The organism is Streptomyces sp. NPDC028910, assembly GCF_055564955.1.
In genome coordinates this window covers 55,610-97,130 of the sequence record NZ_JBVHVF010000015.1, presented here as the reverse complement: position 1 = coordinate 97,130, position 41,521 = coordinate 55,610, and the positions used below count along the sequence as shown (strand labels likewise).

Here is a 41,521-nt window from a genome sequence, read left to right as displayed (position 1 = left end):
CCCCGAGAGAGGTGGGGAAATGCGCCCCCGTAAGGTTATCGGCAAGACCCCCCCCCCCCCCCCCCCCCCCCCCCACGATCCGTCCGGGTCAGAGGCGCGCGGCGCGTTCCAGGCGGCCCAGGTCCACGAACTTGAAGTCGGTGTCGGTACGGGCCTCCCCGTCGGGCCCGGCGGTCTCGGGCGTGTTGGCACCGTCCTGGACGACCAGCATGCCGTTCGGGAACTTCCTGCCCAGCGGTGCGCTGGTGACGGCGGCGCCGTCGCACTCCTGGGAGCCGTCGGGTGCGCCGGGCTTGGTGCCTGCGGCGATGCGGAAGCTGCGGACGTACGCGTTGCCGTGCTCGCGGTCGAAGACGGCGAAGGTGTCGTCGCCCTGGCTGGAGGCGAGCAGGTAGCCGCCGTGCCCGGGGTGCTCGGGGTCGCGCCAGATGGTCAGGCCCTCCACGTCGGCGGATACGTGCCGTCCGCCGAAGCCGGGGTCCGCGCCCGCGTCGCATTCCTCGGTCTGCGGGTTCCAGGTGCCGGGCACTGCGAAGGAGCGGACCTTCTCGATCAGGCGGGCAGGGGCACGGAGGTCGGCGTCGAGCTTCCAGATGCCGACGTCTTCCTGGCCGGCGTAGAGGTCGCCGGTATCGGGATCGATGACCATGCCCTCGACCTGGGGGAGCTCGCCCGGCTCGCCGCACGGCGCCCACGTCTTCCCGTCGGGCAGGGTGAAGGAGGAGGGCAGCGAGGTGGTGCGGACCGTGCGGTAGCCGACCGTGCCGCGCCGGGTCGGCAGAAGTTCGGCCAGCGCGAGGTCCGTGGCGTGGCGTCGGCTGGTGACCGCGAACGAGCGGCCGTTGCGGCGGTCGGTGTAGGCGGCCAGGCCGTAGGCGGTCCGCTGGTCGTTGACCTCGTCCTGATCGGCGGAGAAGACGGGCGGGGCGGCTGCCTCGTCGGTGACGTCGACCAGCGGTGCGGTGGGCCGCTCGGGGTCGATCCGGTAGACGCGCAGCTGGTCGCGGCCCCTGTCGGAGACGACGGCCACGTCGCGGCGGCCGTCGGGGAAGCGCAGCCCGGTGATCAGGTCGACGTTGTTGAAGCGCCCGGGCTTGTCACCGTCCCGCGGCGGCGGTGGCGCCGGCAGGGACTGCACCTGGCGCCCGTCCAGGTCGTACACGCGCAAGCCGCCCTCCTTGGCGGTGGCGATGACCAGACTGCGGTCGGGGTCCTTCGCGTTGCGCCAGATCGCGGGGTCGTCCGCGTTCGCGTTGCCACCGGCCTCGTCGTCGAAGAGGGAGGGCGTCTCGACGGAGGCGGACACCTGGGGCAGCGAGGGCGACGCGCCGCCCTCACGGGCCTGCGCCGGCCACCCGATCAGCCCCACGGCCACGAGGGCCGCCGCTGCCACGACCGGCGTCCGCCTTCTTGAGATCACGCTCATCTTGCCTCCTGGTCACGGGATCGAGGGGCCGGCCGTGGAGTCGGGGTCCCCGGGCGCTCCGCGACGGGCCGCCCCCACCCTGGGCTACCTGCGGGTAGCCGCCATGGAGGCCGCATGACGTGAGCATGACCGCGCAATGAACTCCCCCGGCAGCGGGGCACCGGGGCTTCCTTAGCGGAACGTTAGATCTGCGTGCCGGACCTTGTCCGGGTGCGACGGCAGCCGCATGCTCTGGACACTTCCCCACCGCTGGGGCCTCTCTCCCCTCTCCCATCAGGGACTTCCCTCTGGAGCCGCCATGTCCTCGTCTGCCATCATGCCCGCGTCGCCGCCCGGCGACGAGCGCGCGAAGCGCCGGCTCGCGCTGATCGGCGGCTCGCTCGGCAATCTCGTCGAGTGGTACGACTGGTTCGTCTACGCCAGCTTCGCGATCTACTTCGCCGACTCCTTCTTCCCCGGCGACAACCCGACCACGCAGCTGATGAACACGGCTGGGATCTTCGCCGTCGGCTTCCTGATGCGGCCCGTCGGCGGGTGGATCCTCGGCCGCGCCGCCGACCGGCACGGACGCAAGAGCGCGCTCACGCTGACCGTCACCATGATGTCGGTGGCCGCCCTGCTGATCGCCGTCGCACCGACCTACGGCCAGGCCGGCTACTTCGGCGCGCTCGTGCTGCTGCTCGCGCGTCTGCTCCAGGGAATGAGCATCGGCGGCGAGTACGCGGCCAGCGCCACCTACCTCACCGAGGCGTCGGCCCGCAACCGGCGCGGCCTGGGCTCGTCCTTCCAGTACGTGTCGATGACCTGCGGCCAGCTGCTCGGTCTGGGCATCCTGATCACGATGCAGCACACGCTCACCACGGCCCAGTTGGAGAGCTGGGGCTGGCGGATCCCCTTCGTCCTCGGGGCGTTGTTCGCGGTGGTCGTCTTCTGGCTGCGGCGGCGGCTCCAGGAGACCGACGCGTTCAAGGAGGAGTCGTCGGGCGAGGACGCCCACGACGACAGCACGCGCGGCACGCTGAAGGCCCTGTGGCAGTACCGGCGGCAGGCGGGCCTCGTCATGGCGCTCACCCTCGGCGGCACCGTGGCCTACTACACGTACACCACCTACCTCACCAAGTACCTGGTCGGCAGTGCGGGCATGGAGAAGACCACCGCCACGCTGGTCAGCTTCACCGCCCTGGCCCTCTTCGCCGTGCTGCAGCCCTTCGCCGGGATGCTGTCCGACCGGATCGGCCGCCGTCCGCTGCTCATCACCTTCGCGGTGGGCTGCACCGTCGGCACGTACCCGATCATGACCGCCGTCGGGTCGGCGTCCTCGTACTGGTCCGCGCTCGGCCTGTCCCTGCTGGCCCTGGTGATCATCACCGGGTACACCTCGATCAACGCGGCGGTCAAGGCCGAGCTGTTCCCGACACGGGTGCGCGCCCTGGGCGTGGCGCTGCCGTACGCGATCGCCAACGCGCTCTTCGGCGGCACGGCGGAGTACGTGGCGCTGTGGTTCAAGAGCAGCGGGCACGAGACGATGTTCTTCTGGTACGTCTCCGGGTGCGCGCTGATCTCCCTCGTGACCTACGTCCTGATGCCGGACACCCGCAACGCCGCGCTCAGCCGCGCCGAGTCCGGGGCCGACGCGGACGCCGACGCCGACCGGGTGCGGCCGGCGACCGCCTCGGCCGAGGCCGCGCGCTGATCCGCCGCCGGTGACCCGGGGCGGCGGCTCCCGTAGGCTGCTGCCCCAGGTCACGCGTACCGAGGACACCGACTATGCACGCGCTTCTCGTCGAGGACGACGACCGCATGGCCCAGGCGCTCGGCACCGCCCTCGCCCAGCGGGGACACACCGTCCGCCGGGTGGGCCGTGCCCTGGACGCCCTGCGGCACGCCCGCGAGGCGGAGTTCGTCCTGCTCGACCTGGGCCTTCCCGACCTCGACGGGCTGGAGCTGCTGCGGCGGCTGCGCACCGTGTGCGACGCGCCCCTGATCGTGGTGACCGCGCGCTGCGAGGAGCGCGACATCGTGCAGGGGCTGCGGGCGGGCGCCGACGACTATGTCGTCAAGCCGTTCCGGATGGCCGAGTTGATGGCCCGTATCGACACCGTACGCCGCCGGACGGACATCCGCTCCGGCCGTACGGGTGCTCAACCGGCCGGCCACGGCGGCCCCGCCGGGGGCCGGCCCGTGCGCACCGGGGACGTCGAGGTCGACCTGGCGGCCCGTACCGTCAGGGTGGCGGGCGGCGACGTCAGGCTGACGCGCCGGGAATTCGATGTGCTCGCGTTCCTGGCCGCCCGCCCGGACCAGGTGCGTTCCCGCGCGGAGATCCTGGACCGGATCTGGGGTGACGTCTTCCTCGCCGCCTCCCGCTCGCTGGACGTCCATGTCGCGGGGATCCGCGCCAAGACCGGCCGCTCCGGCCTGGTGCGCACCGTGCGCGGGTACGGCTACCAGCTCGGCTGCCCGACGGCGCCCGATGAGCGGGACGGCGAAGGGGACGGCCTGCGATGAGACGCCGGCTCCTCGCCGTGCTGATGGTGCTCATGGGAGCCGCCGCCCTGCTGCTGTGCGTCCCGCTGGCCGACGCCTACGCCCGCGGCCGCACCGAGCACCTGCTCCTGCAACGGCGCTCGGAAGCCGTGCGGTTCGCCGATCTGGCCGAGCGGATGCGCACCGCCGCCGACCGGGCGGAGCTCTCGGCCGAGATCAGCCGGTACGCCCAGCTGTACGGAGCCGGGGTCGTCGTGGTGGACACGGCCGGAGCGACGCTCGCGCGGGCCGGCACGGGGCCCGCCTCGCGGGCCGCCACTGATTCGGCCACCGCGTCGGACGCCCGGCGCCGGGCCCTCACCGGCCGCTCCACCGACCGGCTGCCGACCCTTCGTCCCTGGGGGCCCACGACCGTCGTGCTCGCCGAGCCGGTGGGCCGGGACGAGCGGGTCAGCGGGGCGGTCCTGATGGCCGTCCCCACCGACGCCGCCCGCCGGGACGTGACGGTCCGCTGGGTGCTCATCGCCGCCGGCGCGGTCGCCGCCTTCGCGGCGGCGGCCCTGGTCGCGGCGGGCATCGCGCGCTGGCTGATGCGCCCGCTCCTCGACCTGGACCGGGCGGTGGAACGACTGACGGCGGGCAGCCTCCAGGCGCGGGCCGTCTCGGACACCGGACCGCCGGAACTGCGCCATCTGCGGCAGCACTTCAACACCATGGCGCAGGCCATGGCCGACTCCATGGGCCGCCAGCGCGACTTCGTCGCCGACGCCTCCCACCAACTGCGCAATCCGCTGGCCACCCTGGTACTGCGGCTGGAGAACGTCGAACCGCACATCGCTCCCGGGCCCGGCCTGGCCGAGCACACCCGGGCCCTGGACGAGGCGGAGCGCCTGGAGGAGCTGCTCGACGGCCTGCTGGCCCTGGCGCGGGTGGAGTCCGGCGCGGCGGCGGAGCTGAGCGATCAGGACGTGTCACGGGCGGTACGGGATCGGGTGGCGGCCTGGGCTCCGGTCTTCCGCGCCGCGGAAGTGGAGTTGGCGCTCACCGGCCTCCCGGAAGGGCTGCGGGCGCGGGCCCTGCCCGACGCGGCGGGCCGGATCCTGGACGCGCTCCTCGACAACGCCGTGAAGTTCGTGCCGCGCGGTGGCCGCGTCGAGGTGCACGTCACGCAGGGGCCGGACGCGAGCGCCGTCGTACGGGTCGCCGACGACGGCCCCGGAGTGCCGGAGGAGCAACTGACGTTGCTGCTACGGCGTTTCGCGCGCTCCCCCGAGCACCAGAACGTTCGCGGCAGCGGACTGGGACTGGCCATCGCCGACGAGATCGCCCGCGTCAGCGGCGGCCGGCTCGTCGTGAGCGGCAATCTGCCGCACGGCCTGGTCGCAGAACTCCGGCTCCCGTCCTCCTCGCACGGCCTGGTCCCAGACCCCCGACTCCCGTCCTCAGTGACCGCTCAGCCGTACACCGACCGGTAGTACGCGACCGCGCCCGGGTGGAGCGGCACCTCGCCGGTGGAGATGGCGAACCGGGGCTCCAGCCGCGCCCCCGCCGTCACCTCCCGCAGCAGGTCGCGCCACCGCTCGAACACCACCCGGAGCAGTTCGCGCACGGCGCTCTCCCCCACGTCCCCACGGGCCAGGAGGTAGTTGCCGACCCCGATGGTGCCCACCGGCTCCGCCAGCCCGTACACCCCGGCGGGCAGCGTGACCGCCGTGTAGACGGGGGCGTAGCGCTCCCGCAGCGCGCCCACGTGGTCGTCGAGCGGCAGGAACCGCAACGGCAGCTCGCGCGCCAGCCCCGCCAGCGCCGGCGTGGGCACGCCTCCGGACCAGAACACCGCGTCGACCGTGCCCTCGCGCAGCGCCGCCACCGACGCGCCGAGGCCCAGTCGCCGCTCGCGTGCCGGCGAAGGTCCGCCGCTCAACTCCGACGCGCGCAGGACCCGTTCCGCCACCACCTGCACCCCCGACCCCGCCGCGCCCGCGGCGACCGGGCGCCCGGCGAGGTCCCGCACGGACCGCACCGGCCCGTCCGCCGGGACCAGGAGGTGGGTGTAGTTCACGTAGACGCGGGCCAGCGCCGTCACGGCGGCCGGCCGGGGGAACGACTCGCGCCCCAGCACCGCGTCCTCGGCCACGTCGGCCATGGCCAGGGCCAGCTCGACGGAGCCGTCGTCCAGCTTCCGCAGGTTGTCCACGCTCGCCGCGGTGCTCACCGGAACGATGTCGAGCGGTCGCCCGCTCGCGGCGACGGCCTGGGCCAGGGCCTTCCCGAAGGCGTTGTACGGCCCGCCCTCCGGCCCCGTCGCGAGCCGTAGCCGCCGTACCGGGCCGGACGCCCCCGAGCATCCGGACAGCGCCACCGCGACGGCGCCGAGCGCGGCGCCCATCACCCGTCGGCGGCTCACCTCTGCGCTGGTCACGGCGGAAGCCTAGCCAGCCGGCCGCCCGGGACGGTACTCCGGTACCCCGGGCCGGTCCTCCGGTCACCCGGCCCGCCATGGCAGAGTCATCCCCATGTTGACTTCGACGCGTGGGCGGCGCAGGCACGCCGCCGTGGCCGCCCTTCTCCTGAGCGCCGCCCTGTCCCTGACCGCGTGCGGCGAGCGGCAGGGCACGCGGGCCGCGACGCCCGGCGACCCGGTCACACCCCCGAGTGCGAGCGCCAGCTCCCCCGGCGCCCCTCCCTACGTGGAGCCCGGAGTCGTCGACGGCGCCCCGCACCACGGGGAGAACAACGCCCACCGCCGCTCGCGCACGATGTCCCCCGCCAGCGCCAAGGACGCGCAGAGGGAGGTCGGTCGCATCGAACCCGTGCTCAAGCAGCTCTGGGAACAGGGGAAGTGGGACCCGACCAGCGTGCGTGCGGCCCTGCACGCGCTCGGGTACGAGGATGAGCGGACCGGACCGAAGGGGGAGCGGCTCGGCGGAACGCTCACGGTACGGGAGATGGACCAGCGCTTCGAGGTCGACCACTACGTCACGCCCGAAGGCGCCCTGGTCGGTCTTCGCGTCCATGACGACGCCTGCGTCATGGCGTTCGTGCAGAAGACCAACTACGAGGTGAAGGCGAAGGGTCCGTTCATGGAGACCGGCTGCTTCGAGCCGCCCTCCGGCCACTGAGACGCGGTCCCGTCACGAGACCCGGGCGAGCGGCGCGATCCCGAGGTCGCCGGCCGTGTAGTGGACCTCGCGCCGGTAGGGGTTCGGTGGGGTTCAGGCGAACGGGTGAACAGGTGAGCGAGTCCCGGTACCGTCACCGCCTGCCGAGGGGGCGACCGAAACACTGGCCAGCGGCCTGGTCAAAGACGACGGGAGCAGCCGTGAGCGTGGTCATCGGTACGTGGAACGTGGAGAATCTCTGCCGGCCCAGGGATCCGGGCAGCCCGCCCTCCAGGAAGTGCGCCGCCAAGGACGAGGCCACGTACGCGGCGAAGCTGGAGGGTCTGGCGGCCACCATCAACCGGATCTCGCCCGACCTGCTCGGCGTCCAGGAGGTGGGGAGCCAGGAGGCGCTGGCGGATCTGGTCGAGAAGCTGGACGGCGACTGGCACACCGCCCTGTCGCAGCACGCCGACCGGCGCGGCATCCGGGTCGGCTTCATCAGCCGCCGCCCGCTCACCGTCATCGAGGACCGCAAGGACTTCCCGGAGCACCTGCCGCCGGTGCAGGTCGAGGACGACGGAACCACCACCAAGCGGATGGGCCGCGGCGCCCTGGTCGTGCGCTGGAGTCCCGCCCCCGACCACACCCTCGGCGTGGCCGTCTGCCACCTGAAGTCGAAGCTGCTGACCTTCCCCGGCAACCGTCACAGCACCGACGACGAGGAGCTGCGCGCCCGCTACGCCGCCTACGCGCTGTACCGCCGGGGCGCCGAGGCCGTCACCATGCGCTCCTTGGCCGACCGGCTCCTGCAGGGCGACGGCGCCACCAACGACGTGGTCGTGATGGGCGACCTCAACGACGAGTTCAAGGCCGCCACCACCCAGATCCTGTACGGTCCGCCCGGCTCCCAGCTCGGAACCGGCGGCTTCAGGGATCCGGACCTCGGCGACCGGAGGCGGCTGTGGAACCTCGCTCCCCGCATCCTGGAACAGGGCGGGTTCTCCCGTATCTTCGAGGGCCAGAAGGAGCTCATCGATCACATCCTGGTGAGCCAGGCCCTGCTGCCCCGCGTGGAAAAGGCCTTCACCGGCCGCGAGAAGCTGCCGACGGTGGAAGAGGCGCGCCCGGCCGCGGCGCACGACAGTCCCTCCGACCACGCGCCGGTCATCGCCCAGCTCGACTTCTAGCGTACGACGCGATCAGCCGTAGCCTCGACGTTCCCGCGAAGGTGACCCCCACGGCGCCGGTTCCCTCCTCGGTACGCCGTGCTGGCGCGCACCGGCTCCAGCGCGACCGCCTCAGGGGCGACGCCTGAGCCCACCGGCCGTGCTCCTGACCTGCAAGGACTCGATTCCCTGACTGAGAGCAAGCGCTCAGGAGCGCTTGCTCTCAGTCGTTGGGCCTTCCTCGGTCACCCCTGCCGGACCGATGCTTCCCATGCGGTCGAGGCGGGGCGGTCCGGTACAGCGGGTCGCCCCACTTCGGGCCCGCAGGTATCCGCCCAGCCCCTCCGCCCGGCCCCCGGCCCGGCCCCACCCGACGAAGAGGACACCACACATGCGACGCACGCGTCTGCTCGCCGCCACCCTCGCGTTCACCGCGACCGCCGTCGTCGGCGGGGTCATCACCGCCGCGCCGGCCTCCGCCGCCACGTACGCCTGCTCCTACCAGGGCCGGTACTACACGGGCAACGCCGTCACCAGCCAGGGGAACACGGGCAACCGGGTCATCGAGGTGCAGTGCCTGCTCAAGGGCGGGGGGTACCTCGACGCGCATCAGGTCGACGGGGTCTTCGGCTCGCAGACCTACAACGCGGTCCGCAGCTTCCAGACCGTTTACCGCAAGCACTGCAACTCGTCCATGGCCGTCGACGGCGTCGTCGGCTCGCACACCTGGGCCGCGCTCCGGAGTGCCTGCCCGTCCTGATCGCCCGCCCGGCCGGGCCCGATCCCCTTCCCGCCGGGAACACACCTGTCCTGACTCCCCTCTGAAAGGCATCTCATGAAGACCCGTATCCTCGCCGTCTCGTTGAGCTCCGCAGCGCTGCTGGCCGCCGGCCTGCTGACCGCCCCCACCGCCTCCGCCGCCCCGGCCGCGACCTGCGTCGGATCGTCGTGCAACGGCCGGAACCCGGCCAGTACGACCTGCCAGAACGACGCCCGCACGGTCGCGGAGTCCGTCGACCCGATGGGCGCCATGGAACTGCGCTACAGCCCGTCCTGCCGGGCCGCCTGGGGCCGGTTCAAGATCAACTCGCCGTCCGGATCCCGCATAGAGATCAAGAACAACCAGGGCAAGAAGTACACGACTTACGGCAGCGGCAAGTTCTACAGCGTCATGATCAACGACAAGGACGTGAAGGCCTGGGCGTGCGGCATCTGGCCCTCCGAGTTCGGTGGCACCAACACCGCCTGCACGACCGACTACTGATGGTTCGCCAGGACCCGGAGAGGAAGCACCCTGTCGTGAACGTCAAGAACGTCATGAATGCCATGAACCCACTCAGCGGATCCAAGCGGAAGTTCCTCGTCACCGGGGCCGCCCTCGTCGGCTCGCTCGCGCTGGCGACCGGCCCGGCCCAGGCCACCACGGCCAATGTCGGGGGCCAGGTCGGGGGGAGCTACACGTACTACGGCACCGCCCGGACCATCACCGCCGAGGGCTCGCACGTCTATCTGAGGGCGAACAGCGGAGGGATCGCGATGAAGGCCTTCTGGTACAAGTGCAGCGACCGCAGCACCCGCGGCGCTGACCGGGAGGTCGGTTCGGGGACACGCCAGCGACTCGGCTCCGGCTTCAAGGCCGGTACGGTCTTCTGCCTGGGAGCGGCGGCGGATGTCGTCAGCCCGCACAAGATCTCCTGGACCGGCACCCTCAACTGGAACGTCTTCTCCTGAGCCCGGACCCGACCGACGGTGCCTCACCACGGCGACGCGTATCGCTGTGGTGAGGCACCGTTCCCCCGTTCCCCCGTTCCCCCGTGCCCCCGTCGGCCCTGCGGCTACGGCCGGACGGCCTCCTACAGCCAGCCGGCCTGAGCGGCCCGCAGCCCGGCCTCGAAGCGGCTGCGGGCACCGAGCCGTTCCATGATCGATGCCATGCTGCGGCGGACGGTGCTCAGGGAGACGCCCAGCCGCCCCGCGGCGGTCTCATCGGTGAGCCCCTTGGCCAGCAGCGTGAGCAGCTCGCGTTCCTGTGCGGTCAGCCCGGTGCCCTGGTGCCTGGCCTGCTGCGCCCCGAGCGGCAGGGCGACCGCCCACACCTGCTCGAAGAGCGTCGCCAGCGCCGTCATCGCCCCGGCCGCGTGGAGGAGGACGGCGCCGCGCCGGGTGTCCGAGGGATCCAGCGGGACCAGTGCGCTGACACCGTCGATGAGGATCATCCGCAGCGGCAGGGTGGGGACCGTACGCACCTCGCCGCCGTTCTCGGTCAGCCAGCGCGCGTAGTCCAGTGTCGGAGCGCTGTTGCGGACGCTGTCCAGGCAGACCGTCCGGACCTCCACGCCCCGCAGCAGGATCTGCGCGTCGTTGTGCCGCGCCGCCTCGATGGACGCCGGGGAGTGGCCGCCGCCCGGCATGAACGTGCACACCGAGGTCGTGGCCTTGTTCGCGATCTGCTCCAGGCGGCTCTGGATCGCGTCCATGCCGATCAGGCGTTCGCTGTCGAGCTCATCGCCCGCGCCGCAGGGCTCGGCTCGATCGGCGAAATCGGCGATCATACGGGTGACCGCGTCGTGCGTCTCGTCCAGTTCCCGCCGGCGCCGCTCCAACTCCTCCTGCTGGCGGCGCAGCAGCAGCTGCAGCCCGAGTTCGGGATGGATCGCCCGCCATCCTCCGGGCCGGTCGGCCGACTTCCGCAGCAGCGCGAGCTCGGCGAGTCTGTCCAACGCGTCCCGCACCTGCTGTTCCTCAAGTCCGAGCCGCTCGGCCATCTGCGCGACGCCCCAGCCCTCGGGCCGCGCGGCGAGCAGCCGGTAGACGGCTTCGGTCGGTGTGTCGAGTCCCAGTGCGGACAGCATCCCGTGCTCCTACCCACGTCGAAAAGGTCTCTGTCAGGCGCACAGCAGCATGGGGGGAAGCGGTGCCTGCGGTCTTGTAGGAATCGGAGCTCAGGCCGTGTCCGGCAGCAGCAGGCTGGTCACCCGGCCGGCTACGCGGTCCAGCGGTGAGCCGGGCGGCAGTCCGCCGCGGCGGGCCGCGAACTGCGAAGGGGTGAGTCCGGTCATGGCCTTGAACTCGCGGATGCAGTGGGCCTGGTCGTGGAATCCGCCGAAGGCCGCCACCGCGGCGCCGTCCAGGCCGAGCGTCTGAAGGCGCAGCGCGCGCTGGAGCCGGGCGACCCTGGCGACGGCCTTCGGGGCCAGCCCCACCTGCTGCCCGAAGCAGGCCCGCAGATGGCGGGCGCTCCAGCCGACCTCTCTGGAGATCCTGGTGAGGGCCTCGGGCCGGCTGTCCGTGCGCAGCCGGCGCAGAGCCTCGCGGACTTCGGGCGAGACGGTGCCCCCGCGGTCGCCGCAGGCGAGGAACACGGTGTCGAGGAGCGCGAACCGCTCGGCCCAGGAGTCGGTCTGCCGCACTTGCTCGATCAGGAGGGTGGCGGTGCGACCGAGCAGGTCGTCGAGGTCGACGAAGGCCTCGGTGAAGTACCTCATCGGGATCCCGAAGGTGCGGTACGCGCCGAGCGGGGAGAACGTCACCTCGATGCCGTGCAGGCCTCCGGTGTGTTCGCCTCGCGTCGCGGTGGTGCGCAGTCCGGAGAGGAAGGACGAGGCGCCCAGGGCCGGTCCGCCGGCGGTGAGGCTCAGGCCCCCGGCGATGGTGATGACCACCGTCACCACGCCGTCGGGGACTTCCAGTCGGGACCGTGGCCGGCCTTCCGGCAGCCGGTAGCCGTGGTACGCGAGGATCTGGCCCCGCAGGGCCGGTCCCGGCCGCGACCTGACGCTCTCGGCCCCTCCGGCGGCGGGCTCCGGAGGGCGAACGGTCACGTGCATGCCTACCCCCGTATAGGGCCCCTTCGGTCCGGACGGCCACCAGGATGCATCAGCGCGGAGGGAATCCATAGGCGGGTCTCGGCACACTGCGCGGTGTCGGTGCGATTGGCCGAATTCGGTTCCGGCCCATCGCCGGGCGCGCACCGGTGACATGACACCAAGCTCTCCGGAGTACTTGCTCTCACTCCTCCCCCCTTCCGCCGGTCCGGGCCGGGCGGAAAGCTGTTCATCAGGAACACGGCGGGCCCGCCGAAAGCGAAGTGAACATTCCTTCCATGACGTTCAAGAAACGAGGTAAGCCCATGTTCCTCTTCTTCTTCGGCTTGATCTGGGACTGAAGCTGTTCCATGCACCTCATCATGACCGTGATCGCCCTGTCGGCGGCGCCGGATCAGCCCTCCCGACTCATCGACGAAAGCATCGTCACCGACGTCATCTGGTCCACCGCCACGGCCGGCGACCAGCTGGAACACGTATACGCCCGGTCCACGGCGGGTCGTCTGGACATCGTGCTGTTCCCTCTCGCCGCCGACGCGAAGGAGGCTGCCGCCACGGCCGACCGGATCATCCGGAGGGCTCTCGCCGGGGCACCTTTCCTGGCCGGTTGGACACTCACCAGGGATCCGCCCGGGGTCGGCGACTGAAGGCGTCACCGGGATCCGACGAGAAAGGCACCACTGTGAAGTCCTCCGTGAAGTCGTCCGTGAAATCCTCCGTCACGTCGCTTTTCACCGCCGGCGCGCTCGTCGCCGGCAACACCCTGCTCGTGGGCTGTGCGGGCGGGGCTCAGGCCGGGCCCGAGCCGCCCGCCGCCGCGATGGAGCTGCTGGACCGGCAAGGGTTCGACACCGCACTGCGGCAGGCCTCCCGGACCTACCGCTGGCCGGCCGACTACCGGCCCGACCTGGATCAGCTCTCCAGGAACAGCGCGCCGACCGGCACGGACGCGGCTCCCGCCGGAAGCGAAAGGATCATCCTTGAGATAGCCAACGCCTGTGCCTGGTACCGCTCGTGGGACGACGCCCGCGGCCGCGCGGACAGCGCCTCCGCCGACGCCGCGCTCCGGGTACTGGAGGAGGTCCTGCCCACCTACGGACCCCAGGACCCGGACGGCCGGCGCTTCGCCCGGGAGGCCGCCGCCAGGGCCCGCGCCGGAGACGGCTCACTGGCCCGGCAGTTCACCGAGGCCAACTGCGACGGCGTGATCACCTGGGACAGGAGCGGCGCCGCCGAGGGCTGAGCCGTGGGGAGGAACACGATGACCAGCACGATGACGAGTACGACGGCCGCGACGGCCACGAAGGCCGGTACGACGCCCGGTACGAGGACCACCGAGCAGGCCGCACCGGCCATGCGCCTCTACCACGAGCTGCTGGCAGACCGGGAACGGCTGCTCAAGGCCCACCACCGCCTGCTGGCCGAGCAGAACGCCCTGCTGGAACAGATCGATCGGCTGTGCGCCCAGTCGACCGCGGCCGGCTCCACCACCCCCTGCGGGAGCCCCCCGCCGCTGTCTCCGGTCCAGCGGCACGTCCTGGTCCTGATGGCAGGCGGAGCCAAGGACGGGACCATCGCCCGCCGGCTGAACCTGAGCGAGCGCTCCGTACGACGCCAGGTGGAAGCACTGGCCCAACGCACCGGAGCGAGCAACCGGTTCACCCTGGCCCTCGCCGCGATCAGGATGGGCTGGCTGCCCGCCGGTCACTGAACCCTCCCCTGTCCGGTACCGGCTGGCCGTCCTGCACCGGACAGCCGTCCTGTTCGGCCTGGGCAGGGGCAGCCCCCGCTGCTGAAGTGTGTGTCACCGCCCGGCAGGCCGCTCGCCGCGGATCTCGGATCTCGCATCCGGGTCTCGGATCTCGGATCTCGGATCTCGGCGAACGGCCCCGCGCGCACCATCACACCGATTCGAACAAGGGGAAGATCTCATGCGTAGCCGAGTCCGCAGCCTCGTCGCCACCAGCCTCGTCGGCACCACCGCCGCCCTCGTCGCCCTGCTCGTTCCCGGCACCGCCCACGCCGCCCCGGCCAAGCTCAGCCATGCGTCGGCCGTGAGCAAGCTGAAGGCGGCCGGTGGGATCGGCCTGTCCTCCAGCGGCGGTTGCAGCAACCGGAACGTCGCTACCTGCACCTCGCTGGAACAGGTCAACGCCGCCAGCATCAGCGACGTCATCACCCTGCGCAAGGCGAGCGGCTGCAACCTGACCATCACGGGCGGTACCGAGGTGGGACACGCCTCCGGCACCTACAGCCACTGGAACGGCTACAAGATCGACTTCAGTCCGACCACCTGCGTCAGCAACTACGTCACGGGCAGCTTCACCCGGATCGCCAACCGCGGCGACGGCGCGGCCCGTTACCGGTCCGCCGCGGGCAACGTCTACGCCCGGGAGAGCAACCACTGGGACGTCACCTTCTGCGGGGGCAGTTCGGCCTGCACCTCGGCGGCCAGCTCCTGAACGCACCCGGCAGCCGGCGGGGGCGCGGCCGACTCGGCCGACGCCTCCGCCGGGCCCACGTCGTGGGGTACCGCGGCGCGTACGCCGCCATCGGCGTTGCCGAAAGGGGTCGTGATCGTTTGCGTGGCTGACGGGGCAGTCGGGTCGGTCATCGAGAGGCGGAGCGAGTGGTCGGGTTGCGAATGGGGCGCAGGACCGTTCTACGAGCCGCTTCGGCGGGCGCCCTGGCGGCGCTGCTCGGCCGCTCCCCCGCGGCGGCCGCCCCGGGTGCCGGGGCCGCGGACCTGGTCAGGCTGCGGTTCACCCGTGCGACCAACGGGACCGCGACGGCCACCGCCTCGGGGGACCACGTCGTCGCCGAGGTGCAGAACGTCCTCTGGTCGCTGCCCCTGGACGGTTCGCCCGCGACACCCCTCACCCCGCCCGACCTGGAGCCCGGCCGCCCGGTGTTCTCCCCCGACGGCCGCCGGGTGGCGATGAGCGCCTATCGCGGGGGCGCCTTCCACATCTGGGTGATGAACGCGGACGGCTCCGGTCTGCGCCGGCTCACCGACGGGCCCTTCGACCACCGCGCGCCCGCCTGGTCGCCCGACGGCCGGACCCTCGCCTTCTGTTCCGAACGCGGCGGTGATCCGGTGGCCGGCAGCCCGTACCGGATCTGGACCGTCACCGTGACCGGCGGCCGCGCGCGCCGGCTGACGGGTCTGCCCGGGCAGTCCGGCCCCGGCCAGGACGGAGACTGGGAGGACTTCGACCCCGTCTGGTCGCCGGACGGCTCCCGCGTGCTGTTCGTCCGCGGCACCGCGTCCGGGGACACCCTGACCGCCCGGACCATCGCCTCCGTGGCCGCCGATGCCGCGGTCGACGCTGACACCGACCACGACACCGACACCGACGCCGACGCCGACGCCGACGCCGACGCCGCGAGGACGGTACGGATCGAACACACCGTCACCGACGGCAGGCTGCTGGCCCCGGCGCTCTCCCCGGCCGGACGCACCGCCTGGCTCTCCGCGGCCCCGGGCCCCCGCAAGGCCGAGACCCTGACGCTCTTCGCCGACGGCCGCCCGGTCCCTCTCGACGGCGACCTCGCGCCCGCTCCCCCGCGCTGGATCGGCGACGACCGCCTGCTGATCACCCTCGACGGCCGCTTCCGGGTGATCCGCCCCCACGAGGACGGCTCCGGCTACGAGATCCCCCTCGACGCCACCCTCGAAGTGCCCCGGCCCCGCTACCGGGTCAAGGAGTACGTCCTGGAGGCCGAGCGGAGCCGCCCGGTGCGCGGCATCCACCTGCCCGCCCTCTCACCCGACGGCCGCAGCGTGGCCTTCGCCGCGCTGAACGCTCTGTGGGTCGCACCCGTCACCGGCGGGGCGCCCCGCAAGGTCGTCCAGGCCCCCGCCACGGCCTACGTCCAGGGCCCGGTGTGGACCCCGGACGGCCGGGCCCTGGTCTACACCGACGACCGCGACGGGCTGAACACCGTACGCCGCCGGGAGCTCGACAGCGGCCACGAGCGTGTCCTCGCCCCGGGCGGCCGCGTGTACGGGGTGCTCTCGCCGGACGGCAAGCGGCTCGCCGCCCTGGACCTCGCCGGGCGCCTCCTCGTACGCGATCTCGCGACCGGGACGGAGACCCCCCTGGCCGCCGCCCTCGGCGGCGGTGGTCTGCCCGGCCCGCCCAGTTGGTCACCCGACGGCCGCCACCTCGCCCTGTGCGACCGCAACCGGCTGAGCCGGCGCTTCCGCGAGGGCTACAACCTCATCCGGATCGTCGACACCACCACCGGCGACGCCCGCCTCCACGCGCTCGCCCCGCACGTCTCGCTGGCGGACCGCTACGCCTCCGGCCCCGTCTGGTCGCCCGACGGCCGTTTCCTGGCCTGCGTCAGCGAGTCGGCCCTCTGGCTGCTTCCCGTCGGCCCCGACGGCACTCCGGCCGGTCCGGCCCGCCGCCTGACCGACGAACCCGCCGACCACCCCTCGTGGTCCGCGGATTCACGCACCCTGCTCTACCAGTCCTGCGCCCGGCTGCGCCTGCTCACCCTCGACGACGCCGGCGCACCCGCCGCGCCCGCCCGTACGGTGCCCGTCGCCCTGAGCTACCGGCGCCCCGCACCCGTCGACACCGTCGTGCACGCGGGACTGCTCTGGGACGCCACCGGCTCCCCGCCCCGCGCCGACGTCGACATCCTGCTCCGCGGCGGGCGGATCACCGCCGTGGAGCCCCACCGGCCGGGCCGCCGCGCCGCCCGCACCGTCGACGCCTCCACCGGAACGGTCCTGCCGGGACTGTGGGACTCGCACGTCCATCCCTACCCGTACACCTACGGCGCCCGCCAGGGCGCACTGCACCTCGCGTACGGCGTCACCACCGCGGTCTCGCTCGGCGGCTCCGCGTACGAACAGGCCCGGCTGCGCGAGGACGTGCGGGCCGGCCGGCTCGCCGCACCCCGGCTCCTGGCCGGCGGTGAACTCCTCGACGGTTCCCGGGTCGCCTACAGCATGGGGCGCGCCCATCGCACCCCGGCGGGATTCGCCCGCTCGCTGGCCCGGGCCGCGGCGCTGGACTGGGACGTCGTCAAGACGTACGTACGAGCCCCCTACGAGCAGATGGCCGAGGCCGCCCGCTTCGCGCACGACCGGCTCGGCGTCCTGGCCGGCTCCCACCTGTGCGCCCCCGGCATCCAGTCCGGCCAGGACCTGACCACGCACCTGGTGGCGACCGAACGCGCCGAGTACGGCCACGGGGCGACTCCGCGGGGGCACACCTACCAGGACACCCTGGAGGTCTATACGCACGGCGGTTTCGACCTCATCGCCACCCCCTTCACGGCCCTGCCGCTGATCGGCGCCGATCCGGCGGTCGCGGCGGATCCCCGGGTGACGGCTCTGATGCCGCCCTGGGACGTGGCGGCCGTCCAGGCCGCGGCCGCGAGCCCGCCCAGCGCCGAGCAGAGCGCCGCGCTGGAGCGGGAGGTCGGCGTCTACCGGCGCGTCGTCGACGGCGGCGGGCGGCTGGCGCTGGGCACCGACGCACCGCTCACCCCGGTCGGGCTCCACCTGCACCTCGCCCTGCGCGCCCTGCACCGGTACGGGCTGACGCCGGCGCAGGCCCTGACCACCGTGACCCGAACCCCGGCCCGCGTCTTCGGCGTCGCGGACCGGCTCGGTACGGTCGAGCCCGGCAAGCTCGCCGACCTCACCCTCGTCGAGGGCGATCCCTTCACCGACTTCGCCGACCTGATCCGCGTACGGGCGACCCTCCGCGGCGGAACCCTCCACGAACGCCCGCCCCTGGAGCGCGCCTTCACCCACCCCGCCGCCCCGCCCCAAACCCCCGACGACTGGCGCGCCGTGCTGCACCAGATGCTCCGCGACGGCTGCTGCACCGCACACCGGGCGCCTTAGGTCGTCTCTTTCGGATCTTGCCGGGCCCGCGCTGCCCGACAAGATCCGAAAGAGACGACCTAGGACAGCGGACCGGGCCGGCCGGCCCTGTGGTCAGGGGTGGTCGTACCAGGCGAAGGCCGCGATGCGCCAGCCCTCCGGGGTGCGGACGAACTGGATGGTCTTGGTCCCGCCACCCTCGAAGGGCTCACCGTCCAGGATCCCGGACTTGCGGTACGCGCCGAACCGCGAGGCGATGTCGCCCGCGATCTCGGTCCGTTCGGAGGTCTCCCACTCGGAGAACTCGGCCAGCCGACCTCCGGCCAGCAACAGCCGGCGGGGCTCGATGAACTCCTCCACGGTGTAGACCGTGAATTCCGGGCCGGTCTTGGTGATCACGCCGCCCGGCAGGACCAGCCGGCGGATCCGGTCCAAGTCGGCTGCCCGGCCGCCCCGGTTGTCGAAGGCACCGAAGAACTCGGCGGTCACCACGTCGATCTCAGCCTTGGCCATGGCGTGACAGTAGACGGAAGGGGCGACCGCGATCAAGGGAGCTGGGGCCCTCCCCCGCACCGGCGCCGACGCCGAGGCCGGCGCCGGCGAGACGGGCGATCGTCCTGGCCTACGGCAAGTGGCGCGCGACGAAGATGACTCGCCCTGCCTCGCCTCCGTGCCTCTCGTCCGCTCGCTCCGGTCAGACCGCCAGCGCCGTGGTGATCACCAGTGGCGGCCTCGCCCGCTCCGCCGACCACGCGCGGCTGGCCACGAGGTCCGCGTCGGCCACGGCGAGCGCCTCGTCCACGGAAGGCCGGTGCTGCACGACGCCCCGGAAGCGGGCGCTCTCCAGCAGGAGCGGGTACAGGGCGACGGGCCACGCGTGGTTGCGTACCTCCTGCCAGGACCCGTCCGTGCGCCGAAGCCGTACCGTCAGCTCGTCGCCCGGCCCGTAGTCCTCGCCCGGGTCGCCGATCCGCAGCGAGGCGTACTCCGTGCCGCTGCACGCGGGATCGGTGGTCAGCAGCACGAACGGGGCGCCCGGCCGCAGAAGCCGGCGGACCTCGCTGAAGACGCCGAGCAACGCCTCCTCGGTCGGCAGCGACGCCAGCACGTGGTTGCACATCACCGCGTCCGCGCACTCGTCCGCCAGCCCGGTCACCCGTCCGCCCTCGACCAGGTGGTACTCCGCCACTGCCGTCGCCGAGCGGCGCGCCAGCTCCAGCATCTCCGGGGAGGTGTCCGCCCCGAGCACCCGCGCTCCCAGCACCCGGGCCGCGTGGTCGGCCACCTTGCCCGGCCCGCATCCGTAGTCCACCAGGACGTCACCGGCGCCGATCCGGCGGGACAGGGCCTTGAGGACGAACGGATAACCGAGCAGCCAGTCCGTGGCCGCTTCCACCGCCGCGAATGCCCGCGCCCCTTCACGTCCGGACCAGGCCGTGCCTTCTCCGGCACCACCCTGCCCGGGTCCCTCCGACCAGTCGCTCACAGCCCCACTATCGACCCACCACGCCCGTACGGGGGTGCTACGACACGGCGTGCCGGCTCACCGCCTTCCCGCCGGGGGTGAGGCCGCCGCGCGGCGCAGCCGGCCCGGGGTGATGCCGAGCCGCTGCCGCAGCAGGGCTGAGCGTCGAGGCGTTCTCGTACCCCACGCGGCCGCTCGCGCCGACCGCCCGGGCGGCCTCGGCCATCTTCAGCGGCTCGCCCATGTGTTCGCGTACCCAGCGCTCGAAGGCTCCCACCGTGGGGTCGGTGCGGACGAGGTGGCTGGGGATGGCGTAACCGGCCTCGTCGAGCACCCCGGCCTCGGCCAGCAGGAACGTACTCGTGCAGGCCGCGGCCAGCGGAACGCCGTCGGCGCGGGCCTGCCGGATGGCGCGCCGCTCGGGGTCGCGCTCGGACGTGGCCACCCACTCCAGCAGCGGCTCCGGCTGCTTGGGGCCGGCGCCGGGCACCACGAGGAGGTCGGGCTCGGGAGCGTCCCGTGGGGGCACGGCCTCGATCACGTGCCCGGAGGCGCGTCCGCACCGGCCCGTGGGGACTGATGCGGGTCAGCTCCTCCGATCACGCCCGCCACGGCCTGCTGGCCCGCATCGAGGCCAGGCCGGAGCACGCCCAGGCCGTCGAGGAGCTGCTCACCGGCGCTCTCGTCCCGCACCTGCTGGCCGAAGCGACGGAAATCCTCCCGGTGGACATCCTGGCGGCCAGGCTGGCGTAGCCCCTGCCGTCGGCGGAGCGGCCGCGTTGTCCTGGGCTAGAGGTTGATCCAGTAGCGGCGCTTGGGACCGATCAGGGTCTCGCGGACGTCCTCCAGCACGCCGCCGTTGCGCTCGATCGTGCGCACCGACGCTTCGTTGTCGGGGTCACAGGTCAGCAGGACCCGGTCCATCCCCAGGACGCGCGCCTCGTGCAGGACGGCGGCCAGGGCCCAGGTGGCCAGCCCTCGCCGGCGGGCCGAGGGCCGGATGCCGTAGCCGATGTGGCCGCCCGCGTCGAGAAGGAAACCGCTCAGGTAGTGCCGCAGGTCGACGGCGCCCAGATAGGTGTCGCCCTCGACGATCCACCAGTACGTCGCGTGCACGCGGCCGTGCTCGACCGGCGCCGTACGGTCCGAGTACCGGAGCAGCCGCTCCACCCAGGCCGCGAAGCCCTCCGGGCTGTCCACGTCGTCGTCGGATCCGAGCCCGGCGCCGTCCATGGGGGCGTCGGGACCCGATTCCTCGTGCGCGGCGAGCCAGGAGCTGTGCAGGCGCGGGGTGGGGGTGATGAGCTCTGGCATACCTCGGACCCTAACAGTCCGAAAATCCGACCCGGCCGTCGTCACGTACTCATCAGCCCCGCCTCGGCACGGACGGCTTGTGGCCGGGGTACACGTGGTCGGGGGACACGATGCGGGTGATCGCCTCACCGAAGAACCCGCTGGGCTCCTGCCCGTCGTGCAGGACGTCGGTGTTGAGGAGGACGACCATGGTCGCCCGCGCCTGGGGCAGATAGACGGTGAGGGACTCGTACCCGGGGATCGAGCCGTTGTGGCCGATCCAACCCTGGACGTCGAAGATGCCCAGCCCGTAGCCGGCGCCCGGAATGCCGGTCGGGGTGGTCTTCAGGCGCTCGGCCTGGGTCGCGGGCGTCAGCAGCGTGCCGGTGGCGAGGGTGCGGGCCCAGCTGCGCAGGTCCTCCAGGTCGGAGATCATCGCTCCCGCGGCCCAGGCCCAGGAGGGATTCCAGTCGGTGGCGTCCTCGATCGTGCCCGAGGCGGTCTGGTCGGTGTAGCCGTGTGCGTACGGTGCGGGGAGGTCGGCGCCCGTGGGGAAGACCGTACGGTGCAGCCCGGCCGGTTCCAGGACGTCCCGCTCGATGACCTCGTGGAGCTGCCGGCCGGTGAGCTTCTCGACCACCAGCCCGAGCAGGATCAGATTGGTGTTGGAGTACTCGAACTTCTCGCCCGGCTGGAACTGCACCGGGTGCTTGAAGGCGTAGTCGAGCAACTGCTGTGGCGTGAGCGGGCGTTGGGGTTCGGTGTCGAGCACCTTGTCGAAGTCTTCGTCCTCGCTGTAATTGAAGAGTCCGCTGCGCATGCCGGCCAGGTCGCGCAGGGTGATGCGGTCCCCGTTGGAGACGCCGTCGATGTACGTGCCGATGGGGTCGTCCAGGCCGGCCTTGCCCTGGTCGACCTGCTGGAGGAGGGCGGTGACCGTGAACGTCTTGGTCTCACTGCCGATGCGCATGGTGAGGCCGGTCCTCATGGGGGCGCCGGTCGCCTTGTTCGCCACGCCGAAGGCCCTCACGTAGCTGCCCTTGCCGGGGGCCCACAGCCCGACGATCACGCCCGGAACCTGGGCCTCGCGCATGACCTGCCGTATGGCCGCGTCCAGTTTCGCCGCCACGGCCGGGGTGAGCTGCGAGAACTCCCCTCCGCTGTCCGGAGTGGGGGTGGGGGCGGGGGCGGCGGAGACGGACGGCCCGGTGGCGGGCGTCCCGTACTCGGAGGCCGCGGCGGCCGGGATGACGAGCAGACCCGCTGCGGAGGCGGCCACGCAGGCCCGGCGCAGACGTCTGTGCTTCGCTCTCACACCATGCCTCCTGTGGTACGAGGACCAAGGCGAGCAGCAGGTCCAGGCTAGGCCCGTGCTGTCGGGCCCGCGAGGCGAGCGGTCCGCTCCTTCCTGTTACTTCCCGTCCTGGGTGGCGGGCAGGGAGCCGGCGCGGGCGATGACCAGGGCGACGTCGTCGTGGTCGTCCGGCCGGCGCAGGGAGTCCAGGAGCCGGTCGCAGGTCTCCTCCAGCGGGCGTCCGGTGTCGGCGAGCAGGTCCAGGAGGAGGTCGAGACGTTCGTCGATGGGCTCGTCGCGCGTCTCGACCAGACCGTCGGTGTAGAGGACCAGTTGGTCGCCGGGCTCCATGCTCACGGTGGTGGCCTCGAAGGGGATGCCGCCCACGCCCAGCGGTGCGCCGGTGGGCAGGTCGAGCAGGCGGGGGGTGCGACCGGAACGGATGAGGACGGGAGGGAGGTGTCCGGCGACGGCGATGCGGCACTGGGCGCCGTGCGGGTCGTAGACGACGTAGACGCACGTGGCGATGGTCTCCTCGAGGGCCTCGGTGGTGCGGTCCAGTTGCTGGAGCACCTGGGGCGGGTCGAGCGCGAGTTCGGCGAGGGTGCGGGTCGCGGTGCGCAGCTGTCCCATGCTGGCGGCGGCGTTGATGCCGCTGCCCATGACGTCTCCGACGACGAGGACGGTGGTGTCGTCGGGTCCGGCGATGGCGTCGAACCAGTCGCCGCCGATCTCGCTGCTGGCCGCGGCCGGCCGGTACCGGGAGGCGACTTCCAGGCCGGGGGTGGGCGGCGGGTGGTGAGGGAGGAGGTGGTGCTGGAGGGCGAGCGCGGTGTGGTGCGCGTTGCGGTACCAGCGGGCGTTGTCGATGCACACGGCGGCGCGGGCGGCCAGTTCACCGGCCAGCACGATGTCGTCGTCGTTGAACGGCAGCGGGTTGCGGGTGCGTTTGAGGTCGAGGGCGCCGAGGACCTCGCCGCGGGCGATGAGCGGCACGGCCAGGTAGGAGCGCAGGCCTGCGCGGGTCAGGAGGGCGGCGGCGGTGCTGTCGCGGGCGATGTGGGAGATGTCCCGTGCCTGTACGTGGGCCACCAGGACCGGGTGGCCGGTGGTGGCGCACCGGGTGACCAGCCGGTCGGCGGCGTATCGGGCGATGTCCCCCGGCGGGTCCGCGGCGCGGACGGCCTCGCTGGGGAAGGCCGCCGCGACGGCCAGTGCGCGGAACACCGCGGGCTCGTGGGCGGAGGATCTCAGGGTCGGCCGGCCTTCGAGTACGGAGTCGAGGATGTCGACGGCGGCGATGTCGGCGAGCTCGGGCACGACGACGTCGGCGAGCTCACGGGCGGTCTGGTCCAGGTCGAGGGTGGTGCCGATGCGGACGGTGGCGTCCGCGATCAGGGCGAGGCGCCGGCGGCTGCGGGCGATCTCGATGGCCGCCTGGTGACTCTGGGTGACGTCCACCACGGAGGTGGCCAGGCCCAGGACCCGCCCGGTGGCGTCCTCCAGCCGGTAGTACGACACCGACCAGGCGTGTTCGGTGCGCTCCCCGCCGTGGGTCCGGCCGGCCGTGAACTGTTCGAGCAGCGGCGTACCGGTGGCCAGGACCTGGCGCATCGCCGATTCGGCGGCCTCGGCGTCGTCGAGGAAGGACAGGGCCTCGCGGACGCTCCGGCCGATGTGCTGGGCGGCGGGCAGCCCGTTGATCCGTTCCAGGGTCGGGTTGACCAGGACGTACCGCAGGTCCGTGTCCAGGACCGCGAGCCCGATCGGGGACTGGGCCACCAGGCGCGCGGACAGGGCCAGGTCCCGCTCCAGCTGGCGCAGCCGCGTACGGTCGGTCGCGATGCCCAGGGCGTACAGGTCTCCGTGCTCGTCGAGCAGCCGCATGTTGCGGAATTCCACCAGGCGCTTGCTGCCGTCCTTGTGCCGGACCGGGAAGGCTCCCGCCCAGTCCCCCGCGCCGCCCATGACCCGCGCGAACAGTTCCGTGAGCAGGCCGACGTGCTCCGAGGCGGCCAGCAGCCGGGCGGCGGGCCGGCCGAGTGCCTCCGCCGCCGTCCAGCCGAACAATTGCTCGGCCTGCGGGCTCCACAGTGCGATCCGCCCTTCGGCGTCGAGGACGACCGCCGCGACGTTCAGGACGTCGAGCAGTCCGCTCGGTGGGGAGACCCCAGCCTCGGCAGGCCGGGTCCCGCCGGCCTCCGACCCGTCGATCGCACCCATCGGCGACGCTCCCTTCCAGCACCGTCGGCCCGGCGTCCGCTCGCCGCCACCCGCCCTGCGGCGGCCAGAGGCTCACGGCTACCTCTCATGGTCCCTCCGAACCCGCCCGTCAGCGTCCGGAGCACTTCCGGGGGCCCGGTGGGGGGAAGTCGTCATCCCCCCGGCCGCCCGTTCACCCTCCCGGTCTCCTGAGCGCCGGGGCCGCAACCCCGTACGCTCGGCGGATGGCGAAATACTTCGATGTGCACCCCGAGAATCCTCAGCGTCGCACCATCGGCAACGTGGCCGACATCATCCGCTCCGGGGCGCTCGTCGCGTACCCGACAGACTCCTGCTTCGCGCTGGGGTGCCAGCTGGGCAATCGTGACGGCATCAGCCGGATCCGGTCGATCCGGAACCTCGACGACCGTCACCACTTCACCCTGGTGTGCCAGAACTTCGCTCAGCTGGGTCAGTTCGTACACATCGACAACAACGTGTTCCGCGCCATCAAGGCGGCGACACCCGGCAGTTACACCTTCATCCTCCCTGCGACGTCGGAGGTGCCGCGCCAGCTGCTGCACCCGAAGAAGAAGACGGTCGGAGTCCGGATTCCCGACCATGTCGTCACGCAGGCCCTGCTCGCCGAGCTCGGTGAGCCGCTGCTCTCCAGCACCCTGCTCCTGCCCGACGAGGACGAGCCGATGACGCAGGGCTGGGAGATCAAGGAGCGGCTGGAGCACGAGGTGGACGCGGTGCTGGACTCGGGTGACTGCGGCACCGAGCCGACCACGGTCATCGACTTCTCCGGCGGTGAGGCGGAGATCGTACGCCGAGGGGCGGGCGACACCACACGGTTCGAATAGACCTCTCACGATTAGGCCTCTCACGATCCGGCGCGTACGTCCGGGTGGAGGCCCAGGTACCGGTACGTGCCGGATTCGACCCGGTAGAGGTGGGCGAGGCGGTCTCCGGTCAGGACGTGGGTGGCGGCGTCGAAGGCCAGCGGCTTGGCCAGGCCTTCGTGGGCCGTACGGAAGATCCGGCGGGTCAGGCCGGCGCGGTCGCGCCCCTCCTCCCCCAGGCCGGTCAGGGCGGCGGCCACCAGACCCACCGCGTCGTACGCCTCGGCGGCCCAGCGGGCGGGCGGTTCCCCGTACGCGGTGCGGTGGGCGGCGACGAACCCGGCGGCGGCCGGGACCGCCCGGGGGTCGGTGAACAGTGCGCTGAACACCCATCCCTCGGCCGCCGGACCGGCGGCGGTGAGGAAGGCCGGTTCCATGGCGTGCTGGATACCGACGCGCGGACCCTGGAATCCGGCGTCGGTCAGGGCGCGGGCCAGCTGGGCCGCGCGCTGCGGTGAGGTGCCGGCGTAGACGGCGGCCTCGGCCCCGGCCTCGGTCAGCGCGCGTGCGGCGCCGGCGAAGTCGCCGCCGCCCACCGGGATCCGGTGGACGCTGAGCGTGCCCGTCGAAGGCGGGGTCTGGCGCAGGGTGCGGACGAGCGGCCAGGTGGGCTCGCCGCCTTCGGCGTCCTCCACCAGGCCCGTGCGGCGGACCGGCCGTACCCGGCTGAGGTAGTCGATCACCGGGTTGGCGAACCGGTCACCGGCCGGGCGGGTGGCGCACAGCGTCCGCCATTGCGACTGGGCGGTCTCCGAGCTGTCGACCGACACCAGCAGCAGGGCGAGGTCCGCCGTCCCGCAGGCGGCGGCCAGCTCGGGCACGGCCGCGTCCCAGGTGGGGCCGGTGAGTGCGACCACCGCGGGGTCGGCGACCAGTTCCTTGACCACCTGGGCGGCGCGCGCGGCGTCGCCGCCGTCGTCGGCGACGCGCAGGGCCAGCCGGAACGGGGCGTCCACCCGCCCGTTGTGCCGCTCCACGGCCAGTCTCATGCCGCGCTCGTGGGCCTGCCCGATCGCCCGGCCGGGCCCGGTCAGATCGGCCTGCAGGGCGAGGGTGAGGGTGGGCGGATTCCGGGCCGGCGGCGGCGCGCCGCCGGGCCGCTCGCGGCGCGTGGCGAACCAGGCGATCGGTGCGCCGGTGGCGGCGAGGCCCGCGCCCACCGCGAGCAGCCGCCTGCGCGTGAGACCACCGCCGGCCCGCGGCGCGTCGATCCGGGTCGGCTCCGGGACGGGCAGATCCAGGGCCCTGGTGGAGCGTTCGGCGATGAGCCGGGCCAGCGGGGGCGGCAGCCAGTCCTCGGCATCCGAGCCGGTCCGGTCGCCGCCGAGCAGGGCGCGCAGCTCTGCCGGTGTCGGCCGGGCGGCCGGGTCCTTCGCCAGGCAGGCCAGGACCGGCCCGAGCAACTGCGCCGGAAACCCGCCCAGTTCCGGCTCGTCGTGCACCGTACGGTAGACCACCGCGGCCGCGTGCCCGCCCCCGAACGGGCCGCGCCCGGTCGCCGCGTACGCCAGGACGCAGCCGAGGGAGAACACGTCGCTCGCGGCGCCCGCCGCCGGGCCGCCCGTGCGTGCCTGCTCCGGCGCCAGGTACCCCGGCGTTCCGAGGACGGCGTCGACGGCCGTCAGGGTGGCCGCTCCCTCGGCGCGCGCGATCCCGAAGTCGATCAGCCGGGGCCCGTCCGGGGCGAGCAGGATGTTTCCGGGCTTGACGTCGCGGTGGACCAGCCCGGCGGCGTGCACCTGCTCCAGCGCCTCGGCGAGCCGGGCGCCCAGTGTCCGTACGGCCCGGGCGGGCAGGGGGCCGTACGCGCCCACCGCCTCGGCCAGCGAGGGCCCGGGCACGAACGGGGTGGCCAGCCAGGGCTCCCCCGCCTCCGGGTCGGCTGCGACCACCGGGACCACCCAGCGCCCGGCCAGCTGCCCGGCGGCCTCCACCTCGCGGCGGAAGCGGATGCGGAAGTCCGGGTTCTGGGCGTGGTCGGCGCGGATGACTTTGACCGCGACCAGGGTGCCCGCGCGGGAGCGGGCGAGGTAGACCGTGCCCATGCCGCCCGAACCGAGGCGTCCCAGGAGCCGGTTGCCACCGATCGCGGCCGGATCGGCAGGGGTCAGGGGGCGCATCGGCGGCTACCGCGCCGGGGGCTCCGTGGCCGGGCCCGCGTAGCGGATGCGGCCACCCTCCACCCGGTGCAGGAAGTAGACGTTGCCCTTGAACTGCCGCCGGTCGTCGAAGGCGTACTCCTTGGTCAGACCGCGGAAGCTGCCCTGGGAGAGCGCGGTCAGCAGCCCGGCACGGGACGGGCGGCCGCCGCCCGGCGCGGCGGTGACCAGCCGGTCGATGACCAGGCGGGCCGCGTCGTAGGCTTCGGCAGTCCAGATGTCCGGGGCCGATCCGTACGTCGACTGGTGCGCGCGGGCCACCTCCGCGACCTCGGGGGCCTCCGGGCCGGTGTACGGCGTGCAGAACTGCCAGCCCTCGGCGGCCGGGCCGGCGGCGCCGAGGAACTCCGGGCCGGCGATGGTGTAGTCGGCCGCCCGGGGCCCCTTGAACCCGGCGGCGGCCAGCACCCCGGCGACCTTGGCCCCGCCTGCCGGATTGCCGGTGTAGAAGAAGCCGTCGACTCCGTGCGCGAGCATGTCGGTGACCACCGGGGCCAGGTCCTGGACGCCGCGCGGGACGACGCGCGCGTAGTGGGTGGCCCCGGGCGCGAAGTAGCCGATGGTGCGGCCGACCAGCAGGGCCGCCTGCCAGGTGTCCGTGTCGCCGGCGCGGTCGCTGAGGATGCCCATCCGCCGGACGCCCTGCTTCCCGGCCAGTTGGAGGTTGACGGCGGCGGCCTGGCCCGAGGAAATGGGGCAGCTCTGGAAGAAGCTGCGCCGGTCGGTGACGCTGTACGTGGTCGCCAGGGCCGACACGCTGACCAGGGGAACGGAGCTCTCGCCGTAGAGTTCGAGACACGGGATCACGGACTCGTTGCCGGTGGGGCCGATCACCGCGAACAGGTCGCGCTGGGCGATGAGTCCGGTGGCGGCAGCCGCCGAGCGGTCGGCCCGTCCGGCGTCGTCGGCCGTCGCGACGGTGAGTGTGAAGGGTTTGTCCGTACGGGAGTTGAAGGCTTCGACGGCCAGCCGCACCCCGCGTTCCTGCGCCTGTCCGGCGGCCTTCTGTGGGCCGGAGAGGTCGGCGTGCACGCCGATCACCCACTGCCGGGCGGCGGGCGCGGCCGGAGTCCTGGGCTTCTCGTCCTCGCGCAGTGCCAGCCACGAGGCCAGGCCGCCGCCGGCCGCGAGCACGGCTGCGCCGGAGGCGAGGGAGAGGAAACGCCTGCGGGAGGGCGCGGTCGTGCCGGGCGCGGGGGCCGCGTCCGGGTCGGCAGCGGTCTCGTCGATGCCCGGCAGGGCGAGCAGCGCGGCGGCGCGTTCGGCGATGGTGGCGACGACCGGGTCGGGCAGCCAGGCGGTGCCCTCCCCGGGGGTGTCCTCGGTCAGCGCCTCGTCCAGCTCGCGCGCGGTGGGGCGGATGTCGGGGTGTTTGGCGACGCAGGTCCGCAGCAGCGCGGTGAGGTCGGGGTCGGCGAGGATCTGCGGGCCGAAGTCGGGCTCGTCGTGGACGGTGCGGTAGAGCACCGCCTCGACGGTGCCGGTGCCGAAGGGCAGGCGGCCGGTGGCGGCGTACGCGAGGAGGCAGCCGAGCGAGAAGACGTCGCCGGCCGGTTCGGCGGGACGGCCCTCGGCCTGCTCGGGCGGGAGGAAGCCGGGGGTGCCGAGGACCGCGTCGGCGGAGGTCAGGGCGGTGTGCTCGCCGCCGCGCGCGATCCCGAAGTCGATCAGCCGGGGCCGGTCCATGCCGAGCAGCACGTTCCCGGGTTTGACGTCCCGGTGTACGAGGCCCCGCGCGTGCATCACCCCGAGGGCCTTGGCCATGGCCTTGCCGAGGACCCGTACGGCGCGCAGCGGGAGCGGCCCGTGGGCCGCGACGGCCTCGGCGAGGGAGGGACCGGCGACGAAGGCGGTGGCCAGCCATGGTTCGGGCGCGTCGGGGTCGGCGCCGGTGATCCGTACGGCCCACGGGCTGTCCACCTCGGCGGCGATCTCGGCCTCGCGGCGGAAACGCGCCCGGAAGTCCGCCTCGTCGGCGTACTCCGCGCGGATCACCTTGACGGCCGCGAGCGCCCCGTCGTCGGTGCGGCCGAGGTAGACCACGCCCATGCCGCCGGCGCCGAGCCGTCCGAGGAGCCGGTAGCCGGCGATCCGGGAGGGGTCCGGGGGATGGAGCGGCTCCATCAGCCCGCCGCCTTTCCGAGCTGCTGCTTGGCCTGCAGCATCATCCGGCTGGTGCCCTGGACCACGAGCGCGGTCAGGGCCTCCTCGCTGAAGCCCGCCGCGCCCTTGCCGGAGATGGCCACGGTGACCGGTCCGAACTGGGCCTGGGACCAGGTGTAGCGGTAGGGCCCGCCGTCCCGCGCGCTGACGTATTCGCCTGACTCGCTGAAGGCGTCCTCCGTCCACCCGTTCATCTGCTCGCCGAGGTAGAGGGCGCCGCCCCACAGGTTCTTGAGCTCCTCGCCCTCACGCAGCGTCTGGTTCGGGCAGCGCAGCACCTCCTCCATGGCGCGGGCGGTCTCCCAGCCGGATTCCTCGCGGTTGTGGTGGACGGTGACCGTGGCGTCGAGCCGTACGCGGCCGCGGCCGTCCTTGGCCGGGATGTGGAAGGAGCGGGTGCTCGTGGCGAGTACGTCGTCCGGCAGGCTCGCGGTCTGCCAGATGCAATCCTCGTCGAGGACACGCCAGCGGCCGGGGTCGCTCTCGAACGGGGTGCTGCGCACGACCTCGGGGCCGAAGGCCTCCTCGGCGATGACGACCCGGCCGAGCAGGGCGCGGGCCTCGGCGACCGTCGTCGGCTGCTTGGACTCGTCCAGCTCGGGTACGAGGGGGAAGCCGGAGCTGCTGGGTGCGGCGGCCGGGGCGCTGGCGCCGGGGCTGCCCGGGTCGGCGCTGCCCGGGTCGGACGACGCGGCCGGGGCGCCGCTCGTCGCGTCGTCCTTCGCCGCCCCGCCGGCCGTGCATCCGACGATGAGGAAGAAGCCCGCGAGCGCGCAGGCGTAAGCGCGCGGCGCCGCCGCACCGTTCCGTCCGCGTGTCACCGGTCCCCCCACGGCACGGATCGTACCCCGGCCGGAACGCGGGTAACTGGCTTATGGGAAAGGGAGTTTGGCTCAGCTCGCCGCAGGGCTTCGCAGGGCGTCGAGGGTCCAGGCGAATGCGTGGCGGGTGAAGCCGACGTGCGGGTAGTAGTCGACCGCGGCCGGCGCGGAGAGCAGGATCAGCTTCGCCTGGGGCGCCGCTTCCCGCGTGACCCGGATGAGGTCGCGGCCCACGCCCTGGCCCTGGTACGCGACGTCGACGGCAAGGTCGCTGAGGTAGGTCGAGTACGCGCCGTCGGTGAGGGAGCGGGCGATGCCGATGAGACGGCCGTCGTCGGCGCGGGCGACGACGACGAGGTTGGCACCGGCCAGCATCCGGGTGAACCGTTCCACATCGGCGACGGGGCGGCGCTCGGCGAGCGTGGACGCCCGGTACACGCCGACGACCTCTTCGACGTCCAAGCCGGCGCCGATGACGCGTTCACACTTCCACATGCCGTTCCCACTCCTCGCTCGAACTCTCGTCTTCGCACTCCATGATGAGGGAAGTCAAAGACAAACCGGTGGACCGGTATGTGGACCGCGCGAACTGGGCATGATGCGGGAGCGTCCGTTTCACGGGAAGGAGCGATGTGCTCGCTCAGGTCCTCACTTGGCTCCGACGGTTCCCGGGACGCTTCACCGGCGCCACGGACCGTGATGTCGACCCGGCGCACGCCCGGGCCCCCGTCTTCACCGCGGACTTCGGCTCGGCCGCCCAGTGGGTCGCCGGCCGGTCCTGGGCCTATCCGGACGGCGGCCCCACCAATCCCGGTGACAACAAGCTGGACTACCTGGTGGAGGACCCGTCCTACAGCCGCACCGGGACGTTCCGCGGCGTCCGCCGCCCGGACGGCAAGTGGAACACGGGCCTGCTGACCACCGAGGGCAGCGACGAGGGGTTCATGGTGCGGGCCGGGGACGTGCTGGAGTCCCGGGTGCGGCTGCCCACCGAGGTCGGGGCGTGGCCGGCGATCTGGACCTGGCTGAACGGCGGCAACGAGATCGACGTCTTCGAGTACCACCCGGACAATCCGGACCTGCTCGAACTCTCCAACCACGTCAAGGGCGGCTCGCACTACCACCGAGACCCCGCGGTCGGGCCCGGCGGCTGGGTGGACCTGAAGGTCGAGTTCGGGGCGCGCTCGGTCGTGTGGTGGGTCAACGGCACGCGGGTCTTCGCCGACCGGCGGGGGGTGGGACGCACCTGGCGGGCGTACCTCATCGTCAACCTCTCGGTGTGCGCCGGGCGCTATCACCCGGCGCCCGACCCGGACGTTTCGGAGATGTCGTTCGAGGTGGCGTACCTGCGCGTCAGCCGCCCCTGAATCCGTGCTGGTGCCGCAGTCCGGCGCGGTTCCACGTCCGGCGGTTCCACGTCCGGCGGTTCCACGTCCGGCGGTTCCACGTCCGGCACCTTCAGCGGCGCCTTCGCGCGGTCACTGCGTCGCGGCGCCTTCGGCCACGGGGGCGCCGCAGCTCTCGTGGCCCCAGCGGCTCCCGTTCTTGGTGATCATGTCGCCGACGGCGTAGGGCTTCCCGCAGGGGCAGCTGCCGGGGAACCTCGCCTTGATGGCCCGGGGCGCCCGGCCCGTCGCGGCGCCTTCGGCCGTGCGCTTCCCCGACGCGCCGGCCTTGTGCCGCGAGGGCGCGGCCGGGGCCGGTACCGGCATGTCCGGGCTGCCGAGGGCCGTGCCGGCAGGTTCCTGCGTCAGGGCCGCGTCGCTGGCGGCCTGGTCGGCGATCGCGTTCAGGTGGTCACCGTCCTCGCGGTGCGCCGGAACGTACAGGAACGTCACGTCACGGTCGGCCAGCAGCCGGTCGATCCGCTCGACGAGTTCACGGTTGGCGACCGGCTGGCCCGAGGAGGTCTTCCACCCGTTGCGCTTCCAGCCCGGCAGCCACTGCGTCACGGCCTTCATCGCGTACTGCGAGTCCATCCGTACCTCGACGGAGGTCCCGGGCGCGAGCGCCTCGAGCAGCCGCTGGAGGGCGGTCAGCTCCCCGATGTTGTTGGTGGCCCGCCCCAGCGGACCGGCCTCCCAACGCTCGGGGCGTCCCTGGGAGTCGGCGATGACCCATCCCCAGCCCGCCGGCCCGGGATTACCTTTCGCCGCTCCGTCACAGGCGGCAATGATGCGATCAGACATCCCCCGATCATGCCTCATCCCCCAGGGGTGAAAGCACCGCGGAGCAGGCGGCGGGTTGCGGCCCGGCTCGTCTGAGGCGAAGGCCGTGCGAACGGATCAGGGCCGCGCGGCGGTCGCCGCACGGCCCTGATCTCGTGCACCGCCCGTTCGACGGGCGGGCAGGGAAACGGTTCTCCGAGGCCCGGGCCTGCCGGGCCGCTCGGGGATCAGGCGGGGGTGATGTTCTCCGCCTGCGGGCCCTTCTGGCCCTGCGTGATGTCGAAGGTCACGGCCTGACCCTCCTGGAGCTCACGGTAGCCGGAGGCGTTGATCGCCGAGTAGTGGGCGAAGACGTCCGGGCCGCCGCCGTCCTGGGCGATGAAGCCGAAGCCCTTCTCCGAGTTGAACCACTTCACAGTTCCCGTAGCCATGTTCATGCCTTCCCGTTGACGTAACGTCCCCACACGGTGTGGAGGACGGAGGTGATCGCCCTGGTCCTACGGCACAACACAGCAAAACTGCCCACACCAAAGGGCACGGGCAAGGCACTTGGAACCACGACAGCTACCCGTGAAGGTACACGCCTGCACGCACGGTCACCAGGGGGAATGATCTCGCCTTCGCGGCGAGTTCCCACCCATGGGGGGACGCCTCGGGCGCGTCCGCCCCGAAAACGCGTCGAGTACCGCCCCGCGGATGCCGTAGGGTGAGGTCTACCGACGCGGGGTGGAGCAGCTCGGTAGCTCGCTGGGCTCATAACCCAGAGGTCGCAGGTTCAAATCCTGTCCCCGCTACTGCTCGGAAGGGCCCGGATCCTGAATGGATCCGGGCCCTTGCCGTCTTTGTGACGGCACTCACACGCCCTTCCGTCGTCCGGTGTCGACGCGTGCTCGCCGGGAACGGCCCCCGCCCGGTCCGGGGGCGGCCATACTCGGAGCATGGCCGACACCACCACAGTCGAGGTCGACACCGATGTGCACGACCGGCTCGCCGTGCTCGCCGCGGACCGCGGACTGAGCCTGCGTGCGTACCTCGCCGAACTCGCCGCCGCCCAGGAGAACGAGGCCGCGCTGGCGCGGGCCGCACGCGCCTTCGAGAAGGCCCTCGACCGGCCCGGTTTCCGCGAGGGGTTCGCGCGCGACTTCGGGGGCCTTGCGCCCCACGAGTGATCAGGCGGGCGACGTCCGTCCACCGCCGAGGGGCGCGAGGGGTACGAGGGGTACGAGGGCCTCGACAGGATCGGCGACGAGGCGTCCCGCGTCCACCACGGCCGTACGGTCGGCCAGTGCGGCCGCGGCCGCCAGGTCGTGGGTGATGAACACCAGGGCGAGTTCCGAGCGCTCCCGGAGCCCGGCGAGCAGTTCGAGCATGGCTCCGCGCGTGGTGGGGTCGAGGCCCGAGGTGATCTCGTCGCAGACGAGCACCCGCGGCCGCGCCAGCAGGGCCCGGGCCAGCGCGGCGCGCTGGAGTTCACCACCGGACAGTGAGCCGGGACGGCGTCCCGCCGAGCTCGCGTCCAGGCCCAGCCCCTCCATCGTCCGGGCGGCCTCCTCGCGTGCGGCCCGCGGAGCGACGCCGCGCAGCCGGACGGCCGTGCGGGCGACCTGGTCCATGACCGGCCGGTGTTCGTCGAAGGCCGCCTTCGGGTCCTGGAACACGTACTGCACGGCGGCCAGCTGGCTCCGGCTGCGTGCGCGCAGACTGTTCGGCAGCGGTTCGCCGTCGAGCAGGATCCGGCCCCGGTGGTCGGCGTGCAGCCCCGCCAGGCACCTCCCCAGGGTGGTCTTGCCGCTGCCGGAGCGGCCGACCAGCGCGAGGCACTCGCCCGCCGCGACCGAGAGCGCGACGTCGTGCAGCACGTCGACGGCGCCGCGCGCGGTGCGGTGCCGGGCCGTCAGGGCCTGTGCCTCCAGGACGACCGGCCCGGCCGGGCGCTGCGCGCGGGGGGCCGGGGACACCTCGTGGACCTGGTCGCCGAGCACGGAGCGCGCCGATCCGCGGTCCACGACCCGGCCCGCGCGCATCACGACGACCTCGTCGGCCAACTGGCGTACCACGTCCATGTCGTGGCTGAGCAGGACGAGGGCGATGCCCCGCCCGGCGAGTGCCGCGAGCTCCGTCACGATGCGCTGTTTGGTGAGCGCGTCCTGCCCGGTCGTGGGTTCGTCGGCGACGATGACCTCGGCTCCCAGGAGCAGCGCCTGTGCCAGCACCACGCGCTGCTGCTGCCCGCCGGAGAGCTGGTGGGGGAATCTGCGCAGTGTCTGCGCGGGGTCGGGGATCTGGGCCAGACCCAGGGCTTCGTGCACGCGCCGGCGGATCTCCCGGCGGCCGCCTCCCCGGCGGGCCGCGATGTCGCGCAGCAGGGCTCCGACGCGCCGGGCGGGGTTGAGTACGGCGGCCGGGTGCTGGGGTACGTAGCCCACCGAGCCCCGCTCCGTGCGCACGATGCCTTCGACGCGGGCGCCCGGCGGGTACTCGCCGAGGAGCGCGAGGCCCGTGGTGGTCTTGCCGCTGCCGGAGGGGCCGATGACGGCGGTGACCCGGCCGGCGCACGCGGTGAGGCTCACGCCGTCGACGATGGCCCGGCCGCCGATCTCCACCCGCAGGTTCCGTACCTCCGCGACGGTGGTCATGTCCGCGCTCCCTTCCGGCGGCCGCCTTGCTGCAGGGCCGCGTCGAACAGCAGGTTGGCGCCCATCGACAGCGCCGCGATGAGCAGGGCGGGGACCACCACGGCCCAGGGCTGCAGGAACAGCCCGGTCCGGTTGCGGTCGACCATCACCGCCCAGTCGGCGGCGTCCGGTTCCACACCGACGCCGAGGAACGCGGCCGTGGCCACCAGGTACAGGGCCCCGGTCAGCCGGATCCCGGCGTCCGCGGCGAGGGTGCGCCGCATGGAGCGGGCCACGTAGCCCAGGGCCGTACGCCACCAGGATTCGCCCTGCATGCGCAGTGCTTCGACGGCCGGCCGGGAGGAGACCTCGACCGCCGCCGCGTGGACGACACGTGCCGCGTCGGGTACGGCGGCCAGCCCGACCAGAGCGGTCAGTCCCGCGGGGCCCGGCCTGACGGTGGCCGCGACGAGCAGTACCAGGAGCAGCGACGGTACGGCGATCAGCACGTCCAGCGGCCTCATCAGCGCCTCCTCCAGCCAGGTCCGGCGGGTGAGCGCGGCGGCGAGCCCGAGGGGCAGGGCGAGGAGGTAGGCGAGCAGGGTGGCGCCGAGTGCCACGAGCACCACGGACCTGCCGCCGAGGAGTACCTGCCGCCACACGTCGCGCCCGGTGAAGTCGGTTCCGAGCCAGTGGTCCTGGCCCGTGGCGAAGGAGACGGACCTCGGTCCGGCGGGGCCGGCGATCAGCGGTCCGAGGAGGGCGAGCAGCAGCGGTACGGCGACGACCGCGATGCCCAGGGCGTAGCGCGCCGGGAGGCGTTTCACGCGGCCACCTCCGAGCGGGGGGCGAAGCGGCGTGCGACGAGGTCGGCGCCGAGGTTGGCCAGGACGGTGACGACGCCGAAGACGACCGCCATGCCCTGCACGACCGGTACGTCGCGGGCGGCGACGGCCTCGATGAGCACGGTGCCGAGGCCGGGTACGACGAACAGGGCCTCCACGACGATCACCCCGCTCAGCAGCCAGTCGCAGGTACGCGCCAGTTGCTGGGTGGCGGGCGCCAGGGCGTTGGGCAGGGCGTGGGCCCAGCGGATGCGGGAGCCGGACAGCCCGTAGCGGCGGGCCTGGGCGACGTACGGCGAGGCCATCGCCTCGATCATCCCGGCGCGCACCAGGCGGCTGAGCGTGCACACCGGCCGGGCCGTCAGGACGAGGACGGGCAGGATGAGGATCGCGGGCTGCGCGGCGAGGTCGGTGCCGACGGCGGTGGCCGGGAGCCAGCCCAGGTGCAGCGCGAACAGCGCGGCCAGCAGCACGCCGAGGGCGAATTCGGGTACGGCGTGCACGGCCAGGGTCAGGGCGCTGACGGTCCGGTCCACGGCGCCGCCCTCGCGCCGGGCGGCGAGGACGCCGAGGCCGACGGAGAGCGGGAGCAGCACGGTGAGCGTGGCGGCGGCGAGGACCAGGGTGGGGACGAGGCCGGCCGTGAGGTAGCCGGTGACGGGCCGTCCCGTGATCAGGGAGGTGCCGAGGTCCCCGTGCAGCATGCCGGTGACCCACTCCAGGAGCCGTTCGGCGGCGGGCCGTTCCAGCCCCATGGCCTCGCGGATGCGGGCGATGCGCTCGGGGTCGGGCTGGTCGCCCGCGAGCGCGACGGCCGCGTCACCGGGCAGCGCCTCGGTGAGTACGAAGATCAGCAGGACGACGGCCGCCGTCTGCCCCAGGCCGAGGAGCAGACGGCGGCCGATCCAGGGGAGGCCGCCCGTCACGCGAGCCAGATCTTGTCGAAGCGGGCCCAGTCGAGGGTGTTGGCGGGGGCCGTCCTGGACACCCCGCGCACCTTGGGTGCGGTGGCGACGATCCAGTCGGCGAAGCCCCAGATCAGGAAGCCGCCTTCGTCGTGGAGCCGGCGCTGCATCCGCTCGTAGAGGGCGGTGCGCTCCTTCTCGTCGCGGGTGGACTGGGCCTGCTGGTACAGGTCGTCGAAGTCCTTGTGCTGCCACTTGGTGGCATTGGTGGTGGAGTCGCTGAGCAGCCGCTGGGAGACGTGGGACTCGATGGGCATGGCGCCGGAACGGTAGGAGGCGATGGTTCCGGAGGACAGGATGTCCTTCCAGTACGTCTCCTTGTTGCCGACCTTGACCTCGACGGTGACCCCGGCCTTGGCCGCCTGCTCCTTGAAGATGCCGGCGGCTTCGACGAAGCCGGTGGCGGCGGGCGCGGTGTCGAGGGTGACCTTGAGGCCTTCGGCGCCGGCCTCCTTGAGCAGGGCCCGGGCCCGTTCGAGGTCCTGGGCGCGCTGCGGCAGGCCGGTCGCGTAGTACTGGCAGCCCTTGCCGAAGAGGTCGTTGCCGATCTCGCCGGCTCCGGAGAGCGCGCCGTCGACGAGTTCCTTGCGGTCGGCGATGAGGAAGAAGGCCTGGCGGACCCGCTTGTCGTCGAAGGGCGCCCGGTCGGTCTTCATGACGAAGCCCTGCATGGCGCTGCCGGGGAGCCGTACGACGTCGATCCGGCCCTTGCCCTCGTGGGCGCGGGCGGTGGCCGGGTTCAGCTCGTGGGCGTACTCGACCTGGCCGCCGAGGAGGGCGCTGACGCGGGCGGACTCCTCACCGGCGATGACGAATTCGAGCTCTTCGAGGTGGGGGGCGCCTTCCCAGTACGCGGGGTTGCGCTTGAGGAGGAGGCTGCTGCCGGGCTTGAAGGAGACGAAGGTGAAGGGGCCGGATCCGACGGGCCTGTCGAAGGTGGTGGTGTCCTTGGGGATGATGGAGGCGCCGAAGGCCGCGAGGGTGTTGGGGAATTCGGCGTAGGGGCGCTTGAGCTTGAACTCGACGGTGGAGGCGTCCACGGCGCGGCTCGCGTCGAGGTCGATGGGCTCCAGCGAGGCCTTGGCGCGGAAGGTGCCCTTCGGGTCGGCGATCCTGCGGTAGCTGTAGAGCACGTCCTCGGCGGTGACGGGCCGCCCGTCGTGGAAGGCGGCCTGGCGCAGGGTGATCCGCCAGGTGTCGAGGGTGTCGTTGGGCTCCCAGCGGGCGGCGAGGCGGGGTACCGGGGCGAGGTCGGCGCCGAAGTCGGCGAGCTTGTCGAAGAGGGCCTTGGCGCGGGCGGCGTCGACGAACAGGTTGGCGGCGTGGGGGTCGAGGGTCTCGGCCGCGCCGCCGCCCGCGAAGGCGGCGCGCAGCCTGCCGCCGGGCTCGGGGGCGCCGTCCGCGGCCTTCTTCGGGTCGCTCGTGCCGGTCCCGGTCCCGCAGCCGACGGCGGCGAGGGCGAGCGTGGTGGCGGTGCCGGCGATGAGGACGCTCCTGCGGGCCGGGCCGGTGCTGGGGTCGTTCATGACGTGCTGTCTCCGTTGCTGAGGTGATGGGGCTTCAAGCGGGCTACGAGGTGCAGGCGGTCGGCGCTGACCGTGGGGTGCGGCGTGTCCCCCTCGCTCCAGGGCGGTTCGCTCCGGGGGCCCGGTCGGTCGTAGAGGTCCAGGACCTCGAAGCCGGCGGTGGTCAGGAAGTACCGGAGTTCCTGCGGGAAGAGCAGGCGCCAGGCGGAGTGCTGCTCGGCCGGGGGCGAGCCGTCGTCGGCGGTCCAGGTGCGGCGGCGGCGCAGGAGCTGTGCCGCGTGGTCGATGTGGAGGGTGGTGCGGGAGGTGTACGTGATCCCCTGCCGGGTGAAGCCGGCGGTGCGCGGGCCGTCGAGCAGTTCGGTGGTGCCGAGGAAGAACGCCCCGTTGCGCATCTCGGCGACGAGCAGGCCTCCAGGGGCGAGGTGGGCGCGGCAGCGGGCGAGGAAGGCGGCGAGGTCCTCGTTGGTGTGGCAGTAGAGCAGGGCGCTGTCCAGGCACAGGACGGCGTCGAAGCGGGCTCCGAGGTCGAAGTCGCGCATGTCGGCGAGGTGGTGGGCGGGGCCGGGATGGTGGCTGCGGGCGTGCGCCAGCATGGCCTCGGAGGTGTCGATGCAGGTGACCTCGCGGCCGGCCTCGTGGTGCAGCCATGCGGCGTCGCGGCCGGTGCCGCAGCCGACGTCGAGGACGCGGGGGCCGGCGCCGTGGCGCGCGAGCACGTCCTCGGCCCAGCGGGCCGCGAGGTGCTCCGGGTCGGGGAAGCGCTCTTCGTACAGTTCGGGTCGGTCGGTGAGGAGGTTGCCGGTGCTCATCGGGTCTCGCTTCTCGGGCGGTTCTGGGCGGGCAGGGGGTCGGGCCCGGGACCGGCGGGCAGGGCCTGTCTTCGCTGCAGCCGTGCGACGGCCGCCGCCGAGGCCAGTCCGAGGGCGAGGCAGCAGGCGAAGGGCAGCCAGGCCAGGCCGGTGTGCCCGGCGGTGTCCATGGCCCAGCCGACCGCCGCGCTGCCGACGGCGGCCGCGATCCCGGACACCGCGTAGAAGAGCCCGTAGAAGGTGCCGGTGAGGCTCTCCCGGCCGAAGGCGGGGATCAGCTCCATCACGAACGGCTGGGCGATCATCACGCCGAGGTGCAGGAGCAGGGCGCCGGCCAGGACCGGGATCAGGTCCGGCGGGTGCGGGGCCGGGGCGCCGGCGACGAGCATCGGCGGGACGAAGCCCAGGCCCATCACGGCCAGGCCGGTCGCGATCCAGCGGGCGCGGCTGCCCGTGGACTTCAGCCGGCGGGTGATGCGGAGCTGGAGGAGGAGGTTGGCGAGGGTCCCGGCGAGGAACAGCAGGCCGATCGAGCCGTCCCAGCCCGAGGCCCGGGCGGCGGCGTGGGGCAGCAGCAGGTACAGCTGGTTCTCCAGGCCGTACATGCCGATCATGGCGAGGGAGAAGGCCAGGAAGCCGCGGCTGCCCGCCGCCTCCCGCCAGTCGCCGAGCAGTCCGGTGTCCGGGGGCGGGATCCGCCGGGCGGGCAGCACCAGGAGCTGGGCGAGGGTGAGTACGGCGAAGACCGCGGCCGCGGTGACGGCGGCCGCCCGGAAGTCCACGAGGAGCAGCAGGGTGCCGAGCAGCGGGCCGAGCAGCGCTCCTGTGGTGGCGAAGACGTTGAACAGCGCGAAGGCCTCGGCCTTGCGGTCGCCCGCCTCCTGGGCGACGTAGGTCCGTACGGCGGGGTTGAAGAGGGCCCCCGCGAGCCCGCTGAGTATGGACGCGGCGAGCAGCAGCGGGAGTGCGTCGCCAAGGGCGAACAGGGCGAAGCCGACGGTCCGCAGCGCGCAGCCGGCGATGATCACCCTGCGGGCGCCGAGCCGGTCGGCGGCCGAGCCGCCGAGGAGGAACAGCCCCTGCTGGCTGAGGTTGCGCAGGCCCAGGACCACACCGACGACGGCGGCCGACAGTCCGAGGTCCTCGGAGAGGTGGGTGGCGAGGTACGGGATGAGCAGGTAGAAGCCGGTGTTGACGCCGAGCTGGTTGACGAGGAGCAGGCGCACGGGCAGGGGGAAGCCGCGGACGGCGGTGAGGGTCTTCACCGGACGTCCTCCCGGGCGACATCGCGGACGGCCTCGCGGGCGCCATCGCGGACGGCCTCCGGGGCCGCATCACGGACGGTCCCCCGGGCCGCGTCCCGGACGGCCTCCGCGTCGGCGGGTCTGACTCCGAGGCCGGCCCGGTTCGCGGCGCGTACCGTGCCGTCGGTTCCGCCGATGCCCGTCCACGGGTCGGCGGCGAGCAGCAGGTGCCCGTCGAGGTCCACCCAGCGCGCCCGGTCGGCGAGGTGCACGGCGGGGGCGATGCCCAGCGAGCTGGCGGTGAGGCAGCCCAGCATCAGCTCGGTGCCGGTGCCGCGCAGGGCCTCGTGGATGCGCAGGGCGGCCCGGACCCCGCCGCATTTGGCGAGTTTGACGTTGACGCCGTGGACCCGTCCGGCCAGCGCGACGGCGTCCTCGTACGAGACCGCGTCCTCGTCGGCGATGACGGGGACCGGGGACTCCTTGGCCACGCGGGCGAGTGCGTCGGGGCGGCCCGGCGCGATCGGCTGTTCCACGGCGGTGACGCCGAGGTCGGCGAAGCGCGGGAGCAGGTCGAGCGCCTGGCGTTCGGTCCACGCCCCGTTGGGGTCGAGCAGCAGGCTCGCGTCGGGTGCCCCGGTGCGTACGGCGTCCACGCGCGCGAGGTCCTCGGCCGGGTCGGGGGAGCCCGCTTTGACCTTGAGGGCGGTGAAGCCGCTCATGGCGAGCCGGGCCGCCTGTGCGGCGGCGGGTACGGGGGCGGTGATGCCGATCGTACGGGTGGTCGCGGCGGCGGGGGCGGCGGGCGTGCCCAGCAGGCGGTGGGCGGGCTCACCGGCCCGCTTGCCCACCAGGTCCAGTACGGCGGCCTCGATCGCGGCCAGGACCCCGGGCGGCAGCCCGTCCCAGACGGTGTTCCCGCCGCCGGTCTCCTCCCAGACGGTCTCGGGGTCGGGAAAGCGTTCGGTCGCGGCGCGCACCGACTCCAGGTTCGTCAGGATCCGGGCGGTGGGCAGCCCGAGGTAGTCGCTGCTGACGGCCTCGCCCCAGCCGCGCAGTCCGCCGTGTTCGATGGCGACCCACACGGCGTCGCGCCTGGCCATCACCGAGCGGGCGATGCGCAGCGGCTGCTCCAGCCGGAGGTCGGCGGTGTGCCAGGTGAGCTTCACGCGGCGCCCCCGCGGGT

Annotated in this window: 41 protein-coding genes and 1 tRNA gene (1 of these 42 only partly in view); 18 read left to right on the top strand and 24 right to left on the bottom strand. The window is 73.2% G+C overall.

The window, feature by feature from the left end:
- Positions 1–88 precede the first annotated feature (88 nt).
- Positions 89–1,426, bottom strand: coding sequence for a phytase (locus ACZ4TV_RS19615; protein WP_468135937.1), 1,338 nt, complete (start codon positions 1,424–1,426; stop codon positions 89–91).
- 316 nt (positions 1,427–1,742) lie between these two features.
- Here ACZ4TV_RS19615 and ACZ4TV_RS19610 point away from each other — a divergent pair, with 316 nt between their 5' ends.
- From ACZ4TV_RS19610 to ACZ4TV_RS19600, 3 genes are all read left to right on the top strand, one after another.
- The gene (locus ACZ4TV_RS19610; RefSeq protein WP_468136016.1) at positions 1,743–3,119 is read left to right on the top strand and encodes an MFS transporter; all 1,377 of its coding nucleotides are present in this window, start codon (positions 1,743–1,745) and stop codon (positions 3,117–3,119) included.
- Positions 3,120–3,193: 74 nt separating this feature from the next.
- Positions 3,194–3,934 (top strand): response regulator transcription factor, encoded by a 741-nt coding sequence (locus ACZ4TV_RS19605; RefSeq protein WP_468135936.1) that lies wholly within the window; start codon positions 3,194–3,196, stop codon positions 3,932–3,934.
- Complete coding sequence (locus ACZ4TV_RS19600) at positions 3,931–5,388, top strand: sensor histidine kinase (protein WP_468135935.1); 1,458 nt, start codon at positions 3,931–3,933, stop codon at positions 5,386–5,388. The genes ACZ4TV_RS19605 and ACZ4TV_RS19600 overlap by 4 nt, the downstream gene beginning before the upstream one ends.
- Here the strand turns inward: ACZ4TV_RS19600 and ACZ4TV_RS19595 are convergent.
- A complete protein-coding gene (locus ACZ4TV_RS19595) occupies positions 5,367–6,335 on the bottom strand; it encodes a TAXI family TRAP transporter solute-binding subunit (protein ID WP_468135934.1) in 969 nt (322 codons plus the stop codon). The two genes, ACZ4TV_RS19600 and ACZ4TV_RS19595, sit on opposite strands and share 22 nt — an antisense overlap.
- A gap of 94 nt (positions 6,336–6,429) precedes the next feature.
- Here ACZ4TV_RS19595 and ACZ4TV_RS19590 point away from each other — a divergent pair, with 94 nt between their 5' ends.
- From ACZ4TV_RS19590 to ACZ4TV_RS19570, 5 genes are all read left to right on the top strand, one after another.
- Complete coding sequence (locus ACZ4TV_RS19590; RefSeq protein WP_468135933.1) at positions 6,430–7,035, top strand: hypothetical protein; 606 nt, start codon at positions 6,430–6,432, stop codon at positions 7,033–7,035.
- 200 nt (positions 7,036–7,235) lie between these two features.
- Entirely contained in the window at positions 7,236–8,204 is a 969-nt protein-coding gene (locus tag ACZ4TV_RS19585; RefSeq protein ID WP_468135932.1) for an endonuclease/exonuclease/phosphatase family protein, read from the top strand.
- Positions 8,205–8,574: 370 nt separating this feature from the next.
- The gene (locus ACZ4TV_RS19580) at positions 8,575–8,943 is read left to right on the top strand and encodes a peptidoglycan-binding domain-containing protein (protein ID WP_468135931.1); all 369 of its coding nucleotides are present in this window, start codon (positions 8,575–8,577) and stop codon (positions 8,941–8,943) included.
- A gap of 75 nt (positions 8,944–9,018) precedes the next feature.
- The gene (locus ACZ4TV_RS19575; protein WP_468135930.1) at positions 9,019–9,447 is read left to right on the top strand and encodes a DUF2690 domain-containing protein; all 429 of its coding nucleotides are present in this window, start codon (positions 9,019–9,021) and stop codon (positions 9,445–9,447) included.
- 35 nt (positions 9,448–9,482) lie between these two features.
- Positions 9,483–9,914: a hypothetical protein gene (locus ACZ4TV_RS19570; protein ID WP_468135929.1), complete on the top strand. Its 432-nt coding sequence runs from the start codon at positions 9,483–9,485 to the stop codon at positions 9,912–9,914.
- A gap of 122 nt (positions 9,915–10,036) precedes the next feature.
- On the opposite strand, the gene ACZ4TV_RS19565 is transcribed toward ACZ4TV_RS19570, so the two are convergent.
- Both ACZ4TV_RS19565 and ACZ4TV_RS19560 read right to left on the bottom strand, forming a co-directional pair.
- The gene (locus tag ACZ4TV_RS19565; protein ID WP_468135928.1) at positions 10,037–11,035 is read right to left on the bottom strand and encodes a helix-turn-helix transcriptional regulator; all 999 of its coding nucleotides are present in this window, start codon (positions 11,033–11,035) and stop codon (positions 10,037–10,039) included.
- 90 nt (positions 11,036–11,125) lie between these two features.
- A complete protein-coding gene (locus ACZ4TV_RS19560; RefSeq protein ID WP_468135927.1) occupies positions 11,126–12,004 on the bottom strand; it encodes a helix-turn-helix domain-containing protein in 879 nt (292 codons plus the stop codon).
- Positions 12,005–12,357: 353 nt separating this feature from the next.
- Here ACZ4TV_RS19560 and ACZ4TV_RS19555 point away from each other — a divergent pair, with 353 nt between their 5' ends.
- The 5 genes from ACZ4TV_RS19555 (at position 12,358) to ACZ4TV_RS19535 (ending at position 17,879) form a co-directional block, all read left to right on the top strand.
- Positions 12,358–12,654: a hypothetical protein gene (locus tag ACZ4TV_RS19555; RefSeq protein WP_468135926.1), complete on the top strand. Its 297-nt coding sequence runs from the start codon at positions 12,358–12,360 to the stop codon at positions 12,652–12,654.
- A gap of 47 nt (positions 12,655–12,701) precedes the next feature.
- Positions 12,702–13,250: a hypothetical protein gene (locus ACZ4TV_RS19550; RefSeq protein WP_468135925.1), complete on the top strand. Its 549-nt coding sequence runs from the start codon at positions 12,702–12,704 to the stop codon at positions 13,248–13,250.
- Between the two features lie 18 nt (positions 13,251–13,268).
- On the top strand, positions 13,269–13,718 hold the full coding sequence (locus tag ACZ4TV_RS19545) for a response regulator transcription factor (RefSeq protein WP_468135924.1): 450 nt from the start codon (positions 13,269–13,271) through the stop codon (positions 13,716–13,718).
- A 220-nt stretch (positions 13,719–13,938) separates the two neighbouring features.
- Positions 13,939–14,469: a hypothetical protein gene (locus ACZ4TV_RS19540; protein WP_468135923.1), complete on the top strand. Its 531-nt coding sequence runs from the start codon at positions 13,939–13,941 to the stop codon at positions 14,467–14,469.
- A 182-nt stretch (positions 14,470–14,651) separates the two neighbouring features.
- The gene (locus tag ACZ4TV_RS19535; RefSeq protein ID WP_468135922.1) at positions 14,652–17,879 is read left to right on the top strand and encodes an amidohydrolase family protein; all 3,228 of its coding nucleotides are present in this window, start codon (positions 14,652–14,654) and stop codon (positions 17,877–17,879) included.
- A 93-nt stretch (positions 17,880–17,972) separates the two neighbouring features.
- Here the strand turns inward: ACZ4TV_RS19535 and ACZ4TV_RS19530 are convergent, their stop codons facing one another.
- The 3 genes from ACZ4TV_RS19530 to ACZ4TV_RS19520 all read right to left on the bottom strand — a co-directional run bounded on the left by ACZ4TV_RS19530 (position 17,973) and on the right by ACZ4TV_RS19520 (position 19,852).
- A complete protein-coding gene (locus tag ACZ4TV_RS19530; protein ID WP_468135921.1) occupies positions 17,973–18,371 on the bottom strand; it encodes a nuclear transport factor 2 family protein in 399 nt (132 codons plus the stop codon).
- A gap of 181 nt (positions 18,372–18,552) precedes the next feature.
- The gene (locus ACZ4TV_RS19525) at positions 18,553–19,344 is read right to left on the bottom strand and encodes a class I SAM-dependent methyltransferase (protein WP_468135920.1); all 792 of its coding nucleotides are present in this window, start codon (positions 19,342–19,344) and stop codon (positions 18,553–18,555) included.
- Positions 19,345–19,381: 37 nt separating this feature from the next.
- Positions 19,382–19,852 (bottom strand): hypothetical protein, encoded by a 471-nt coding sequence (locus ACZ4TV_RS19520; RefSeq protein ID WP_468135919.1) that lies wholly within the window; start codon positions 19,850–19,852, stop codon positions 19,382–19,384.
- 50 nt (positions 19,853–19,902) lie between these two features.
- Here ACZ4TV_RS19520 and ACZ4TV_RS19515 point away from each other — a divergent pair, with 50 nt between their 5' ends.
- Positions 19,903–20,076, top strand: a complete 174-nt coding sequence (locus tag ACZ4TV_RS19515) for a hypothetical protein (protein ID WP_468135918.1) — start codon at positions 19,903–19,905, stop codon at positions 20,074–20,076.
- Positions 20,077–20,112: 36 nt separating this feature from the next.
- On the opposite strand, the gene ACZ4TV_RS19510 is transcribed toward ACZ4TV_RS19515, so the two are convergent.
- From ACZ4TV_RS19510 to ACZ4TV_RS19500, 3 genes are all read right to left on the bottom strand, one after another.
- A complete protein-coding gene (locus tag ACZ4TV_RS19510; RefSeq protein WP_468135917.1) occupies positions 20,113–20,637 on the bottom strand; it encodes a GNAT family N-acetyltransferase in 525 nt (174 codons plus the stop codon).
- Positions 20,638–20,689: 52 nt separating this feature from the next.
- Positions 20,690–21,931 carry a serine hydrolase domain-containing protein gene (locus tag ACZ4TV_RS19505; RefSeq protein WP_468135916.1) on the bottom strand — a complete coding sequence of 414 codons (1,242 nt, stop codon included), beginning with the start codon at positions 21,929–21,931 and terminating at the stop codon, positions 20,690–20,692.
- A 96-nt stretch (positions 21,932–22,027) separates the two neighbouring features.
- Positions 22,028–24,133: a SpoIIE family protein phosphatase gene (locus ACZ4TV_RS19500; RefSeq protein WP_468135915.1), complete on the bottom strand. Its 2,106-nt coding sequence runs from the start codon at positions 24,131–24,133 to the stop codon at positions 22,028–22,030.
- Between the two features lie 224 nt (positions 24,134–24,357).
- Between ACZ4TV_RS19500 and ACZ4TV_RS19495 the strand changes: the two genes are divergently transcribed.
- Positions 24,358–24,978 (top strand): L-threonylcarbamoyladenylate synthase, encoded by a 621-nt coding sequence (locus ACZ4TV_RS19495; RefSeq protein WP_468135914.1) that lies wholly within the window; start codon positions 24,358–24,360, stop codon positions 24,976–24,978.
- Positions 24,979–24,998: 20 nt separating this feature from the next.
- On the opposite strand, the gene ACZ4TV_RS19490 is transcribed toward ACZ4TV_RS19495, so the two are convergent.
- From ACZ4TV_RS19490 to ACZ4TV_RS19475, 4 genes are all read right to left on the bottom strand, one after another.
- Positions 24,999–27,137, bottom strand: a complete 2,139-nt coding sequence (locus ACZ4TV_RS19490; RefSeq protein ID WP_468135913.1) for a bifunctional serine/threonine-protein kinase/ABC transporter substrate-binding protein — start codon at positions 27,135–27,137, stop codon at positions 24,999–25,001.
- A 6-nt stretch (positions 27,138–27,143) separates the two neighbouring features.
- Positions 27,144–29,300: a bifunctional serine/threonine-protein kinase/ABC transporter substrate-binding protein gene (locus tag ACZ4TV_RS19485; RefSeq protein ID WP_468135912.1), complete on the bottom strand. Its 2,157-nt coding sequence runs from the start codon at positions 29,298–29,300 to the stop codon at positions 27,144–27,146.
- Positions 29,300–30,160 carry a hypothetical protein gene (locus ACZ4TV_RS19480; RefSeq protein WP_468135911.1) on the bottom strand — a complete coding sequence of 287 codons (861 nt, stop codon included), beginning with the start codon at positions 30,158–30,160 and terminating at the stop codon, positions 29,300–29,302. Before ACZ4TV_RS19480 ends, ACZ4TV_RS19485 begins: the two co-directional genes overlap by 1 nt.
- 72 nt (positions 30,161–30,232) lie before the next feature.
- On the bottom strand, positions 30,233–30,655 hold the full coding sequence (locus ACZ4TV_RS19475) for a GNAT family N-acetyltransferase (protein WP_468135910.1): 423 nt from the start codon (positions 30,653–30,655) through the stop codon (positions 30,233–30,235).
- 137 nt (positions 30,656–30,792) lie between these two features.
- On the opposite strand from ACZ4TV_RS19475, the gene ACZ4TV_RS19470 reads away from it, so the two are divergent.
- The gene (locus tag ACZ4TV_RS19470) at positions 30,793–31,527 is read left to right on the top strand and encodes a LamG domain-containing protein (protein ID WP_468135909.1); all 735 of its coding nucleotides are present in this window, start codon (positions 30,793–30,795) and stop codon (positions 31,525–31,527) included.
- A 111-nt stretch (positions 31,528–31,638) separates the two neighbouring features.
- On the opposite strand, the gene ACZ4TV_RS19465 is transcribed toward ACZ4TV_RS19470, so the two are convergent.
- Together ACZ4TV_RS19465 and ACZ4TV_RS19460 are read right to left on the bottom strand one after the other, a co-directional pair.
- Positions 31,639–32,349, bottom strand: a complete 711-nt coding sequence (locus ACZ4TV_RS19465) for a ribonuclease H family protein (protein WP_468135908.1) — start codon at positions 32,347–32,349, stop codon at positions 31,639–31,641.
- 206 nt (positions 32,350–32,555) lie between these two features.
- Positions 32,556–32,759: a cold-shock protein gene (locus ACZ4TV_RS19460; protein WP_030384970.1), complete on the bottom strand. Its 204-nt coding sequence runs from the start codon at positions 32,757–32,759 to the stop codon at positions 32,556–32,558.
- A gap of 289 nt (positions 32,760–33,048) precedes the next feature.
- Between ACZ4TV_RS19460 and ACZ4TV_RS19455 the strand changes: the two genes are divergently transcribed.
- Positions 33,049–33,122 (top strand) — tRNA-Met (locus ACZ4TV_RS19455).
- A 144-nt stretch (positions 33,123–33,266) separates the two neighbouring features.
- Positions 33,267–33,497: an antitoxin MazE7 gene (locus ACZ4TV_RS19450; RefSeq protein WP_468135907.1), complete on the top strand. Its 231-nt coding sequence runs from the start codon at positions 33,267–33,269 to the stop codon at positions 33,495–33,497.
- Here ACZ4TV_RS19450 and ACZ4TV_RS19445 read toward each other — a convergent pair whose 3' ends face one another.
- The 8 genes in view from ACZ4TV_RS19445 to ACZ4TV_RS19410 are tightly spaced (each overlapping or abutting the next) and all read right to left on the bottom strand, a layout consistent with a single transcriptional unit that may run on beyond the window.
- Positions 33,498–34,964, bottom strand: a complete 1,467-nt coding sequence (locus ACZ4TV_RS19445) for an ABC transporter ATP-binding protein (RefSeq protein WP_468135906.1) — start codon at positions 34,962–34,964, stop codon at positions 33,498–33,500.
- A complete protein-coding gene (locus ACZ4TV_RS19440) occupies positions 34,961–35,770 on the bottom strand; it encodes an ABC transporter permease subunit (RefSeq protein WP_468135905.1) in 810 nt (269 codons plus the stop codon). Before ACZ4TV_RS19440 ends, ACZ4TV_RS19445 begins: the two co-directional genes overlap by 4 nt.
- Positions 35,767–36,714: an ABC transporter permease gene (locus ACZ4TV_RS19435; RefSeq protein WP_468135904.1), complete on the bottom strand. Its 948-nt coding sequence runs from the start codon at positions 36,712–36,714 to the stop codon at positions 35,767–35,769. The genes ACZ4TV_RS19440 and ACZ4TV_RS19435 overlap by 4 nt, the downstream gene beginning before the upstream one ends.
- A complete protein-coding gene (locus ACZ4TV_RS19430; protein WP_468135903.1) occupies positions 36,711–38,279 on the bottom strand; it encodes an ABC transporter substrate-binding protein in 1,569 nt (522 codons plus the stop codon). The genes ACZ4TV_RS19435 and ACZ4TV_RS19430 overlap by 4 nt, the downstream gene beginning before the upstream one ends.
- Complete coding sequence (locus tag ACZ4TV_RS19425) at positions 38,276–39,091, bottom strand: class I SAM-dependent methyltransferase (protein ID WP_468135902.1); 816 nt, start codon at positions 39,089–39,091, stop codon at positions 38,276–38,278. The genes ACZ4TV_RS19430 and ACZ4TV_RS19425 overlap by 4 nt, the downstream gene beginning before the upstream one ends.
- Positions 39,088–40,356, bottom strand: coding sequence for an MFS transporter (locus ACZ4TV_RS19420; protein ID WP_468135901.1), 1,269 nt, complete (start codon positions 40,354–40,356; stop codon positions 39,088–39,090). The genes ACZ4TV_RS19425 and ACZ4TV_RS19420 overlap by 4 nt, the downstream gene beginning before the upstream one ends.
- Positions 40,353–41,504, bottom strand: coding sequence for an enolase C-terminal domain-like protein (locus tag ACZ4TV_RS19415; RefSeq protein ID WP_468135900.1), 1,152 nt, complete (start codon positions 41,502–41,504; stop codon positions 40,353–40,355). The genes ACZ4TV_RS19420 and ACZ4TV_RS19415 overlap by 4 nt, the downstream gene beginning before the upstream one ends.
- Positions 41,501–41,521, bottom strand: partial view of a PLP-dependent cysteine synthase family protein gene (locus ACZ4TV_RS19410; protein WP_468135899.1) — the end only. Its footprint extends 1,068 nt past the window's final position; the window shows 21 of its 1,089 coding nt (coding positions 1,069–1,089); its start codon lies off the right edge, out of view; it ends in the stop codon at positions 41,501–41,503. Before ACZ4TV_RS19410 ends, ACZ4TV_RS19415 begins: the two co-directional genes overlap by 4 nt.

Bases quoted from the DNA above. Each gene is read 5' to 3' on its own strand.
- ACZ4TV_RS19500 (WP_468135915.1), bottom strand. From the start codon at position 24,133: ATGGGTGCGATCGACGGGTCGGAGGCCGGCGGGACCCGGCCTGCCGAG.
- ACZ4TV_RS19425 (WP_468135902.1), bottom strand. From the start codon at position 39,091: ATGAGCACCGGCAACCTCCTCACCGACCGACCCGAACTGTACGAAGAG.
- ACZ4TV_RS19445 (WP_468135906.1), bottom strand. From the start codon at position 34,964: ATGACCACCGTCGCGGAGGTACGGAACCTGCGGGTGGAGATCGGCGGC.
- ACZ4TV_RS19465 (WP_468135908.1), bottom strand. From the start codon at position 32,349: ATGTCTGATCGCATCATTGCCGCCTGTGACGGAGCGGCGAAAGGTAAT.
- ACZ4TV_RS19610 (WP_468136016.1), top strand. From the start codon at position 1,743: ATGCCCGCGTCGCCGCCCGGCGACGAGCGCGCGAAGCGCCGGCTCGCG.
- ACZ4TV_RS19460 (WP_030384970.1), bottom strand. From the start codon at position 32,759: ATGGCTACGGGAACTGTGAAGTGGTTCAACTCGGAGAAGGGCTTCGGC.
- ACZ4TV_RS19580 (WP_468135931.1), top strand. From the start codon at position 8,575: ATGCGACGCACGCGTCTGCTCGCCGCCACCCTCGCGTTCACCGCGACC.
- ACZ4TV_RS19615 (WP_468135937.1), bottom strand. From the start codon at position 1,426: ATGAGCGTGATCTCAAGAAGGCGGACGCCGGTCGTGGCAGCGGCGGCC.
- ACZ4TV_RS19450 (WP_468135907.1), top strand. From the start codon at position 33,267: ATGGCCGACACCACCACAGTCGAGGTCGACACCGATGTGCACGACCGG.
- ACZ4TV_RS19535 (WP_468135922.1), top strand. From the start codon at position 14,652: ATGGGGCGCAGGACCGTTCTACGAGCCGCTTCGGCGGGCGCCCTGGCG.
- ACZ4TV_RS19430 (WP_468135903.1), bottom strand. From the start codon at position 38,279: ATGAACGACCCCAGCACCGGCCCGGCCCGCAGGAGCGTCCTCATCGCC.
- ACZ4TV_RS19515 (WP_468135918.1), top strand. From the start codon at position 19,903: ATGCGGGTCAGCTCCTCCGATCACGCCCGCCACGGCCTGCTGGCCCGC.
- ACZ4TV_RS19530 (WP_468135921.1), bottom strand. From the start codon at position 18,371: ATGGCCAAGGCTGAGATCGACGTGGTGACCGCCGAGTTCTTCGGTGCC.
- ACZ4TV_RS19475 (WP_468135910.1), bottom strand. From the start codon at position 30,655: ATGTGGAAGTGTGAACGCGTCATCGGCGCCGGCTTGGACGTCGAAGAG.
- ACZ4TV_RS19605 (WP_468135936.1), top strand. From the start codon at position 3,194: ATGCACGCGCTTCTCGTCGAGGACGACGACCGCATGGCCCAGGCGCTC.
- ACZ4TV_RS19545 (WP_468135924.1), top strand. From the start codon at position 13,269: ATGACCAGCACGATGACGAGTACGACGGCCGCGACGGCCACGAAGGCC.
- ACZ4TV_RS19485 (WP_468135912.1), bottom strand. From the start codon at position 29,300: ATGGAGCCGCTCCATCCCCCGGACCCCTCCCGGATCGCCGGCTACCGG.
- ACZ4TV_RS19510 (WP_468135917.1), bottom strand. From the start codon at position 20,637: ATGCCAGAGCTCATCACCCCCACCCCGCGCCTGCACAGCTCCTGGCTC.
- ACZ4TV_RS19590 (WP_468135933.1), top strand. From the start codon at position 6,430: ATGTTGACTTCGACGCGTGGGCGGCGCAGGCACGCCGCCGTGGCCGCC.
- ACZ4TV_RS19495 (WP_468135914.1), top strand. From the start codon at position 24,358: ATGGCGAAATACTTCGATGTGCACCCCGAGAATCCTCAGCGTCGCACC.
- ACZ4TV_RS19540 (WP_468135923.1), top strand. From the start codon at position 13,939: ATGCGTAGCCGAGTCCGCAGCCTCGTCGCCACCAGCCTCGTCGGCACC.
- ACZ4TV_RS19600 (WP_468135935.1), top strand. From the start codon at position 3,931: ATGAGACGCCGGCTCCTCGCCGTGCTGATGGTGCTCATGGGAGCCGCC.
- ACZ4TV_RS19575 (WP_468135930.1), top strand. From the start codon at position 9,019: ATGAAGACCCGTATCCTCGCCGTCTCGTTGAGCTCCGCAGCGCTGCTG.
- ACZ4TV_RS19565 (WP_468135928.1), bottom strand. From the start codon at position 11,035: ATGCTGTCCGCACTGGGACTCGACACACCGACCGAAGCCGTCTACCGG.
- ACZ4TV_RS19490 (WP_468135913.1), bottom strand. From the start codon at position 27,137: ATGCGCCCCCTGACCCCTGCCGATCCGGCCGCGATCGGTGGCAACCGG.
- ACZ4TV_RS19555 (WP_468135926.1), top strand. From the start codon at position 12,358: ATGCACCTCATCATGACCGTGATCGCCCTGTCGGCGGCGCCGGATCAG.